The following is a 57,671-nucleotide window of genomic DNA, read 5'->3' as shown; positions in this document are numbered from 1 at the left end:
ATGAGTTGGGTTTTTCGCGTTAAAATGTTCCTTTAAAAATTTTAATCTTTTTTCTATAGAACTTTTACCTGATGGTTTTATTTGCTTCTTTACAAATAATTCAGGTAAATTATCTTGCAAAATTCCTTCGGAAAGATGTTCTATAATATGAATATCATATTCCGTAATTTCAATGGCTTTTCTAGGGTGAATGGCTTCTCTTAAATCTTCTGAAATGTAGAAACTTTTAGATTCATAAATTTGCTGAATGGCTTTTTCCAATTCTTTTTGTCCGTTTCTATTTTTCCATACATAAGCATCAATTTTTAAATGATTGTATAAATGTTGAATACGAAATGGCTTGTCTTCCACAGAAAAAACAATTATTTTTAAAGTAGGAAATTCTTTTCTTACATTTTCAATTAAAGCTTCACCAGACGTAATGTTTTGTTTGTGATGATCTTCTACAAATGATAAGTCTGTTATTAATAAATCGAACGGATTCCCTTCTAATTTTGCTTTTTTCAATTTTAAAAAAGCTTCATCGCAATAAGAAATATGAGTGATTTTAGGAATCTTCATTTTTTCTAAAGTAGCTTTTAATCCGCTATTTATAATATCAAAATCTTCTGCAATTAATACTTTTTGAAACATACTTATCTTTTAAAACGAATGGTTGCTTTAAAACCATTGTTAGCTTGAACATCAAAATTAAGAGTTCCTTTAATGGAATTAATACGGATTTCCATATTTTTGAGTCCGTTTTTAATAACAAACATATTTTCTCTAAACCCAACACCATTATCTTTATAAATCATTTCTAATTTATTGCCTGTTTTTTTGCAAGAAATAACTACCAATGTTGCTTTGCTATGTTTTTTCATATTTACAAATAGCTCATTAAAAACTCTGTAAACCACAATTTGTTTTTCTATAGATAATAAACTTAATTCTAAGGAAGACAAACCTTTTAAAATAATTTTACAAGCGCTAGAATTGTAGCTGGTTACTAATTCTCTAAAATAATTTTCGAAATCTTCGCCTGTTTCTACAGAATCGTTTTCATGTGAAATTGCTCGAGTTTGCAAATACAATTTATCTAAATCTTGTACAATTTCTTCGGTTTCAAATTTCGGATTCAGCACTTTAGTAATTGCATTATAAATTCCATTGCCTAATTCGTCATGCAATCTTTTTGCTATTTTTGTTTCTGTTTTATATTTTTCTTGTAAAATTCTTTTTTTGTTTTGTTGTTTTCTTCGATAAATTAAAAACACTAAACCAGCAATTAACAATATTGCGAAGATGATTATATTTTTCTTTTGGTTTTTTTCTTGTTCTGCAATTAATTGATTTTTTGTTGCTAAAGCTTCGAATTTTAATTTTTGTTTTTCTTCTTCCTCATAATCGTATTTAATTTTAGCAAATTTGTATTGTCTTTTTGTTTTTTCTTTTTGCAGACTATCTCTTAAATGAATACTTTTTTGATAGTATATAATAGATTTTTCTGCTGATTCTAATTGAACAATTTTATCTATAGCTTCTAACAAGCCATTAGAAGCATTTTCTTTTTTGGCAGTTTTATACATTTTTTCTGCATAAAAAAGTGATTTAGCTTTGTTTTTTTCTTTGAAATAATCTGATAAATGACTGTAAGAAGCAATCAACCCAAAATTGTCTTTTTGATTTACTCTGATTAATTTAGCATCTAGTAAGTCATTTAATACATTATTATTTGAATTCTCTAACCATTTAACATAAGCAAGATTATCTATAACTCTTGCATTAGTTTTTTTATTTGAGATTGAATCTTTTAATAAATTTTCTAAGATTAAAATTGATTTTGAGTACTCTTTTAAGTCCCTGTAAATAATTGAAAGATTATTTTTATATAATAATTTAGAACTTTTCTTGTTAGAAATACCAATTGCTTTATTATAATATTTTATTGCATCTTTATATAAAAAACGCTTTTTTGAATTGATTGCTAAACAATTATAGGCGGATGCTACAGATCTTTTTCTTTTTCCATTTATATATTTTAAAGATTCAACTGCTGTTGAATCGCTTATTGAATAACTTCCAAAGTTTGATTCTATAATAGCAATGTTTAATAAATTTCTACCAACTTGAATACTATCATTCAATTCGAGATATAATTTTTTAGACTTAATATGATAATAATAAGCACTATCTTTTAGATTGAGTTTATTTTGAAATTCAGCAACCTTATAGCTTGCTTTTGCTCTTTGATTTTTATTATTATTTTCGTAACCTTTTTTTAAAAGTTTTTTAGAATATAATAAGGCTTTTATATTTTCTTTTCGCTTACTGTATAGATTTATTGTTTTATAAATACTATCAAAAGTAATACTCTTTTCTAGTTTTTGATAAGATAAAAAAGTATTTGATAAAAAAAACATAACAAAAAAGAGGAATAAAATTTTAATTTTCATCCCTCTAAAGTACTATAAATCTTAATTCAAAAAAAATTAATTACCTCCTCCTGTATTTCCTACATCAGAATCATCTTCGTCATAATCTGGATCTTGCCCTTCTTCTCCATCAGTAGCTAAAATTTCCATTTTTGTAGTTTTTTCTTCTAAATCTGTACAAGATGTAAAAACTCCGTTTGCAAATAGTATTGCGAATGCTATAAATACTTTTTTCATGATTTGTTCTTTTAAAAATTAGACAAAAGTGTTGCTGTCCGAATTTTAGAATTCAGCTTTTTTGTTGCCAGCAACACATTAAAATTTAAAAGAGTCGCGCGCCTCTTTTGTGGGAAGTTGTAGAGTGAAATAGCTTTGTAGTATTGTTTTCCCAATTCAAAAAAAACGCCACGATTTCAAACTCGTTTTTAGAAGTAATGCTCCTTTTCTTTTTACAGAGAATTAATTCTACTGCAAATATCCAATGAGAATGAATGTTTCGGTTAGAAAATGATTGGAAAAGAAATAGAAATGATTTTCTAAGCGGTTTGGAAATTTTTTTCTAAATTATTTCTAACTTTGGAAAACCAACAAAATACTTATGTTAAGAGAATTATTTACTAATTTATTTGAAACGTTAAAAACAGAAAAAGAAAATGATAGTGTAAAAAAAAATGGCTGTTTTAATTTTTTTATTGATAAAATTTTGGAGGAAAAATATCATAAAATAAATATCGTTTCCACAAAAACTCTTACAAATTATTATAATAAATACGTAGAAAGTAGGAAAAACAATGCTGGAGAACCCAACAATGAATTAAAAAATATAATTGCTAAATATTTGGGTTTTAAAGATTATTCCGATTTTGAGAATTCTTGTAAAAAACAGCAAGCACCTTTAACAAATAATAATCCTAGAGAAGAAATTATCATTTCGAAAAGAGAAGTAAGGTCAAAGAAATTGTCTAAAGAAAACTCTAACAAAAAGTATAAAAGTAAACTTATTATTATTTCAATTTTAGCTCTTTTTCCTGTGTCTTATTTTATCTATAATCATACTACAAAAAACTGTATTATTTGGCAAGAAAATCATTTTGAAACTTCTTCTTGTAAAAATAATAATGCTATTGATAATACCATCTATAAAATTGATATCGATGAATTTAAAAAAATGGAAGTAGATAGTGATAGTCAATTTTTTAAAAATGGTGATCCATTAATTTGGTATGGAAGATCTACAACTGGAAAAATGGAGTTTTTTAACCAAAGAGGAATTCATCCAGAAACTTTAAGAGAATTAGACCCAATTACAGAATATATAATAAACAAATATATTTTTAAGGAAGATGAAAAAACGATTCAAAACTAAAAAAGCAACTAAATTTCTTTAGTTGCTTTCTTCTTCTATTATTATAAATCGATACTTATCGAATTAACTTTTTATATTTAATACGTTTTGGCATTAAATCACCACCCAAACGTTTTTTCTTATTTTCTTCATAATCAGAGAAAGAACCTTCAAAAAAGTACACTTGAGAATCGCCTTCGAAAGCTAAAATATGTGTACAAACCCTGTCTAAAAACCATCTATCGTGACTTATAACCACTGCACAACCTGCAAAGTTTTCTAAACCTTCTTCCAATGCTCGTAAAGTGTTTACATCTAAATCGTTCGTTGGTTCATCTAATAACAATACGTTTCCTTCTTCTTTTAAAGTCATTGCTAAATGCAAACGATTTCTTTCTCCACCAGATAATGTTGCTACTTTTTTATTCTGCTCACTTCCAGAGAAATTAAAACGACTTAAATAAGCACGAGAATTTACTTGCTTTCCTCCCATCATTACCAAATCTTGGCCGTCAGAAAAATTCTCCCAAATAGTTTTATCTGGATTGATATCTGAATGTGCCTGGTCTACGTAGGCAATTTTTGCAGTTTCACCTACTTTAAATTCTCCTGCATCAGGAGTTTCTTCTCCCATAATCATTCTAAAAATAGTGGTTTTACCAGCTCCATTTGGCCCGATAATTCCAACAATTCCTGCTTGTGGTAAATTAAATTCTAAGTTTTCATATAACAATTTATCTCCATATGCTTTAGAAACTCCTGAAGCTTCTATAACATTGGTTCCCAAACGTGGTCCATTAGGAATGTAAATTTCTAATTTTTCGTCAACCTGTTTCTGGTCTTGACTCATTAATTTATCGTAGTTTTTTAAACGTGCTTTTTGTTTGGTTTGACGTCCTTTTGTACCTTGACGAACCCATTCTAACTCTCGTTCTAACGTTTTTTGACGTTTAGAAGCTGTTTTGCTTTCTTGCGCCATTCTTTGCGATTTTTGGTCTAACCAAGAAGAGTAGTTTCCTTTCCAAGGAATTCCTTCACCTCTATCTAATTCTAAAATCCATCCAGCAACATTATCTAAGAAATATCTATCGTGCGTTACTGCAATTACAGTTCCTTTATATTGTGCCAAATGATGCTCTAACCAATGTACAGATTCTGCATCCAAGTGGTTTGTTGGCTCATCTAACAATAAAATTTCTGGTTCTTGTAATAACAATCTACACAAGGCAACTCTACGTTTTTCTCCACCTGATAAAACCCCTATTTTCTTGTCAGAATCTGGTGTACGCAAAGCATCCATAGCAATTTCTAATTTGGTATCTAATTCCCAAGCATTGGCAGCATCAATTTTATCTTGTAATTCTGCTTGTTGGTTCATTAGTTTTTCCATCTTATCTGCATCCGAATACACTTCTTCCAAACCAAACATATCATTTATTTTGTTGTATTCGTTAAGAATTGCTACAGTTTCTGCAACACCTTCTTTTACAACTTCTAACACTGTTTTTTCTGGATCTAATTGTGGTTCTTGCTCTAAATAACCTACTTTATAACCAGGAGAAAAAGTAACATCTCCTTGGAAATTCTTTTCTACACCTGCGATTATTTTTAACAATGTAGATTTTCCTGATCCGTTTAAACCAAGAATACCAATTTTAGCTCCATAGAAAAAGCTTAAATAAATATCTTTTAAAACTTGTTTTCCTGTAGATTGATAGGTTTTAGAAACCTTATTCATCGAAAAGATGACTTTCTTATCGTCACTCATTTTTTATCTTTTTAATTATTATTGAAAACTTGCTACTGAAAACTGTAGACTTTATTTATACTCTTCCTTTTAAGGCGTTAAAAACCCAAGCTACTGCAAAAAAACCAATACCAACAGCTGCAAAACCCCAACCTGCAACATCATCATACCTAAATGCGCCCAAAGCAATTAAAGCCAATCCTACTATAATCATAATAAAAGTTGCCCATGCAAGTACTGTATTTTTATTCATTCCCATAATTCTTTCCTGTTAGTTAGTTATTAGTTAATTGACAAATATCGCTAATTTATTTTGTTTGTTCAACTTGAGAAAAGGTAAAATTATTTTATAGTTACTAAGTCTGGCAAATTAAAGAAAAAGGTATTTCTTCTAATGAGATTTACAGTTTTTAGATTAAGAAAATTGTAAATTATTTTTTTGTTTTGTTGAAAAGCAAAATAAAGAAGAAGCTATTCATAAAATAAAAAAACGAAAAAAATTAGAATCTTCTACCACCAAGTCCTTGTCGATTTCTTCGCATTCTATTCCTATTAGTTGGTGCTCTATTTTTACTTTTAGGTCTTTCTGGCAATAGTTTTCTTTTTTCTGCTTTTTGGTATTTTAACCACTTTTTAAACTGCCTTTTAGACAAAAAGCTTTTTAAATTCTCATTTAAAGTTTTCTCATAAACATCGATACTATCTCTAATAGGTAAAATTGTTGTCTCAATTTTTTTACTTATTTTCTCTGCTAAATCTCTGTTAGAGTATAATTGCTTTCCCAAAGAATTAATTGTTAATTCTAATTCTTGTAATTTCGGAGAGTTTAAGAATGCTATATTTTTTATTTTATCATTATATTTACGAAGATTCGCTAATGTTTTATTTTTTGTAACCTCTTTCTTTACTTTAATTTTTTTCGGAATTTCGGATAAATTGTAGTAAAATATATTTGCTGCATTTTTAGCATTGTATTTTACAAATTCTGGTTCTTGTTGAGAAAATGCAAATCCAGATTGAATAAGTACAAATAATAAAAATATTTTTTTCATTGTATCAGTTTTAATTTGCCTCAAAAGTAAGAAAACTTTACAACTCTGCTGCCAATCTCGCCCCTTGATTTATGGCTCTTTTTGCATCTAATTCACTTGCAAAATCCGCGCCACCAATTACGTGTACACTTTTTCCTGCATCTATTAAAGGTTGATATAACTCTTTAAATGGAACTTGCCCAGCACAAATAACCACATTATCTACTTCTAAAACTTTATTTTCTTTCTCTTTTATGAAGTGTAAACCTCGGTCGCTAATCTTTGTGTATTGTACTTCTCCAATGAATTGCACTTTCTTTTTCTTTAAAGTAGACCTATGAATCCAGCCTGTTGTTTTTCCTAAATTTCCACCAAATTTTCCAGCACTTCTTTTAAACATAAAAATTTCTCTTGGAGAAGGATGATATTCTGGTTCTACACCTTCAATTCCAGATCGTGCTTCTAGAGATTTATCAATTCCCCATTCTTTTAACCAAGCATCTATATTTTGTGATGTAGATTCTCCTTCGTGCGATAAATATTCAGAAACATCAAAACCAATTCCTCCTGCTCCAATAACTGCTACTCGTTTTCCTACTGGTTTTTTATGTTTTAAAACGTCTAAATAGCTCAATACTTTTGGGTGATCTATGCCTTCTATTTTTAATTCTCTTGGTTTAATTCCTGTTGCAATTACAATTTTATCGAAATCTGATGACTGTAAATCTTCCACAGAAACTCTGGTATTTAATTTTAAAGTAACATTATGCAATTCTATTTGTTTGCGAAAATAACGCAATGTTTCATAAAATTCTTCTTTCCCTGGAATTTGTTTTGCGATGTTAAATTGCCCACCAATTTCCTTATCTGCATCAAATAACGTTACTTTATGACCTCTTTCTGCGGAAATTGTTGCTGCTGCTAAACCTGCAGGTCCAGCTCCAATTACGGCTATTTTCTTTTTATTTTCAGTTGGATTATAGTTTAATTCTGTTTCATGACAAGCTCTTGGATTTACCAAACAACTTGCTACCTTTTGTTCGAAAACATGGTCTAAACAAGCCTGATTGCAACCAATACAAGTATTTATTTCATCTGCTCTTTCTTCTTTTGCTTTTTTTACCCATTCAGGATCTGCTAAAAATGGTCTTGCCATAGAAATCATATCTGCATGTCCTTCTGCAAGTATTTTCTCTGCAGTTTCTGGCATATTAATTCTGTTAGAAGTAATTAATGGAATAGAAATTTCTTCCTTCATTTTTTTAGTAACCCAAGTAAATGCACCTCTTGGAACTGCTGTAGAAATGGTTGGAATTCTTGCTTCGTGCCAACCAATTCCTGTATTTATAATGGTTGCTCCTGCTTTTTCGATTTCTTTTCCCAATCGAACTACTTCTTCCCAAGAACTTCCATTCTCCACCAAATCTAACATCGACAATCTGTAAATAATAATAAACTCTTTACCCACAGCTTCTCTTGTTTGTTTTACCAATTCAATGGGTAAACGCATTCTGTTTTTATAATCTCCCCCCCAAGAATCGGTTCTTTTATTGGTTCTTTTTACAATAAATTGATTAATTAAATATCCTTCTGAACCCATAATTTCAACGCCATCATAACCAGCAATTTTAGATAGTTTTGCAGAGTTTACAAAATCGCGAATGGTTCTTTTAATTCCAGATTCTTTTAATTTAAATGGTTTAAAAGGTGTTATTGGCGATTTTATTTTTGATGGAGCAACATTAAAAGGATGGTATCCATAACGTCCTGCATGTAAAATTTGCATACAAATCTTTCCTCCTACTGCATGTACAGCTTCTGTTATTTTTTGATGATGTTTTGCGTGTTTCTTGGTTGACATTCTTGCAGAAAAAGGAGCTGTCCAACCTTGTATATTTGGTGCGATTCCTCCAGTAACAATTAGTCCTACTCCACCTTTTGCTCTTTCTGCATAATAAGCTGCAATTTTATCTATTCCGTTTTTTTCTTCTTCTAAACCTGTATGCATAGAACCCATTAAAATTCTATTTTTTAAAGTTGTAAATCCTAAATCTAATGGCTCAAAAATGTGTTTATATTTCATATATCTGGAATTAAATTTATTATGCACGCATAATACTTTGCAATATATGCCTATTTTTTGAAAAGAAAAAGCCAAAGAATTTGATTCTTTGGCTTTTTGCTCAAGTCTTTTATCCTGCAAGGTTTTAAAAATCTTGTAGGCATAATTTGGTAAATTGCTTTATACCTAAAAGATTTTTAAAACCTTGCAGGAAAGCTGATAATTTTACATCATTGGAACATCTACAACTAGTAACTTGCTTTCTTTTGTTGCTTTGATTACAACTTTGTTTGTTTCTGTAATGCCTATTGCATCTCTCTTTTCTATAGTTACATCTGCAACAAAAATTTCACCTTCTATTAAGAAAAAATACGCTCCATTTTTTAGTTCATATTCCGTTTCAAAATTAGGTTCTAAATCTATCATAGAAATATATGCTTGCTGATGTATTGGCAAAGACCCTTCTATTTGTTTGTCTTTTGGTGAAACCAACACTTGAAACTTGTTTTTTCTTTCAGCTTCTAAAAAAAGTTTTTGCTCGTAATTTGGTGTTACATTTTCTGTTTCAGGAAGAATCCAAAGTTGTAAAAAATTAACTGCATCTGTTTTAGAATCGTTAAATTCGGAATGTGTTAAACCAGTTCCTGCACTCATAACTTGTACTTCGCCAACTTCTATGGAACGTTTATTACCCATAGAATCTTTATGAGAAAGTGCTCCAAAAACAGGAATGGAAATAATTTCCATGTTTTTGTGTGGATGTGTTCCAAAACCCATTTTAGGTTGCACAACATCGTCATTTAAAACACGTAACATTCCAAAATTCATTCTTTCTGGATTTTGATAACCAGCAAAACTAAATGTATGATACGATTTTAACCATCCGTAATTTGCTTCTCCTCTTGTTTCTGATTTGTGAATTATTTTTTTCATAATTTTTACATTTTTTCTATCGAATTTTGTCTAATAAATCACTTAATAGAGAAGCTTCTTTCTCTGTTAAATTCTCCAAAAAAGAGAGATTTTTATTCACATCAATTTTAGAAAGCAATTCTAAACCTTCCTCTGTAATTTTTACATACACTACCCTTCTATCGTGTTCGCAACGAATTCTTTCTATTAGGTTTTTATCACATAATTTATCCATTAAACGTGTTGCATTTGGTGCACGTTCAATCATTCTATCTTTTATAAGCTGCACCTTAATTTCTTTTTTTGCTCCTCTTAAAATTCGTAAAATATTAAATTGTTGAGGCGAAATTCCATAAGGTTTAAAAAAGTCGTTTTCTTTACTATTCAGCCAATTTGCAGTATATTTTATATTAATTAACGCTTTTATTTTTTCGTCTTTAAAATTCGATTGTATGTCTTTAGAAATATCGCCCATATATTCAGTATTCAAAATAAAAAAAGTTTCGACAAGCTTAGCCTGTTATTGTTTATAATTTAATAACTAATTTCCTATTAAATCTTAAGTCTTTAGTCTGTTCTCACTTCAAAGTTCTTTTCTAAAGCACCTTCTCCCAGATTCTCACTTCCACTTTCTTTCTTCCAACTTCCAACTTATTAAGCTCTTAACTTTAAATCTTGCATAATTTTATTAAACTCTTCTGTTGTTGGTGTTAAATACACAGCATCATCTACAAATAATGTTGGGAATTTTGCAACACCATTGTACAACTTTTTACTATGTTCTCTTGCTTCTACATCTTTTGAAATATCTTTGTAAACGTAAGGAACATCAGTAGAATTTAAGAAGTTTTTAAATGCAACTGTGTATGCATGTCCTTGTTTTCCGTATAAAATTATTTTCATATTCTAATTATTTACTAAGTTTTCGAACTGCTCTATTTGTTGCGTTAATAATGTTAAATATTCTTCATTTACAATTTTCCCTTCCTTAAAATTATCAGAAAAATTTGGTAAAGAGAAGGTTAATAATTCTTTTGCTGCATGTCTTGGAAAACGTTGTTCTGCTGCTGCTAAAACAAACTTTCCTCCCATTTGTCCTGGAGAAGTTGCCATTAATAATACTGGTTTCTCTCTAAATATTTTATTGTTTATCCTCGAACACCAATCAAATATATTTTTAAACGCTGCTGCATAAGAACCATTGTGTTCTGCTAACGCTACAAGGAAACCATCGTAATTATCGAACATTTTAGATAATTTTGTCATATCACTTGGAAAACCATTTTCTTTTTCTTCATCTTCACTAAAAATAGGTACAGAAAAATCTCTTAAGTCTATGATATCAAATGCTGTTTTTTCTAAACTTTCTGCTGTAAATGTTACTAATTTTTTATTAATGGATGTTGAACTTGTACTCCCTGCAAATGCTACTATTTTTTTCATATATTTTTTATTTTGTGTAATTGTTTAATTGTGTAATTGCTTCTGTTGAACTGAAAACTTTGACTGCCAACTGAATACTGCTTACTAAAAACTGAACTACTGAATACTACTAACTATTTCAGTTTCTCCTTTTACCATTTTTGCGACTGGACATTTGCCAGCAATTACTAATAATCGTTTTCTTTGATCTTCGTCAATTTCTTTTGAAAATGAAATTTCTTCACTTAAATGAGAACCCTTTTCGTCTTTTATTTGTGAAACGTTTACTGTAATTTCGCCAACGTCCCAACCTTTTCTTTCGGCATACATTCGCAAAGTTATGGAAACACAACCTCCAATTGCAGTTAATAAATACTCTACTGGTGTTGGGCCATTGTCATCTCCACCTGCGTTTACGGGTTCGTCTATTACTGCAAAATGATTTCTCATTTTTGCTTCTGCTAAATAGTTTTTATTTGTTAAAACTATTTTTGATGTTGTATTATCTGCCATTATTTACTTTTTTATTGAATATGTAAGAAACTACTAATACTATAATTGCGGCTAATGCTCCCATATGTTCGCCATCTGAAATCATATAATGAGCAAAAAATGCCAAAACAAAATTGAAAAAGAAACCTGCATATGCCCATTCTTTTAGAGATTTGTTAGCTATAAACCAAATAGCGATTAATCCTAAAATTTTAACAAATGCTAATGGGTAAATGATATAGGTTGGATACCCTAATGTTAAAAATGCAGTTTGAATTTCTATATGATTAAAAAGATACATACTTACTGAAAAAAGCATTAGTAAAGTAAGTAAACCTGTGCTTATGTAAAATACTAGTTTGCTAGTTTTCATTTTGATTGGTCTTAAACTGAGTACAAAGTTACGAAATAAATATTTATTTTCCAAGGAATATAATTCTATGGAATATGATGTAACTGTTTTGATTATTTCAGTAAAACTAAAAACCCTTCAAATTATTAATTCTGAAAGGTTTTTAAATAAGTAATATGGTTTGCAAACAAGCTTAGCCCTGATTGAGTGGCCTGTTTGAGCTCTTTTAGCTCTTGGAAAGAGATAAAAAGCGAGTAACGAAAGCAGGAAATAGCTCCAAAAAAAATTACTGATTAATGCGAATAGAATCTATCTGTTTTTGAAGACGTTGAATTTCTTTAATGTTCTTTTCCTTTTTAGAAATCAATTGAATGGAATCTAATATTGCCTGATTTTTTTCTAGAACTGTTAACTCTTTTTCGAAATAAATATTTTCTCTTTCGCTGGTTCTCCAAGCTTCATTTAATTGCTTGTAAACCTCCTCGTTCCAAGTGCTTGGTTTCTTCGCATTAATCCAGACAACATCTCTGTATTCGCTGTCTACCAAAGCTAAATCTGGTGTTGCAGAACCATCAAACTGATTCGGATTATCGTTACTAATCGTAGAAACTGTTCCTAAAAAAAACATGCGTTTTCTACCTGCAATGTTCTTAATATAAGGTCTAAATTCTACTGGTGTGTTTGCATTCCAATCGTATTCTTTTTTAGATTCTTTTACTTTTAAAGGCATTGCAGAAACGCCTGCATAACCTTGTTTTTTAGATGCATGATCGTAATAATAGAACTTATCTGTTCCATCTGCAGGAATAAAAACGCTGTAACTTAAACTGGTTCTTTCTGCGCCAACTGGTTCTAAACCAAACCAATGATACAAACCACTGTAAGCACCAACTTTGGTATCTGAAAAATCGAAATCGGTTACATAAGGTTGCTCGTTTTGGTCTTTTGGAGCTACTGGAATTTTTACTGCACTTTTCATATTCCAAGGTAATGGGTCAGAAAAACCTGCTAAAAATTTTAAAGATTCTGCTTGCAAACGAGATACTTTTTCCGACAATGTGTTTTGTTTTGTCAGATATTCGTAATTTTTCATTTCTTCTGGAGAAATATAAGTCCCTTTCCCAATAGTAATTCGCTCTAAATAGTCTTTCCAAGAATGCTCGCCATTTTCTATAACCATTACTCCTCCAAAAGTTGGATATGGAAAAAAGAATCCTCTCCATTTTATTAAACTAACTACCTGAACCCAAGCATCTTTGTCGTTTTTCATGTAAAACGTGTCACTTGGTTCGTAATTAAACAACATCCAAGGATTTAATCTTTGTACAACTGCGTTATACGTATTTCTGCTAAATTTTAGAGATTCGCCAATTGAAAATGTAACTGGAATTCTATTTTCACTCGAAAATCTTGGAAAAGGAGTTGTGCTCGACACAGAAAAAACCTCTTCTGTATTGTCTTTTAAACCCTGCCAATAATATTTTTCTGTGGGTTGAATTGCCATTGTCCATTGATTATGTCCATCTACTCTTACCAAATGTGGCAGGGAAACATCTTTGGTTTCGCCAACAGATTCGTTTGCCATCGAAAAAATATTTCTTAAAGGCTGAATTCTCTCATTTTGTGTTAATGGAAGTTCTGCAATTTCAATTCTTTTTAAATCGTTAAATACATTATACGTCTGCATATAATTGTACATTTTCGATTGAAAACCTACATAATAAATGGCTCCAAAAAAGAGTGCTAAAACAAATAATATTCCTATTCTACTTCCTGTACTTGCCGATTTTCGAAATTTTCTTAATCCAAAATACAAAATAGTAAAACACAATAGAATTATAAATATGAACTTTCTAAAAAACAACAATGCTGGTTGATAATCGTCTCTTAAAAAGAACAATAATGCAATGATTATTAAAGAGAATATAATGACTCTCTTTTTCTGTTTTGATCCTTTATTCCAATAATTTTTTATCATAATTATGAGTTTGAAGTATGAAGTTGGAAGCTTGAAGTTTCTTACTCATACTTTACAGTTTGAAGTTGGGAGTGGGAAGCTTGAAGTTTCTCACTCATACTTTATATTTTGAAGCTGGAAGCTTCATATTAATAATTTTAATTTATAATTTGATGATATTTTCCTTAATGACTTATATTCTTATTTTAATTGCAATTTAATTCATACTTACATATTATAACTTCTTTTTTCTACTCCAACTTCCAACTTCATGCTTCCCACTTCAAACTTAATTCAACTACTTTAAAGCAGTCCTTTATCTTTTAAACGCTCTCTTGCGCTCTTCTCTTCTGCTTTTGGCTTTTCTATTTCTTCTTGTGCTTTTTTAATTGCCACTGGTTCTTCTCCTTTTAAATCTTCTATAAAATCTTTTCCTTTTTCTACAACATCGTTAAATTTTTCTTCTAAAGAATCTGATTGTTCGTCTATAATTGCAGATGATTTAAAAATAAATCCAGCTAAATACGTTCCTACTAACGTTCCAAAAATCATCGAAGCAAATAAAGAAATTGTTGCTAAATCAATCGGAATTAAAAAACGAGCGATTAAAATTCCAACCAAGAAAAGTGAAACGATAAATACCAGTCTTAAAAGGAAATTCTGTTCGTAAACAAACCCTTTTTTATCGGTAGGTTTCATCTGTAATTCTTTCGAATTCATTAGTTTATTAAAAAATCGATAAACTCTGTTCGTTTGAGATTCTCTCCAATAAATAATGATTCCGAATACAATTGAGGCGATAAATATAATGAGTTCTAATGTCATGGTTTAAAAGTTTGAAGTTGGGAGCTCGAAGTTTGAAGTTTTTTACTCTTATGTTATTTTGTGTTATTTTTTTAAAAATTGTTTGGAGTTGGGAGTTTGAAGTTGGAAGTTTCATACTCTTACTTCCATCTTCCAACTTCTTATTTTATTTTTTTTCTAAATGCTATTATCATATTCATTAAGTTGAAACATTTTTTATATTGATTATTAAAATTTTCTTCAATCATATAATTTCTTCTTTGGGAAAGCTCTTGGCTAACAAATTCATATCCTCGCCCAAATCCATAGACTTTTGCCAAATAATAAGATTTTCAAATTTAAAACTTATTCGTTTTCTTTTTATAAATATACGAAAATCCATTTTTATCTCCTATTCTAGCTTCCAACTTCATCTTCAAACTTCACGCTTCAAACTCCCAACTTCACACATCATTCTTCCAACTTCGTGCTTCATTCTTCCAACCTAATACCCATTCTTAATCGTCTCAATCACCCAATCTTGAACAGATTCGTCTAACTTTTCAAATCGCTCATAAAAATGCTCTTTATCATACCAATATAAAAATAAAACATCTTTTGGTGCAATGTTTACCAACAAATACCAAATTAAATCTTGGTTTGCTGGTTTTAAAGAGGAATGTGGTTTGTTTAAAGCGACAAATAATTCATCATCTAAAATATCCTTCGCTTTTAGTGTTTTTGAAAGCTCTTTCTTTTGGAGAAAAAGTTCTAAACCCATCACTTTTTTACGAGCATTTATATCTATTTTATTCAAATAACTTTTAAATAAAATGGGGTCTTTTAAAATATCTTTTACTGGGTGATTGGTTTCTTTTAAAAATTCTGAAAAAATGTATTTTTTAATTCTATCATATCTTTTTCCTGAAACTTCTTCATTTAAATTAAATTCAATTACCTCGTAACTTAATAATTTATCTATTAATTCTTTATGAGAAATATGATACATTAAAACATCATACATTGTGTCGTTTATGGCTTCTTTGTATGTTTCTTCTTTTTCGAAAATTAAGATTGGTTTTACAAAATCTCTTAAAACAAATATTCCGCCAAATGCTTTTGTATAAAAAGAATCTGATGTAAAAGAAATCGGTTCTAAATCTAATGTTCTTTCTCTTAAATCGCCATACTTTTTAGCGGATGCTAATAGTTGTTGATGGATACTTTCATCTATAAAATTTGTGTCTTTGTTAAAGGTTTCAATCAATTTTAATTGCTCGGCTTTTGCAACATCTAAATTATTTATTAGATGAAATTTAATATTGATTTCTTTATATTTTAAAACGTCTAAAGGCTCGTAAAATGTATCTATATTTTGATCAAAATCTATACAAATTGCGGAATCTCTTGTAATATTATTAATTTTATCTCCATGTTTTCTAAAGATAATTTTCATTAATTCTCTGTCGAAAGAATGAAACGGATTGTACACAGGTAAGCCTTTTTGTTTTGGTAAAATAATGATAGCATGTGAGTTTGCTTCACCATTATTTAAATAAAAAGACTCTTTTTTTTCTTCGGCAATTTCTGGACTCCAACCTACTCCATCAATTGAAAAATTGGTGAGTTTTGTTGCTGAAAAACCTAATTTCAACAAACATTTATTGTAACGTTCTACTAATTTTCCACTAATGGGAATTAGTTCGCTTCTGTACAAATTGGCTTTTTTTAGTTTTTGCATTTAGACACTAATTTCACTAATTATCACTAATTTTTTAAACTTGATATCTGTCTGTAATGAGTAACACTTTCTTTTAATGATGAATCCCATTCTTCTCCTTTAATTGATTCTATATTATTATCTCTTAATATTTTAATAGCTTCATCAATTATATCTCTAATATTTCGATATTTTGGAACTTTTAGTCCATAAACTTTTTTAATCGTTAAACTGTTAGAGTTCCAAGAGTAATTATTTTTACCTTGATTATATAATTTTTGAAAAACATAATTAGGTATAAATTGACTTTGTTGTTTTGGATTAAATAAAATAATAATTTCAATCCATTTATTAGGATAAGTTGAATCTCTTTCATCTGAAATAATTGTATAATAATTTTCTAAATATCCTGAAACTGAAACTTCATTATCATCAAACCCTTTGTAAATAAATTCTTGAAATAAATCCTTCTTTATACTTTTTTTCCTATTATTAAAAGTTAGTTTATCACCAAATTTATAATTTAAAGTTCCTAAAACAAAAGTTAAAAAAATTACTAAAAGAGATAATCCGATTATTATATCAGAAAAATCATCCTCTGAATAATTAATTAAAATAATTGGTGCTATAAATATTAATGCTGATGCAAATATTGGCAAATAATATTTTAATATAATTTTCTTCAACTAATTGTAATTAATTTTTTCAGACCTCACAGGTTTTCAAAACCTGTGAGGTCTTGTTTACTATATTGATCCTTTCACTTTCAAATGATACAACAACATAATGGTTCTTGCATCTATAATTTCTTGGTTTTCTATCATTTTTAAAGCTTCATCAAAAGAAGTTTCTAACACTGTAATTTCTTCACTTTCTTCTGCTAAGCCTCCTCCACTTTCAACTTTATCTTCATCTGTATATTTGGCAACATATAAATGGACTTGCTCTCTCATTAATCCTGGAGACAAAAAAACAGTACTTACTTTTTCGATTTCAGAAATACTGTAACCAATTTCTTCTTTTGTTTCTCTAATGACACTTGTTTCTGGCGATTCATTTTTATCTATAGAACCTCCTACAACTTCTATTGAAAATCCGTTTTTAACGCCTGCAACATACATAGGTATTCTAAATTGTTTCGATAAAACTACATTTTTCGTGGTTGGATTGTAGGGTAAAACTGCCACTCCATCTGCTTTTCCATAGACTTCGTGTCTTAAACGCTCTGTTTTTCCGTTTTTAAACGTAAAATCGAAACTGACTTGCTCTAACTTCGCCCAAATATTGGAAAGTACTTTTGATGTTACGTTTTTGATTTTATTATCTGTCACCTCTAAATGTTTTTCTCGCTTCCAAATCGATGTTTAATTGATTTACTCTTGCATCTACTTTTCTCTTAAAATCTGTATCTGCAATCGTGGCAACATTGTCTAAATAACGCACCACTTCTTGTCTTCTAATTTCTGAAAAATCTAAACCCTTCATATTACTTTTCATCAATTCTTGCAACATATTAAACTTGGTTTCATAATCTTTCTTAAAATATATTTCAGGATTTTCGAACCAATCTTTTTCTAAATCGAAATCTGTTAATCGCAATGAAATCGCAGATTGAATATTACGTACATCTCTTGAAGAGAAAAACGGAAATATTTGCTGAATTTCTTTATATAAACTCGCAAAAAACAAATGATGATTCGTTTTATGTAATTTTTCAGCTTTATCATAAGCCTGAAAAACTCTTTCTTCGGATGGTTTTTCTATTGAATTTAAGATGTCGCCCATACTTTTTGCCAAACCTTGGTCTTTCAAAAATTGATAATTTTCTGGATTTTGCATATTCACAAAATCGGGCATTGTCTTATCAAATTTCTTCCACCAGATATAATCTTGGTCTAAAAAGTCGTGTTCTGTTCTTGCTCCATCAATTTTAAATCTTCCTTGTACACGAGAAATTACAGCTTTGTCTAACATTTCTGGTAAATTTGTAAATAAACCAATGGATGAATTTCCATAATTTACAGCATAAGCGCCTTCTGTATAACGTAAGAACACACCAATTACTTCTTTTACACCTGCTGAAACTCCTTGTGCAGTTCTTTCTTGTAAATTATTTTCTGCATCGTCAATTGGAGCAAAAATTAATTTTGTGGGGTCTTGCATTGGCTTCATCCATTCCACCATTTTTTCTGCAGAACCTCCTTGAAAAGTAGAAATCAACGTATCTGGCATTGGATGAAACAAAAACGGAATGTCTAAATTGTCTGAATGTTCTTTTAAACGTGTTGCAATCGCTGCAATTAACATACTTTTTCCAGTTCCTGGAATTCCATAACCCATAAAAACAGGCATAAATCCACCCAATTCTTGAAACGGATTTTTCTTCGCATCAAAATCGTAGCTCAACATTCTTTCTGTTAACCTACGTGCAAAATGTTTTGCGTCTTTATTTCCTACAATTTGCTCAAACTGAATTTTATTAAACTCCACACTTTTTGCGGTTCCTGCAAAAACATTGTCCCAGCCAGAAACTGCGAAATCGCTATTTTCTAATTTGTAGGTTCTATCTACAATCGTTTCTGTATATTCTAATGTGCTTTTTCGAAGCTGAATTTCATCAATAAAAGCTTCAAAATAAACCACTGTAAAATCAATTACATCTTTGTCTGTTTTTACAATATCTGGATGCCCTAAATATTTATCAAAATAAAATAAAGCACATGCAATTCCTTTTAAAGGTGATGTAAAAGATACTTCTGGAATCCCTGCAAATTTCTGCTTCATTACAGATAAATCGTCTGAACAATGTGGCTTTAAATCATGCAAAATTTTATACGCGGTTGCAAATAATTGAAATGCAGTTGCTGTTTGCAGTTTGCTTTCATATTCTCTTTTTCCTGAATTATCTAATGCCGATTTTCGTTCGTTTAAACTCGATAATCCTGAGGTATCGTAATAACTGTCTTTTATCCAAATTCCTAATGTAATTCCTTCTTGAACAGCATATAAAGTCTGATTCAAATACACAGGAATCGCAATAGAATCTGGCAATAATCGTTTTTTTAAGCCTAAAATAGTTTTAGAAACTGACGTAATTTCTACATTACTTCCGCTATTTGCTCTTGACAAATACAATAAAATTGAATCGTCTTTTGCATCTTTGTCTTTGTTTTTTGCTCTATTACTTTGTTCCCATTGAATCGATTTTAGATAACCAGAGGCTTCGTCACGAAGCATATCTAATTCGTTTTGTTTTATTGGGAAAGTTGAGTTGTGTTCCATTGTTTAGTCTTCAGTCAGCAGTCTTCAGTTGGCAGTCTACTCTGCTTTTCTTACTCTGCTTGTTATTTTTAAGTTTTCAGTAAGCAGTATTCAGTTGGCAGTTTACTCTGCTGTTCTTACTCTGCTTATTACATTCCTTTTTCTTATTTTTATTTTTATTTATTCGACTCTTTTATTTCACAAACAAACTGACTGAAAACTGCCTACTGAAGACTGCCTACTAAAAAACACCTACTGTAAAGAGCTTACTTCAATCGGAGACCTCGCCAATTTATGCAAAACTTCTGGAGTTCTATTATGCAATAATTGAATAATTCTGTGTGGTGCAAAAACATATCTTTGCTTAATTACATCGCTCCATTTTTGCATGGTTTGTTTGGAGAAAAAACCGCCTTCTGTGAATGTTTCTCCAGAAAAAACTTCATCTATTTTTAAGGATAATGCATACGATTCTAAAGGGATTTCCTTTTTTGAAATTCCGCTTAAAATAGCATGCGTTATTTTATTTTCGTCTTTTGCAAATACATTATGGAAAGGCCCTAAGTCGATTCTTTTAATGTGTTTTGGCTGAATAGCTGGTAATTTTCTATCAATATTATAAGCCATTGTGTCTAAAGGCATTTGCCTATCTGCACTTTCTTTTAAAACTTGATAAATTTTTTCTTTATCCTTTAACGCATTTTTTCCTTCATAATTAAAGTACATATAACAGATAAATGGTCTATTATGACTCACATCGTAAAAACTCCAACTTGTTAGATATTCGTAAGAAGCGTCTTTTGGAGCTTCCAAAATTTTTCCTTGTACAAATCTGTTAAAAATCAATTTTTGATCTACAGATTTATAATATACGATAGACGATGCCTGAAATAAACGATCTCTTCTAACTGCTTGTTTTTTCTTTAATAAGGTATCTAAAAATTCTTTTTTTAAAGAATCGATATCGGTTAATTTGTGAATGTATTCGTTCTTTAATTCTAAATCGTTGTACAAAAAACGGAATTCCAAATAATTAGGAAAACCAGAATCTGTTAAATCGACTTTCATATTATCTTCCTCATCATACATATATTTAATACGCATGGCTTCAATGGAATATAAAAGTAAATCGGAATATTGCTTAAAAATTAGTAATTCTTGCTGACTGCATAATTTTTCTTGCTGAACGCTTACAATCAATTCTTTTAACACGAAATCTACCATTTTGTGATAAAAAACATATTGTTCTTTTGAGTCTAAAAGTGCAGAATCTAAAGGTGTTGTAATCATTTTTAAAATTTAAGAATATCGTTCAACGTTTTTTTAATAACGGCAACATCTTTTAAAGGAATTTTACCAATTTTTTTATCCAACCTTGTTTTTGAAACAGAACGCACATGAAAAGTCAACACTTCCGATTTTTTTTCAAGTCCGTTTATTTCATTAGGATTTATAATAAGATTGCCTTTATAATTTTTAATACTCGTTGTTAAAGGACAAACAATAACCACTTGTAAATAGGTGTTTAACATATTTCCACTAATGATTACTGCAGGTCTTCTTCCACTTTGCTCACTTCCTTTTGTCGGATTCAAATACAATTCCCAAATTTCGCCTTGCTTCATTTTGAATTATATCTTATTAATCTCATTAAAATATTCTTGCATCCCTTCTTCTGCAACCATTAAAATATCTTGGTCTGAAGCTGCTTGCTTGTAAGACTTTATATAGCTCGCTTTTTCCAATTGCTCTAAATACAATTCTAACGCTTGTTGCATTAACTTGTTTTTAGGAAGTTTTAATTCTTTTGCCAAGTTAGACAACCTATCTAATAAATTGTCTGGTAATGATGATGTGAATGTTGCCATTTTATATTTATTTTATACAAATATAAAATATATTTACAATATTTATTTAAAATGATATGCTTTTTTAATTTTTGAAGTCTATTTTTGAATAAGTTATTTAGTTGGCAGTATTCAGTCAAATAGCCGCAAACTAAAGACTGCTTACTGCAGACTGAATACTGCTGACTTTTTTAAGACAATAAATCGTCGTTAGAAGATTCCTTTTTGGGAGTTGCAGCTGGTTCGTCATCATTTCCAGAAGGCGCATTTGCATCTGCTTTGTAATAATCCTCGAAAATCTCTTTCATGTCGATTCCATATCTGTCTGCAAAATTCTTTTGAATGTCCACATCTTTTTCACGTATTTCTTGTAAAGCCTCTGCATACGTGCTATAAACACCTTTCATAACTTTCTCGTGAACTGGGATATTGTCCATCATATCTTGTCTTGCTTTAGCACTTGCAGAATGCATCGAAGCCAATGTTTCGCCAATATGTTCGTCGGTTTTTACACCTAAATGCTCTAAAATAGCTGCAAATTCTTGATCGGTTCTTGCTTTTAACGCCACAATATAACCATCGTAATATTTTAGTCTTTCTTCAGTATCGCTCTTTAATTTTGCTCTGTGGGTTTGTAAATTAGAACGTAAAGAAGTTAAAACCTTAATCGTTAAATTGTGTTTGTGTACGAAACTATCTTTAGAAGCAGCCAAAGTTGTGTAAGCGTTTTTCAACCCTTCTAATTCTTCCACTTTTTGCTCGATCGTTGTTACTTTTCCAATTGCTTCTGAATAAGCTGTAGATTGCTTGTCTGCAATTTCGTCTAATTCTTGGCGCGCTTGCTTCAACAATGCATATTGCTCTTCTAATTTATCTTCTACTTCTTTCTTCTTTTCTAATGCTTTTGTATGATTTTTAGAAGCTTCTACAATTGCCGTTTTTAGCTTTTCTTCTACTTCTTTAATTTCTACCTCTCTATTTTTTAAGCGAGTTACAGCAGCTTGAGATTTAAAAGAAAGTTCACCCAATAAAGTTTGAATATCTGCACTTTCTATTCGCTCTTGAAACATTGCTTTTGCTTTGTTATCTGCTCCTGCTCTTGTTTTTTCTGCTTGTGCAAATTCGGCTTCTTCTCTTTTTATTTTCGATTTTCTTCCCCACAAATTATTCCACCAAGTATCTGGTTTATTTTTTGCATCTTCTAATTCGATTCTTGCTCTTTCTAATGCTTTTTGGGCATCGTCTATTACTTTTTGTTCTTGTGCATTTAAAGCTGAAAAACCTTCGAATTTAATACCAACTTCATCTTGATAATCGGTTAAATCTTTAATAGCATCTAACAAGGTACTTCTGTCTTGTTTTGCCATATCTACAACGTCATCTAAAGTTGCATTTAATATTTTTTGACGCTTTTCTGGGTCTTCCTCTTGAGACAATTTAGATTTCATTGTGTCAATCGCTTTTCCCCAATTTACATCTACTTTTTCAGTTTTTTTTGTTGAATTTGTTTCTAATAAGTCAAAATCATCAGTCATGTGTATGTAGTTTTATGTTGAATCGTTTTTAAAAGACAAGCAATTTCGTTATTTTTTTTTAGAAAAAAGAAGTTTTACTTTGATTATATGTTGCCATTAAACCCTATTTGTTACAAAACAGATTCATTATTTTAAAAATTTGGGTCTTTTTTTTAATATTTTAGTATGCTACATATAAAAATATCTTCTTAAATTTTCTTAATTTAGCTGAAAACTAAGAAACGTATTCCTATGGATCTCAACTTCAACAAAAACGAAGATTACAACAAATTATTAGCATCAGATTTACGCAAAAGATTGGTAAAAGTAAAATTAGGTGGTGGCCAAAAAAGAATTGATAAACTTCACGAAAAAGGTAAAATGACGGCTCGTGAAAGAATTGATTATCTTTTAGACAACAAAGCAAAATCTATAGAAATTGGTGCTTTCGCAGGTGAAGATATGTATGCTGCACATGGTGGTTGCCCTTCTGGAGGTGTAGTTGTAAAAATCGGCTACATTAAAGGAAAACAATGTATTGTTGTTGCTAACGATGCTACTGTAAAAGCGGGTGCTTGGTTTCCAATTACAGGAAAAAAGAATTTAAGAGCACAAGAAATATCTATCGAAAACAAATTGCCAATTATTTATTTGGTAGATTCTGCTGGGGTTTATTTACCAATGCAAGACGAAATTTTTCCAGACAAAGAACATTTTGGACGCATTTTTAGAAACAATGCAGTAATGAGTAGCTTGGGAATTACACAAATTTCTGCAGTGATGGGAAGTTGTGTTGCAGGTGGAGCTTATCTACCAATTATGAGCGATGAAGCTTTAATTGTAGACAAAACTGCAAGTATTTTCTTGGCTGGAAGTTACTTAGTAAAAGCTGCAATTGGAGAAAGTATAGATAACGAAACTTTGGGAGGCGCAACAACACATTGCGAAATTTCTGGTGTTACAGATTACAAAGCTAAAGACGATAAAGATGCTTTGGATAAAATAAAATTTATTGTTGATAAAATTGGTGATTATGATAAGGCTGGCTTTAGCAAAACCGATTCTTTTCCGCCAAAAGAAAACCAAGACGATATTTTTGGAATTCTACCAAAAGAAAGAAATGCACAATATGATATGTTAGAAATCATAAAGCGTTTGGTAGATAAGTCGGAATTTGAACAGTATAAAGGAGGTTATGGACAAACCATTTTAACTGGTTATGCAAGAATAGATGGTTGGGCTGTAGGTATTGTTGCCAACCAACGAAAACTTGTAAAAACTAAAAAAGGAGAAATGCAATTTGGTGGTGTAATTTATAACGATTCTGCTGATAAAGCCACGCGTTTTATAGCGAATTGTAATCAGAAAAAAATTCCTTTAGTATTCTTACAAGATGTTACTGGTTTTATGGTAGGATCTAAATCGGAACATGGAGGCATTATAAAAGATGGTGCTAAAATGGTAAATGCTGTAAGCAATTCTGTGGTTCCAAAATTTACAATTGTTATCGGAAATTCTTACGGAGCAGGAAATTATGCTATGTGTGGTAAAGCCTATGACCCAAAGTTAATTGTTGCTTGGCCTTCTGCAGAATTAGCTGTAATGAGTGGAAATTCCGCTGCTAAAGTTTTATTGCAAATAGAAACTGCATCACTAAAAAAACGAGGCGAAGAGATTACACCAGAGAAAGAAGCTGAATTATTTGATAAAATAAAAACACGTTACGATAACCAAGTTTCGCCTTATTATGCAGCTGCACGAATTTGGACAGATGCAGTTATAAATCCTTTAGAAACAAGAACTTGGATTTCCATGGGAATTGAAGCTGCCAACCACGCTCCCATTGAAAAGAAATTTAATATGGGAGTTTTACAGGTTTAATTTATTTATAGAAATCCTATACAATTTGTCTCACTATAAACGTTTTAAACAAACTATAGAAAATGTTTTCAGCAAGAAAAATTGGATGGGAATTACGAGGAATTACACAATAAAAACTTCTTCAGATTTAATGACGAATATCAGTATTCGTCATTTTTTTATACCTTATTTTTGCAAATAAAATTCATAAAAAATGAGTAAAGCTATATATATTGCCACAGTAGAATCCGACAGTGGTAAATCTCTAATATCTCTAGGAATCTTAAGAATGATGCTAACAAAATCTGCAAAAGTGGGTTATTTTAGACCCATTATTAACGAAATAAATGCAGATGGTTATGACGAACACACGAATACTGCTATCAATTTTTTTAACCTAGAAATCGACTATAAAGATTGTTACGCTTACACACAAAATGAAGTTGTAGAACTGTTAAGCGAAGGACAAGAAGATGAAGTAATACATCATGTAATAAAAAAATACAAAAAATTAGAAGCAAACTACGATTATGTTTTAGTAGAAGGAACAGATTTTTCTAGCGGTGGAAGTTTTACCGAATTAGATGTAAATTTAATGATTGCCAAAAACCTAAACATTCCTGCTTTAATCGTTGGTTCTGGAAATGGAAAAAAGAAAAAAGATTTTATAAACACAATGCAACTTTCTTACAACGCTTTTATTCAGAAAGAAGTGGATGTAATTGGAATTATCGCTAACAAAATTGAAGAAGATGAAGTCGATTATATCAGGCAAGAACTCATTAAAAGTTTTCCCAACAAACTTCAAATAGATATTATTCCGAAAGTAGATTTTTTAGCATTTCCAACAGTTAAAGAAGTTGTAAAAGCATTAAATGGACGCATTTTATTCGGCGAGCAATTTTTAGACAATGCTATTGGAAGTTATAGTACTGGAGCTATGCAACTTCGAAATTACCTAACAAGAATTAAAGAAAATGCATTGGTTATTACACCTGGAGACAGAGCTGATATTATTTTAGGCGCGCTACAAGCGAATGCTTCTAAAAATTATCCAAAAATTGCAGGAATTATTTTAACTGGTACTTTAATTCCAGAAGAATCTATTATAAAACTAATTGAAGGTGTACAATCTACAGTACCAATTATTTCTGTTGATGGAGGAACTTTTAACATTTCCAACAAAATTGGAGGTGTAAAATCTAAAATTTACGCAACACACAATAAAAAAATATTATTATCCTTAGACACGTTTGATAAGTTTGTAAATGCGGAAGGTTTAACGAACATTTTAACCTCACATCAATCTGTTAGAATGACGCCAAGCATGTTTCAATATAATTTATTGCAAAAAGCAAGAATTTATAAAAAACACATCGTTTTGCCAGAAGGAGATGACGAAAGAATTATAAGAGCAGCTGCTCGTTTACAATTATTAGACATCGTAGATTTAACGTTGTTGGGCGATAGAAATACCATTCAATTAAAATGCGATCAGTTAGGAATTCAAATTGATTTAGACAAACTAAACATTCTAAACCCAGAAGATTCTATTCATAATAAAGACTTTGCAAACACCCTTTTTGAAGCTAGAAAACACAAAGGAATGACAGAAACAACTGCAGTAGATTTAACCAGGGATGTTTCTTATTTTGGAACCTTAATGATTTTAAATGGTTTGGCAGATGGTATGGTTTCTGGAGCTGTTCACACAACCATGCACACCATAAAACCTGCCTTACAACTAATTAAAACCAAACCTGGCGTTTCTGTGGTTTCCTCAGTATTTTTTATGTGTTTGTCCGACAGAGTTTCTGTAATGGGCGATTGTGCTGTAAATCCGAACCCGAATGCAGAACAACTTTCGGAAATCGCCATTTCTTCAGCAGCATCTGCAGAAGCCTTTGGCATTCCAGCAAAAGTGGCAATGTTGTCTTATTCTTCTGGAAGTTCCGGAAAAGGAGAAGAGGTAGAAAAAGTAAGAAAAGCGACTGAATTGGCTAAAGCTAAAAATCCTGATTTAAAAATTGAAGGACCAATACAGTATGATGCAGCAGTAGATATGTCTGTCGCAAAAACAAAAATGCCAGATTCTAAAGTTGCAGGACAAGCTTCTGTATTAATTTTCCCAGATTTAAATACTGGGAATAATACCTACAAAGCCATTCAAAGAGAAACTGGTGCTTTAGCAATTGGCCCCATGTTACAAGGTTTAAACAAACCTGTAAACGATTTAAGTAGAGGTTGTACTGTAGACGATATTTTTAACACGGTTTTATTAACTGCCATTCAAGCAAATCAAAATTAATTATGAATATTTTAGTTTTAAATGCAGGTTCTTCTTCTTTAAAGTATCAAGTAATAGAAATGCCTTCTCAGCATGTAAAATGTGTTGGTTTGGTAGAAAGAATTGGCATGGAGGATGCTATTTTTAATCATGAAATTGATAATGAAAAGCACCAAGAAGTTTTACCCATTTTAAATCATGAAATTGGTTTACAAAAAATTGCAAAAACTTTATTAGACAAAAAACTTGGTGTTATAAATGCTGTTAACGAAATTAAAGCTGTTGGACATAGAGTGGTTCATGGTGGAAGTAAATTTAGTAAAACTGTAATTGTAACACAAGAAGTTAAAGACAATATTAGAGACTTATTCGATTTAGCACCTTTACACAATCCTGCAAATTTAACAGGCATAGAAATCGCAGAAACGATTTTTACCTCTGCAAAACAAATTGCCATTTTCGATACTTCTTTTCATCAAACCATGCCAAGAGAGGCGTATCAATATGCAATTCCGAACGAATATTTATCAACACATAAAATTAGAGCCTATGGCTTTCACGGAACAAGTCATAAATACGTTTCCGAAAAAGCGATCGATTTTTTAAACAAAAAATCTTCAAAAATTATAACAATTCACTTGGGTAATGGCTGTAGCATGTCTGCCATTAAAAACGGAAAAAGTATCGAAAACTCCTTAGGTTTTGGCCCTATGAATGGTTTAATTATGGGAACACGTTCTGGAGATATCGACCAATCTGTTCTTTTCTTTTTGATGAAAAAATTAAATAAATCTGTTGAAGAAGTAAATAATTTACTTCAAAAAGAATCTGGAATGTTAGGTTTAACAGGTTTTTCTGATTTAAGAGAAATTTCCGAAAAAGCGGAACAAGGAAATACAGCATGTAAAAATGCTTTAAAACTAGCAGGGTATAGAATCCGTAAATATATTGGAAGTTACACAGCAGTTTTAAATGGATTAGACGCGATTATTTTCACTGCTGGAATTGGAGAAAATTCAGCAATTATGAGAAAATTGGCTTGTGAAAATTTAAACTTCTTAGGAATTGATTTAGATGAAACTAAAAACGAAATTCGCTCTAAAGAGATTCGAGAAATTCAAAAAACGACTTCGAAAGTAAAAATTCTTATCATTCCTACAAACGAAGAAATAGAGATTGCAAAGCAGTCTTACAAACTAATAAAATAAAAAAAACAATAGATTTTCTTTAAAATTTGTTTTAAAAATAAAGTGTAATTAACCTAATTTTCATAACTATTTATAGGATTAATTTTAAAAAAACTAAGTTTAAAAAATTGTAAAAACAAAGTCTTATTTTTACATTTGTATACACATTAAATTAATATTTTTTAGATATGGGTAGAGCATTTGAGTTTCGAAAAGCAAGAAAAATGAAACGTTGGTCTGCAATGGCAAAAACATTTACCAGAATTGGTAAAGACATTGTTATGGCAGTAAAAGAAGGAGGTCCAAACCCAGAAACGAACTCACGTTTAAGAGCTGTTATACAAAATGCTAAGGCTGCAAATATGCCTAAAGATAATGTAGAACGTGCTATTAAAAAGGCAACTGACAAAGACACTGCAAACTATAAAGAAGTGCTTTTTGAAGGTTATGCCCCTCATGGAATTGCCATTCTTTTAGAAACCGCTACAGATAATAACAACAGAACTGTTGCCAATGTGAGAGCTGCTTTTAATAAATGTGATGGAAACTTAGGAACTTCTGGCTCTGTAGTTTTTATGTTCGACCATACTTGTAATTTTACTTTAAAAAAAGAAGATATTACCATAGACATGGAAGAATTAGAGTTAGAATTAATAGATTTTGAAGTAGAAGAAGTTTTCGATGACGAAGAAGGTGTTATTATCTATGCTCCTTTCGAGCAATTTGGCGCTTTACAATCTTATTTCGAAGACAATAATATAGAAATTCTATCTTCTGGTTTCGAAAGAATTCCAACAACAACAACTAAAGTATCTGCAGAACAACAAGCAGATGTAGAAAAGCTTTTAGAAAAATTAGAAGAAGATGACGATGTACAAAATGTATATCATAGTATGGAAAACTCTTAACAAGAAAATACCTCTAGAAAACAAAAGTCGTGATTAAAAAAATCACGACTTTTTCTTTTTTGAATTTCAATAGATATATATTCTATCCCCCAATACAATATGTTACTAATCATTCAAAAATTGTACTCAAATATAGCTTTTATAAACATAATTTTAGAAAAAAAAATACATCTAAACTACTACAAACCCATTTTTTAGGTATAAAAACTACTATATTTACACATCATCACCAATAATCGTTTAAAATGAAACAAATAAATACTATTTCTAAAATTATTTTTTCAGCTCTTTGTTGCATCTCTTTTTCTATCCAGTGCCAAGATGTGCTAATCGAAAATGGAGACGAATGGTATTATTACGACAAAGGATATCTAGATGAAAACTGGATGTTCTCTTCAGATTTTTCTGGTTGGAAAAAAGGAAAAACTCCAATTGGTTATGGAGATAGAAAAATAAAAACAGAAATAGGTTTTGGTGATAACCCTAAAAAAAAACACATTACAAAATATTTTAAAAAAAAAATAACATTAGATAACGATAAATATTTAGCCTATGAACTTAAAATTCAAAGAGACGATGGAGTTATTATTTACTTTGATGGAGAAGAAGTCGTTAGAGATAATATGCCAAGTATAAAAATAAAAAATACAACGTTGGCTACAAATACCATTGAAGGAAATGCTGAGAGTATTTTTTATGCTTACTTTTTAAATAAAAGTTTAATTCCAGAAAACAAAGAAGTAGTTATAAGTGTTTCTGTTCACCAAGCCTATGAGTCTTCTAGCGATTGTATTTTTAGCATGGAGCTTCTTGGACATACAAATCCTGAAGTTTTGAATTTAATTGTTGAGAATAAAAATAAAATAAACAGCAACCTTCTTAAAAAAATACAAGATTTAAACACCAAGTTCGAATATGATAAAGTAGTTCTTAAAATGGACTCGCAACAGAATTATATATACAGTTTAAATATCGTAATATTTATATTGGCTATTTTACTTATTATTGGTTTTATAGTAAGTTACTTTGTATTAATTGCAAATAAAAACAAGAATATAGAAATACAAAAAGTCAATGATACTTTAAAAAATAATATTCTTAAAAAAGAGAAAGAAATGCTTACTTGTAACACCAATCTATTACATAATAAACAACATTTTAAAGAAATAAAAGCCGATTTAAGAGGTATTAAAACTGAAGATAAAAATGAGATTAAAAGCATTCTAAAAAAAATAGACCATATTTTAGAAAGAGATGATGATTGGGAAACATTAAAAAAACATTTTGATGCAGTAAATAATGGTTTTTATGATAAAATAATAAAAAAACATCCAAACCTTTCTGAAACTGAGTTAAGACATTGCATTTTTATAAAACTACATATGCATACCAAAGAAATTGCTAAAATTCTTTTAATAGACCCAAGATCTGTGCAAACAGCGAGATACCGAATTAAGAAAAAAATGAACTTAGACGAAGATATAGATTTACGTGACTATTTATTAAATTTCGAGTAGTTTTTAAAGCCAATAGAGATCGACATTATAACCTAGGTTTTTAATAAGTTATTTTTTTATAGGTAAAATAACTTATTTTCAGCCTCTTAAACTTATATTTTCTACCAATTTTAAAAAAATAAAAACGATTGAAAATACTAAACTAAAACGAAACAAACTTTATAGCTTAGTTTGTATTTTTAAAAGCGTTTTACTACGTTGAATTTTACCTGTTTCAGTTTCCACAAATTTCTTTGTGAAATAAATTTCTTTAGGAATTTCGAATTTAGAAAGCACTGTTAAATTCTCGATTTTGCTCTCCAGTAAAACTTGAAACTTTGAAGCTTTAAAGCTTCCTAACTCTACAATTAAAACTAATTTTTCACCTAATTTTTCATCGGCAATTCCAGCTACAAAAAAGCGATTTTCAATAATTTCGGAAAGCTTTTCTTCTATTTTTTCTGGATGCAATTTAATTCCTCCAGAATTAATCACGTTATCAAAACGTCCTAACCACTCGAATTGAGTGTCTGAAATTAAATGAACAATATCGTTTGTAAATATTATTTCTCTAGAAACTTTTGGAGCTTCTATAACCAAACAATTTCTCTCGTCTTTGTAAATCGTTACGTTTGGTAATACAGAAAAATAACCTCTCGAGTGCGCTCGAGGAGACATTTGTTTTTCATTTTGATTATCGTTTAACTTTTTAACAGCAATATGTGTAATCGTTTCAGTCATTCCATAAGTGGCAAAAACCTTCGTAGAAACTTTTTGTAATTTATTTTGAAGTTGATTCGAAACCACACCTCCACCCACAATTAGTTTTTTAATTTGATGTAAATTCTCCATAGAATTTTCCACTTGCAAAGGAACCATTGCAGAAAAATCGTACTCTTTAGAAACCTTTTTTAAAGGATTAGAATTTGGTTGCATGCTATCTAAATACCAACCTAAAGTAATTGCACGAACAAGCATTAATTTACCTGCAATATATTCGATTGGCAAGCATAATAAAGCTGTTGTATTTTTAGGTAAAGAAAAATAATTGCCAGTTGCTAAAGCAGAGTTTACAACATATTCTTTTTGTAATTGAATTGTTTTTGGTGTTCCAGTAGAGCCAGAAGTTTGTACAGTTATAAAATTTTTATTCGAAAACCATTCTTTTAAAAATGGATATAGTTCTTTGGAAAAATTTTGAGCGTAAACGATTAACTCATCAACATTAGAAAATGAATTGCCATTTAATTGAAAGCTTTTATGAAGTTTATTCTGTACCAATATTTTCTAAAACTCTGTAATTTTCTTTTAAGTTTACGGGTTCTGTAATTTTACCTGTTAGCTTTTCTTTCCAATTTTGCCAACCGTATTTTTTTGAAAAAATGAATAACATGAAAGGATATAAAACAAAAACGGGTAAAAACATTTCCCAATTTACAGAGGGTTCTGAAGTGTCTATGTACAAAGCATCTGTTTGAAAAACAGTCCAATCTGTCGTAATAAAAAACGCAGCTGTAATATTATTTACAGCATGTAAACCCAAGGCAATTTCTGCTCCTTCGTCCATTAATGTAATAATTCCGTAAAACAAACCAGTTCCAATATAAAAAACCATAGTTATTTGCCCCAATTTAGCAACTTCTGGGTTTGCGCCATGCAACAAGCCAAAAACTACGGAAGTTATTACTAATGGAACCCATCTATTTTTTGCTAAAATTCCAATTCCTTGCATAAAATATCCTCTAAAAAGCAGTTCTTCGAAACTTGTTTGAAAAGGAATAAATAGAAACGAAATTGCGACTAAAGTAAAGAAAGGTATTGCATTAAAATTCCAGGTATAGTTTTCTGGCTCTAATAAAATTCCTACATAAGAAAATAGTACTGCAATAATTCCCCACACAAAAAAACCATAGAAAAAACGCTTCCAATCGATTTTATTTCTGCTAGTTACTAAAGAAGTAATTGTTCTTTTATGTACATATTTAACCGCAATTAAAAGTGAAATTAAACCTACAAAAAAAGTAAATATCATTAGAGCAAGTAACAGGTTTTTATCAATACCTGCTGTCATAAAATTGTCTTTTGCAAATTCCGAAAACTGATTGATGTCTTTCGATTTTGCAGCTGCTGCCATTAACAAAGGAATTGCTCCTAAAATTTGCCATCCAAAAAAGATAATTATAATGGTAATTACCCAATGGTACCATTCGTTTTTTCCTTTGTATACTTGTTGAATGTAGTTCATATTTTTTTATTTTAGACCTCAAAGGTTTTAGAAACCTTTGAGGTCTATTTTCCATTTATTTAGCACATTATACTGTAATGTTCCGTTTTTTACTTCTATAGGGCTTTCAAAATTATTGATAAACAAACCTCCTGTTCCCAAACCTTGTGGCAATTTGTTATTTAAAGTAAAAGTGAATTGTGCAATCGCATTCAACCCAATATTACTTTCTAAAGCAGATGTAATCCACCAACCAGATTTATTCTTTTCTGCCAACTGAATCCATTCCTTACTTCCTAAAAAACCTCCTATTAAACTTGGTTTTAGAATAATATATTGTGGCTTTATAGTTTCTATTACCTTCTTTTTTTCTTCTGATGAAAATACACCAATTAATTCTTCATCTAATGCAATAGGTAAAGGTGTTTTCTCACACAACATTGCCATTTCTTGCAATTGCCCTTGTTTTATGGGCTGTTCTATGGAATGCAAATTCAATTCCGATAATCTTTTTAATTTTTCAAGTGCTTCATTCGAACTAAAAGCACCATTTGCATCTACTCGCAACTCAATTTCATTTGCCGAAAACTCGTTTCTAATCGATTTTAATAAATTAATTTCTTCATTAAAATTTATGGCACCAATTTTCATTTTAATGCAAGAAAAACCTGTTTTAAGTTTTTCTTTTATTTGCGACTTCATAAACTCGGTATCTCCCATCCAAACCAAACCATTTATTGGAATTGTTTGTATTCCTTTGGTAAATTCTGATGGAAATAATTCAAATTTATCTTTACTTTTTAAGGATAAAAATGCTTGTTCCAATCCAAATTGAATCGAAGGAAAATTAATGACTTCTACTAATAATTTTTCTAATCCTAGATTAATGTTTTTGCAAACCCACTTTAGTTTTTCTTCGTAATTAGGAACATCATCTACACTTAAACCTCTAAACAAACCTGTTTCTCCAATGCCTGTTTTACCATTTTCTTCTAAAATGATAAACCAAGTTTCTTTGGTTCTTAAAATTCCGCGAGATGTTCCACTCGGATTTTTAAAATTGAGAATGTATTTTTTGTAGGTTGCTTTCAAGATATTAATATTGTTTAAAAAGTTTTCGATACAGTTTTTATTCCTTGGTTAGAAAAATTACTCGAACTGATATTTTACTCTTCTTTTTCTTCTTCAATATATTTTTTGAAATTATTCAAATACGTTTGGTCTTGTTCTTGAAAAGTTCCTTTAAAATAAGGAAACATACAAGCCATCACATACGAATCGCTTCTACAACTTGCATTTAATGTAACTGTGGTTACCCCTTCTTTTTCTGTAAAAATATAATCGTCTTTTTTTAGCATATTTTCTGCATCGAAAAATAAGGTTACTTTTTCGTTTGGTACGTAAGCCATTACTTTTTCTGTCATAGTAATATCTTGCCCTTGATTGTTTACCACCAACTTGTAAACACTTCCTGTAATTCCTTGGTTCTTATTTATAGTTTCGAAAGATTTAATTTCTGGAATCCAATTTTTCATGTTTTCTGGTTCATTAAATTGATTAAAAACTTCTTCGACAGGTTTGTCTATAGAAACTTGTGCTGTATATTTTGTTTCTTTTACAATTAAACCTGTTGCAAAAAATAGCAAAACCAACATTGTAATGACCACTAAAATTATTTTTATTGCTTTCATACTATTATTCTTTTAAAAAACTGTTTGTCCAATTGCAATTAGAATTGCAAATAAAAATGTACTTAATGCTACTTTTTTTAATTCGCTATCTAATGTAGCAGGAATTGTGTTTTCTGCAACCGTTTTTACATTTTTAATCAAAGGTACAAACGCTATTAAAAATACCAACTGATAAATGGAGTTAAAATCTAAAAACACATATATTAAAGCTGTAATTAATGCTCCAAATATTAAAAAATAATGATATTTCTTTGCTTTTTCTGTACCTAATTTTACAACCAACGTATTTTTATTGTTTTTTTTATCTTCTTCTCTGTCTCTTAAATTATTCAAATTTAAAACTGCTGTACTTAACAAACCGATTGAAATTGCAGGTAAGAAAATTATAAAATGAATTTGTTTTGTGTACAAAAAATAACTTCCAACAACGCTTAACAATCCGAAAAACAAAAAGACAAATACATCTCCAAAACCACTGTAACCGTAAGCTGAGTTACCTACTGTGTATTTTATGGCTGCTGCAATGGATGCAATTCCTAAAACGAAAAACAAGATAGAATATCCAAAATTTTCGCTTCCGAAAGCAACATAAATCAAAAGCAAAGCAATTATTAAAGTGATAATTGTAGTAATTATCATTGCCATTTTCATTTGTTTTGGTGTGATGGCTCCAGAAGAAACCATTCTTGCTTCTCCTGTTCTGTTGTTGTCTGACCCTTTAATGCCATCTCCATAATCGTTTGCAAAATTTGACAAAACCTGAAAACCAATTGTGGTTAAAATTGCCAACCAGAAAATTGGAGATATCAATATATTAGGATATGATATACAAACCATAGTTTCAAAATATTTTTCCGAAAAAACATTAAAATTAAAATGATTTCCCAAAATACTTCCCACAATAATTCCAGAAATAGATAGTGGCAAAGTTCTTAAACGAGCTGCTTTTATATAACTTTTTACATCCATAATTTTTTACTCGTTTCTACTTTAAACAATGTGTAATTATATATTTTTTGTGCATTTTCTAACTGAATGCAGGGTATTTTTATTTTTCCTGAAGCTGTTTGAAAAACAATGTCTGCCACGTTTTTTCTTGCTTGAAAAATGGTTTGCTTCAACTTTACATTTTGCACTTTATAGAATGGCAAATAGGTTTTGTGTGTTTCTATACTTCCAGAACCTAACAACAATAAATCGTCATTAAATAAATAATATCTTTTTCTGAATTTTAGTTCGATAAAAAATATAAAAATTGGTACTAATAAAGCATTCATCCAAAAGACGTGTAAGCTTTCAAAACCAAAATAAAGTCCTGTATTTAATAGTAAGAAAAATAATATACTTCTAAAATACAATCTAGCTCTAAAATAAGCATCTGGATAGTTTTTATGTAAACCTTCTAAATTTTCATTCGGAAACAATAAGTCTTTTATGGTTGCAACTTGTGCAGATTTACAACCAACAATTTTTATAATTTTATGCTGTTTCTTTTTTACTTTTCCGCTAATTGCTTGTTTAAAAGTAATAAATGAAATTCCTAATTTCTCTTTTATTGGATTCGAAGAAACTGTAATGTGTTGCACTTTATCTTTCTTTAAAATTACCGAATTTTTGGTGGTTAAACCTTGGTAAATTTCTAGTGCGTTGTTTTTTACAAAAACCGTTAAATTAAAATGCCTTAAAAACACACGAACCAAAGAACTTAAAACCGCAATTACTGTAAAGAATATTAACAAACCAACAATTAAAAAAACACTGGTTTCTAATGTTGATGTATTTTCTGAAATATAATCGTCTAACACTTCTCTTTTTCCCAAACCATCGAAAAGTTCGCTTATTTGCTGGTAAAAACCGATTAAAATGGCAAATAGCAGTAATAAACTTTGTAAATGATTTTCGGTTAAACTTACCTTTATTAACTCTAAAAAACCTACTTTTATTAATGGTTTTTCTGTAATTTGTGTTTCTTGGGTTACATTTTTTTTATCGAAAATTGTAACTGCATTTTTTAAAGCTTTTGCTTCTTTAAAAGATAATGCTTTTATGGAAATTTCTGCTTTTGCAGAACCTGCAGTTTCTATATTTACTTCATGTACATTAATTATTTGCTGTATAATATTTTGCTTAAAATTAATGTTCTGTATTCTATCAAAAGGAATGGAAATGTTGGTTTTTTTTAGGATTCCTCTTTTTAAGATAAAGTGATTATTTTCTATTTTAAATTGAAAGTTTTTAAAAATTAAGAAAGCTCTTACTAAGAAAAAAACGAGTACAACCAAAACACCTAAATAAATATAGTTTAAGGTGGTTTCGGAAATTTTAGAAAACTTTTGAATGAAAAGAAATAGTAAAATCCAAAATGCTTTGAGCACTTTATAGAGTAAATTCAAATAAATAATAAGAATCCCTTTTTTAGATTGCCTCCTAAAATGGCTAAAATCTTCTGAATTATCCATCTATTTGATTGCTGATAAATTCTTTAATTTTAGTTGCTTCCTCTTTTATAAGTCCTTTTATTGTTAAATCGTCGCTACTATCGCCTGCAGTAAAAACGCTTAGAGTAACCAAGTTAAAATAACGAGAAAAAGGGCCTTGATCTATCTCTACATGTTGTATTCTATTGAAAGGAACAGTTGTTAATGTTCTAAAAAAAATGCCATTTTTATAAGAAATATCTTTTTCTCTTACTGCAAATTTTTTCTTTTTAAAACCAATAATTTTAATGGAAAGCGTTATTAGCAAAAATATAAAAACAACTACATATAACCATATAGAATGTTCTTTCAATTCGAATAAATCTTTATAATCAATAATAAAAACGGCTGCGAATAAGACTGTAAAGACGATGCCAATATTTAATAAAATTACTTTTAAATATTTCTTTTCGATAGCTATAAAATTAATTTTAGAAATATCTGGAAAATGTGTAATTGTATTATTTTGAAAAGTATCTGCCATTAAAAAAGTAGTAAAAATTATTAATTATTTAATGCTTCTTTAATATTTATAGGGCGATTATTTTTTAAAGCTTGTACAAAGGCTCCTTTGTATTTGTAACGTAATTGATTTCTTTTACTTCTAGCTTCTTCGTAGGTTTCGAAAGTACCTATTCTATATTTTGTTAGTAAATTTTCTTCGAACGTATTTACACCTTCTAGATTTGCTAATTGGTTATTAGGGTTTCTTAACGCCGCAATTTGTACCGTAAAAACAAGACTTGGTTCTTGGGCTTCTACAACCTCTTCTTTAACAATAGTATCTGTTGGTACAGGTGCTACAATCTCTTGCTTTTCTTTTTTCACTTCTTTATTTCCACATGAAAACAGTAAAACCATCATCGAGAATATAATTATTATTTTTTTCATCTTTTTTTACTTTTATAAATTAACTGAAGGTTCTTTTAAAGCTTCTTTAATATGAATTCGTTCTCCATTTTTAATAGGAACAATAAATGCATCTTTACAAACACTTAAAACAATTCTTTTGTATTCTGTAGCTTCTTTATAGGTAGGAAATTCTCCTAATCTATATTTTAATAAATTATCTTTTTCTCTTATTATAACAATATTCTTAATTTTTTCTAAATCGCTATTTTTATTTGTAAATGCCGCTATTTGAACTGTAAAGAATAAACTTTCGTTAGATTTTATATAAATATCAGACAAATTAGTTGCTATTACATTTAAATACTCTACATACTTTTCTTGCGCTGTAATTGTATTAGGTATTACAAATATGGATAGTGTGAAAATAAATAAGAAAATTTTTCTCATAATTATAAATTATTAGCTTCTGCAATTAATTCTGCAATGTCTTTTACTTTAACTTCTGTTTCTTTTTCCTTGAATTTTATTCCATCAGTCATCATTGTGTTACAATAAGGGCAACCTGTTGCTATAATTTCTGGTTTGGTTTCTAAAGCGTCTTCTGTTCTTAAAACATTTACTTCTTTATCTCCAGCTTCTGCATCTTTAAACATTTGCGCTCCTCCTGCTCCACAACATAATGCAGTTCTTTTGCTACGTTTCATCTCTGTTAAGTTTACGCCTAACCTGCGAATTAAATCTCGTGGAGATTCGTACACTTCGTTTGCTCTTCCTAAATAACATGGGTCGTGAAACGTAACTCTTTTTCCTTGTAAAGTATTTTCGTCTATTTTTAATCGTCTTTCAGCAATTAAATTTTGAATAAATTGTGTATGGTGAAAAACTTCGTATTTTCCACCTAATTCTGGATATTCATTTTTTAAAGTATTGAAGGAATGTGGATCGCAAGTAACTATTTTCTTTACTTCGTAAGCATTTAAAACTTCAATATTCATTATTGCTTGCATTTGAAACAAAAACTCGTTTCCTGCTCTTTTTGCGGCATCTCCTGTAGAAGATTCTTCAGTACCTAAAACTGCAAAATTTACGTTTGCTGCGTGTAATATTTTTACGAATGCTCTTGATATTTTCTTTGCTCTATCATCATAACTTCCTGCTGCTCCAACCCAAAACAATACTTCTGGTTGTTTGCCTTGAGCCATCATTTCTGCCATTGTTGGTACGATCATCTTTTATAATTTTTATTTTAGTCCTCAGTTCTCAGTCTTCAGTTCTCAGTCTTCAGTTGGCAGTTAGTAGCTGACTGATTACTGCCCATTGAAGACTGCCTACTAATTTTACTTTTCCTTAGCCCAATTCAATCGATCTTGTTGATTGTATTGCCAAGGAGCACCATTGTTTTCTATATTCGTCATCATAGCATTTAATTCTTGTGGTGCTGCACTTTCTTCCATAACTAAATATCTTCTCATATCTATAATTATAGAAAGTGGATCTATATTTACTGGGCACTCTTCTACACAAGCATTACAACTTGTGCATGCCCACAGTTCTTCTGGTTTTATGTAATCGTTTAATAATTGCTTTCCATCGTCTTTAAAAGCACCTCCATTTGCATCGATATTTCTACCTACTTCTTCCAAACGATCTCTGGTATCCATCATAATTTTACGAGGAGATAATTTTTTACCAGTTAAGTTTGCAGGACAAGCAGAGGTGCATCGTCCACATTCTGTACAGGTGTATGCGTTTAGTAATTGAACCCAATTTAAATCGGTAACTTCAGATGCGCCAAATTTTTCTGGAACTACATCCTCTTCTCCTTGTGCTGGAGTTGCATACGGATCTGCATCTGGATCCATCATTAATTTTACTTCGTTGGTAACAGATGCTAAATTATTAAACTGTCCTTTTGGCTTTAAGTTGGCAAAAAATGTATTTGGAAACGCTAGAAGAATGTGTAAATGTTTCGAATAATATAAATAGTTTAAGAAAACCAAAATTCCTAAAATATGAATCCACCAAGCTGTTCTTTCTATTGTATGAACAGTTTCTGTAGAAAAACCATCGAATAAAGGTACAATAAACTTACTTATTGGATTTCCAATTCCTGCTTGTTGAAATGCTGGATCTGCAGCATTCATTATTAAGAAAAGTGTCATTAAAACCATTTCGAAGTATAGAATAAAATTTCCATCGTTCTTTGGCCAACCTTTCATTTCTCTGCTTAAAAAACGTTTGATATTTGCCACATTTCTACGCGTCCAAAATAAAATAACCGCAACAAACACTAAGGCTGCTAATATTTCGAAAGTTCCAATTAAAAAACCATAAAAAGCATCGCCTAAAAACCCTTTAAAAACCCTGTGAGTTCCTAAAAGACCATCTACAATAATTTCTAAAACTTCTATATTTATAATAATAAAACCAACGTACACTATTACATGTAGGAAACCAGAAAATGGTCTTCGTACCATTTTAGATTGCCCCAAAGCAATTCTTATCATATTTTTCCAACGCTCGGATTTATTATCTGTTCTGTTGATATCTTTTCCTAGTTTAATGTTTCTAGTTAGTTTGCGAATATTTATCACAAAAAAACCGATACCAGCAATTAAAGCAATGGCAAAAAGTATGTTTGGTAGGTATTGCATATGTAAGGTTGGTTAAATTATTCTTTTACTTTTTCTACTTTTTGGTAAGGACCAGGACTTTTTCCAAAAATAGAGAAATGTACATATCTTTTTGGATTTAGCTTAATATCTCTTAACAACTCTTCTAATTCTTTAGTTGCTGCTTCTAAATTATCGTACATTTTTTTATCGTTGATTAACTTGGCTATAGACCCATCTCCAGAGTTCATTTTCTTAGACAATTTGTTAAAATTATCTACAGCATTTTCTGCTTTTTTAACTATTTGATTGATATTAACCGTCGTTAAACTGTCTGATAATCTACTTAAATTACCAGTAATTTTTTTTGTATTTGTAAGTGTAACTTTTAGGTTTTCTTGATTATCTACAACCATAGAGTTTACCGCTTTTACCGTTTTTCTAATGTCGCTAATTGTTGCTGCTAAATTAGAAACGGAACTGTTAATTCCATCAATTGTTTTGTCATTTAAAACTTTATTAATTCCACTAAATAAAGTATCTGCTCTTACAATTACTTTTTCTATTTTTTGTTGTAATGGGTTTAAGCGTTCTCCAATAGAAGTAAATAAACTTTCTTCCATTTCTCCTTGTAACAAATCTCCAGAAACTGCCATTTCTCCTTCGTAATCTGGCACAATTGCTAAGTTAGAGCCTCCTAATGGACTTGGAGAATATATTCTTACAACACTATTTTTAGAGAATTGAAAATCGTTTTCTACAATAAATGTTACAATTAAATAACCTCTTCTTTCTTTAGAAGTATCAAATTCTATTTTATCTACTTTACCAACTTTTAATCCGTTAATAGTTACTGAACTGGATCTTGTAAGTCCCCCGATTTTAGCATACTCTACCTTAAACATTCGGGTTCCAGAATCTAATAAATTTTTTCCTTTCAGAAAATTGAACCCCCAAATTGAACATGCAATAATTACAATTGCTACGATTCCTATTTTTATTTCTTTTGTCATTTTATTCTATATCTTACACAATATTAGTTAATTTTTGCGAGTAATACTCAATCCTACTTCATTTTTACGGCTTCTTTAACTGGTATTTTCTCTCCATCTTTAAAAGCCACAATAAATGCTGTTTTGTATCCTTTTGATTTTGCTTTCTTTAAAGATTTTTTTACCAAATTATAAGAATTTGTATTTCCATAATAATATTTATAAAAAGATCCAATTTTTACTCTCTCTACACTTTTTAGACCTTTAAAATTGTAGGATTTTTCTGCAATTTTATTTTTTCCTGATGCGATTTGAATTTTGTATTCTATTTCACTCTTAAACTTATTATTTGTTACCTCTTCTATAACCGTATTTAATTTAAGGTTATTTATATAACTGTAAATCGCATCTGCAATAGCGTTTGCCATTTGTGTTTGTCCTTTTCTAGAATTTAAATAGCGCCCTTCTCTCTTATTCGTAAGAAAACCTAACTCTACTAAAACACTTGGCATAATCGTTTCTCTTAAAACTTGAAAATTATCTTGTTTTACTTTTCGATCGTTTCTCTTTAACTTTAATGAAAAATTATTCTGAATAATACTCGCCAAAGCCAAACTCTTGTCTAAATTTTCTTCTTGAAGCAAAGATAAACCAATTACAGATTCTGCTGAATTGGGGTCGAAACCTTTATAACGCTCTTTAAAATTATCTTCTAATAAAATTACTGCATTTTCTCGCTTGGCAATTTCTAAGTTTTTTTTATTTCCTCTTAACCCTAATACAAAAGTTCCTGCTCCATATGCGTTAGAAGTGTGTGAATCGCAATGAATAGACACAAACAAATCTGCTTTAGAATTATTTGCAATGTCTCCTCTTTTCCATAAATCTATAAAAACATCTTTATCTCGGGTAAAAATTACTTTTACATCTTTTTTTCTTTTTAGTTTTTTACCTACTAGTAAAGCAACTTTTAGTGCAATATTTTTTTCTTTATAACCATTTCCTAAATTGCCAGGGTCTTTTCCTCCATGACCAGCATCTAAAACCACTGTATATTTTTTTTGTGCTACAAGTATATTTATACCACTTAAAAAAAAGAGTAGAAGGAATAAAAGAAAAAGATTTTTCTTTTTATTTATTTTTTTGTGTTTTTGTTGGGATTGCATCAATAAAATTTAACTAATTTTGGCGTTTATTAATTTGGAACTTCAATTATTGAGCCATATTTTTACTCGCATACAAAAATAGTATTTAAAGCATTGCAAACAAACCTATCATACATACTTTTATTTTGTTGCTTCTTTTTTATAAAGCTAGGGTTTTCTCAAGATATAAAACCAACTAAAAAAACAGTTGTTCCTCTTGGAAAAAGAGATACGATTGCTCCACTTAAAAAAGATAGCATTCCAAATTTAAAAAAGGACACTCTTTTACGTAAAAAAAAGGATACGACTTCTTTAGATACTATAAAACCGAAAGAAAGCATAGAAGACATTATAACGCATGTTGCTACAGATTATACAATACAAGATGCTAAAAATAAAACGGTTACTTTATATAATGAAGCAAATATTACCTATACAAATATAGATTTAAAAGCAGGAATTATAATTGTAGATTATAAAAAAAACACACTTTTTGCCAAAGGAATAAAAGACAGTACAGGGTATGTACAACGTCCTATATTTAAACAAGGTAACGAAGAAACCGAACAAGATTCTATTGTATATAATTTTAAAACCAAAAGAGCTTTAATTTATGGTTTAAAAACTAAGCAAGGTGAAATGTTTACTTATGGAGAGAAAACCAAAAGAGTAAATGACTCGACAATTTATATTCGAAAAATTCGCTTTACAACTTCAGATAAAGAAAAACCAGATTACTATATTGCAACAAACAAAGCAAAGTTAGTCCCTGGAAAAAAAATTATTGTAGGCACTAGTAATTTGGTTTTAGCAGATATACCAACTCCAATAGTTTTACCTTTTGCTTATTTTCCATTATCAAAAACAAGTGTTTCTGGTTTTTTAATTCCTGCTTTCGATACTGGTAGTACTAGCAGAGGAATTGGTTTCCAAAATGGTGGTTATTATTTTGCCATTAGCGATTATATAGATCTTGCAATTACTGGAGACGCTTATTCTAATGGAACTTGGGGTTTTCGAGCCAACTCTAACTATAATAAAAGATATCGTTTTAATGGCTCTTTTAGCTTTAACTACGAAAATATAATTAATGGAATTCGTGGTTTTAAAAATTTCTCTAAATCTAATAATTTTAACTTACGTTGGTCTCACAATCAAGATTCTAAAGCAAGTCCTAATTCTAGATTTACAGCTTCTGTTAATTTAGGAAGTAGTCGTTTTTTTAGGCAGTCTTTAAACCAATCTAATATTTCTCAATCACAAAACAACTCTTTTAACTCGTCTGTAAATTATAGTAAAACTTTTGTTGGAACACCTTTTAATATGAATGTTACTGCAACACACCAACAAAATACGAATACAAAAAGAATTACAATGACTTTGCCTTCGTTAACGTTGAATATGAACCGAATTTACCCATTTGCAGGTAAAGATGGTGTAAAGAAAAACCCAATTCAAAAAATGGGTTTCAACTATACAATGCAAGCCCAGTATTTAATAAATACAACAGAAGATAATTTTTTAACTGCTAAGATGTTTAAAACTGCTAAGTCTGGAATGCGACATAGAACAGGAACCAACACCAACTTAAAAGCTTTTAAATATTTTACAATTTCGCCAAGCGCAAATTACGAAGAATCTTGGAATTTTAATTATATCGAAAAAGAATACGACCCTATTCGTGCAGAAGTTAGAACCGATTCTTTAGTTGGTTTTAAGTCTTTTAGAACCTATAATTTAGGAGTTAGTTTATCTACAAACATTTATGGTACATTTAATTTTAAAAGAGGAAAATTAAAAACGATTAGACACACTCTTAGACCCTCTATTTCTTATTCTTACAGGCCAGATTTTGGTAGCCAATATGTAAAACAAGTTCGCAAAAGTGCAGACCCTTTAGATTTTGAACAGTACACTATTTTCGATAATAGTTTATACAAAGCTCCATCTACAGGATTAAGTAATTCTATTGGAATTTCTGTAAACAATGTTTTGGAAGCCAAAGTCGCATCAGATGACCCAGATAGTGACGAAGAAGATAAAAAAATAACACTTTTAAACAATTTAAATTTTAACACTTCCTATAACATTGCTGCAGATAGTTTGCGATGGTCTAATATTAGTTTTTCTGCAGGAACCCGCTTCTTTAAAGATAAATTAGCTGTTAATTTAAGTGGCTCTTTAGACCCTTATAAAGTGATTAAAGTTAATGGCTCTATTATAAATATCGATGAATTTAACTCTGGATTTCCAAGACTAACAAATGCGAGTTTAACAGCAAACTACTCTATTTCTAGCGCCGATTTTAAAAAAGACAAAGAAGATGATAAGAATAAAACAAACACCAATTCTGGGAACAACCCTCCAGATATTATAGGAGGTGATATAGACCAAACAAATCGTTTTGGGTCCTCTAACAAATCGAACTCTAATAATAAAGATAAAAAAGCAGAACTTTACAATGCAGATATTCCTTGGTCCATTAATTTAGCCTATTCTACAAATTACAATAATAATGGCATTGATGGAGGAAAAATAGGAGTACAGAGTTTAATTTTTAGTGGTAATTTAGAGTTATCTCCAAAATGGAAAGTTGGTTATTCTTCTGGTTACGATTTTAAAGGTGGCGCATTTACATTTTCTAGATTTAATTTTACAAGAGATTTAGATAGTTGGCAATTCAATTTTAACTGGGTTCCTTTCGGTACAAATTCTTCTTATACCTTTTTTATTGGTGTAAAATCTTCTGTTTTAGCAGATTTAAAATGGGATAAAAATAAACCACCAGATAGAAGATTGTTTTAAGACGAATAATATTTCGTTTATTATTTTAACAATATTGGGTTTTTATTATCGTTTATACTGCTATAAAATCGCTTGATAAAATAGTTGTTTTAAAAAAGATTGGTATTAGAAAACAGGCTTTAGTTACATCTATTAGAGAAGTTAGAAATGATGATGAATATGATAGTGATCCAGAAACAGATGGTTTTAATATAAATCATTCTCAAGTTAAATATTATTACACTGTAAAGTTTATAGATAAAAATGGACATGAGATAGAAAGAGAATTAGAATTTTCAACCACAAAAAACCCTAAGAGAAACCCTCCATTTAATACGAGTATAATTTATTTAAATAAAGAAAACCAAGACGTCGAAATTATATTAGAAAACAACGAAGGAAGAAATTATAATTTTTATTATTTTTTAATTTTTGGTTTTTTACTGCTTTCATTTGCTATTTACTGCTATACAGATCAATTAGATTTTATTCTAAATTATTTTAAAAATTAATAACTTCGCATATCTGCAATTTTGCGAGAAATAATATAAAAACCATGAAAAAAATAATTACCACCAAACATGCACCTGCTCCAATTGGACCATATAACCAAGCTGTATTAACTGGAAACACTTTGTATACGTCTGGACAAATAGCTATAAACCCTAATTCTGGAGAATTGGTTTTAGACAGTATAGCTTTGGAAACAAAGCAAGTAATGGAAAATTTAAAAGAAGTTTTAGCTGCTGCAAAAATGTCTTTCGAAAATGTTATTAAAGCCTCTATTTTTATTTCTGATATGAATAATTTTGCTGAAATAAATACAGTTTACGGAGAGTATTTCGATAATGAAACTGCACCTGCAAGAGAAACTGTAGAAGTTGCCAATTTACCTAAGTTTGTAAACGTAGAAATTAGTGTAATTGCTGTGAAGTAATATTTAGTATTCAGTATTCAGTATTCAGTATTCAAAAATAAAAAAACCTGATAGAAATAAATCTACCAGGTTTTTTTACTTATAGTATATTTTTAAATACTATAAAGTATCTGCATATTCAATTAAATCTACGATTTTTGTTGAGTATCCTATTTCGTTATCATACCAAGAAACAACTTTTACAAAGTTATCGTTTAATGCAATTCCTGCTTTTGCATCGAAGATAGAGGTACGAGTATCTCCAACAAAATCTTGAGAAACAACCATATCTTCAGTATATCCTAAAACACCTTTCATTGGTCCACTTTCTGATGCAGCTTTCATTGCAGCACAAATTTCGTCGTAAGAAGCTGCTTTTTCTAATTTTACAGTTAAATCTACTACAGAAACATCCATTGTAGGAATTCTAAAAGCCATACCTGTTAATTTACCATTCATTGCAGGAATTACTTTACCAACTGCTTTTGCAGCTCCTGTTGAAGAAGGTATTACATTTCCAATTGCAGAACGCCCACCTCTCCAATCTTTCATAGAGGGACCATCTACAGTTTTTTGAGTTGCTGTTGCAGCATGTACAGTTGTCATTAACCCTTCAACAATACCAAAGTTATCGTTTAAAACCTTTGTAATTGGTGCTAAGCAGTTTGTAGTACAAGATGCATTAGAAAAAATCTTTTGATCTGCTTTTAATTCAGTATTATTTACACCCATTACAAACATTGGAGTATGATCTTTAGAAGGTGCAGATAAAACTACTTTTTTAGCTCCTGCTTGTAAATGTTTTCCTGCAGTTTCTTCTGTTAAGAAAAAACCGGTAGATTCAATTACATAATCTACATCCACTTCATTCCATTTTAAGTTTGCTGGATCTCTTTCTGCTGTAATTCTAATTTCGTTTCCATTAACAACTAACTTACCATCTTTTACGTCAACAGTTCCATCGAATTTACCATGAACTGAATCATATTTTAACATATATGCTAAATAATCTACATCTAATAAATCGTTAATTGCTACTACTTGTACGTTGGGTCTATTTACTGTAGATCTAAATGCTAATCTTCCAATTCTACCAAATCCGTTAATTCCTACTTTTATCATTTTTTTACTCTTTAATTACTAATTAATATTATGTGGTCATAATATCTGAAACTCTTAAAAGTTCCTGATTTATTGAGTGACCTCCTTTGATTGCTTCTGCAATACTTGTACTTATTACTTCGTTATTTTTTAAACCTACCATTAAGTTTGTTTTCCCATCTAATAATAATTCTACAGACTTAACCCCTAATCTACTTGCTAAAACTCTATCGAAACAAGATGGAGAACCTCCTCTTTGCATATGTCCTAAAACAGAAACTCTAACATCGTATTCTGGTAAGTTTTCTTCTACATATTTTGCTAATTCGTACACATTTTTCCCAGATTTATCTCCTTCTGCAACCACTACAATACTAGAAGATTTCCCTGTTCTTCTACTCTTTTTTAAAGATTCTAACATTCTATCTAATCCTAAATCTTCTTCAGGAATTAAAATTTCTTCTGCTCCTGCTCCAACTCCTGCATTTAAGGCAATAAAACCAGCATCTCTTCCCATTACCTCTACAAAAAATAATCTATTGTGCGAAGATGCTGTATCTCTAATTTTATCTATTGCTTCTACAGCTGTATTTAATGCAGTATCGTACCCTAAAGTATGCGTCGTTCCAAAAATATCGTTATCGATAGTTCCAGGAATTCCAATTACTGGAAATTTATATTCTTCGTTAAAGATTACTGCTCCTGTAAAAGATCCATCTCCACCAATTACAACCATTCCTTCGATATCATTTTCTTTTAAATGCTCGTAAGCTTTGGCTCTACCTTCTTTGGTTCTAAATTCTTGTGATCTTGCAGATTTTAAAATGGTACCTCCTTTATTGATAATATTGTTAACACTTCTTGCTGTTAACTCAATAAAATCGCCTTCGATAAGACCTTCATAACCTCTATATATTCCAACACAACTAACTCTGTAATAAGCACATGCTCTAACTACAGACCTAATTGCTGCATTCATTCCAGGAGCATCTCCCCCAGAAGTCATAACTGCTATTTTTTTTATTTTCTTCATAATTATATATCGTAAAATTACTGCTTTTTAGGCATTTAAAATAAAAAAACTACGAAATCGTTTTAGGCTTTTTCCTTTATTTATATATGCTTTTTAAGAAGCATAATTTAAAAAAGTTAAACGTTTTTTATATAGGTTATTTACAAATTAATTTATATTAAAAAGAGTACTTTATATAATTATAAATACTCTTGTTTTCCTAAAAAACATGTTATAAAATTAAGGAAAAAGGAAGTTAATTTCCTTCAAAGTTTATTAAGTCTTTGTTAACTTTTTGAAGAGAATCTTTTGCTATATCTTTCTTTTTAGGCTTTACTTTTTTCTTTTTCCAATTTAACTTCTGTAACAACTCAGATAGGGTATTAAAATTAACCTGATAAGAAAGTCCAACTCCTTGTGTATACCCTTGATCTTCGATTGTATATTGAATTTCGTTCTGACGATTAAAAATTACGCCTCTAAAATTACCTTCTTCGTTTAATAAAATTTCTACTTTTACTTCTCCAATAACACTCGACTGTGTTTTTGTACCCACTGGAACTCCTACTTTTCCATTAATAATAACTCGATCGCTAACTTTTGTGCTTACGGATAAATCTACTTGATTATCGATATTTAAACGTTCTACACCACTATTTGATTGCCCCTGTTGATAATCTACACCTAATTGAAATTTACTATTTGGACTATTTAACAAACTTGAAAAAGCTGCTGCAATTGCGCTTGAAGCTGTATTTGTAATCGTTGCATTTGCATCGAAATTTAGCTTGTCTGGATTTGTAAAATTACCAAACGCTAGTAAAGAGATAAACTGTGTTGTTTTCTCGTTTACATTATTATCATTTAAAATAAATTCTAACTCGTTGGCAATTGTTGGATCTACATTGCTTAGTTGAATGTCTAATTCTTGTTTAGAATTGAATAAACCTCCTGTAATTTTAGCCACCAAATCTACTTCGATATTTCTATTCGAATTAAAATTCTCCAATAAAACGCCTGGATTTGCTTTTGCTTTGTAAATCGCAGTAACATCTAAATTTGCATCTGCAGGGTTTCCATTCCAAGAAACGGTTCCTCCTTTTTGGATTGCAAATGGCTTGTTTACAATTCCTCCGTATTTAAAATCGTACACTCCACTATTTACCAAATAGTCTCCAAACATATTAAATTTTCCTCTAGTGTCTATTTCTATACGTAAATTTCCTGAACCTCTTCCTTTTAACTGACTTCCATAAACCTCGTCTATAACTATTTGTGCAACTGCATCTTTGGTAACTTCTAAATCGATGTTTAATTCCAATCCTTTTAAAGCTTCTAAAGCAATTTGTTTTTGGCGATCTTTTGCTTTAATTTCCTTTGTTTTAAAGTGAATTAAATTATAACTATCTACAGTTTCTACGTCTTTTAAAGGAACTACAAAAAGAGTTCCTGCCTTTGTTTTTGCATTTACATCTATTGTAAGCCTGTCTGTTAAACCTGTAATACTTGCAGAACCATCTATATAAGCACTTCCATAATACAAGGCTTCTTCTTTGTTTTTAGTATCTAAAACTAACAGGTTATCGCTTTCTATTTTTAAATCTAAAAACCATTGTTTAAAGTTAAAATGAGAAATACTTCCTTTAAAAATTCCTTTCGTTTTATGTTTGGTGTCTAACAATTTAAAGTCTTCTAAAATAAAAGATTGTTGCATTAAATTAATGATAGATTCGCCCTCGAAATCGTAATCTACATTTAAATAAGGAAATTTTAACCCTGCATTTTTAAGCGTTAAACTTCCATCCATATCTGGGTTGCTTAAAAAACCTCTTAATGTAAAATCTCCAGTAGCACTTCCTCTTAAAGAAGATAAAACATTTTGCCCTAATGGACTAAATGCTTCTAGCTTAAATTCTTCTAAATAAACGTTTAGATCTACAATAGGCCTTTCTAAAGAAAAATCTAAGGAACCTGTTGCTGCAATACTTTTTACATCTTTATTTTCTATGGATAAATTTACGTTGTACTTCTCGTAAGAATTATCTCCTTGTACATTAATAGATAAATTTCCTTGTTTAAAACTATTTACCTGAAAATCTTTAACTATTAATGTTGCTTCTGGGTTGTACTCTCCATCTTTTTGAACAAAATCTAAATTTCCAGAGAGTGTTCCTTTTAAAGCTAAACTATCGATTTTGGGGAGAAAACTTTCTAAATTTACTTTTGTAAAATCTGCTAGTAATATTTTTTCTTCAGTTCCTTTTAGACTTCCAGTAAATTCTATTTTTTGTTCTCCTGAAACTAATTTAAATTGACTAAAATTAAACTCACCCTTTTTTAAATCGAATGTAATTTTATCTGTATTTTGTTTATCTGGATTGATATTCCATGTATTTTCTTTATAAATAAATGAAGATTCTTCAAAACCAACCACCGATTTTCCTTCTGGATTAAATGTGTAGAAAAAATCGAGATTAAAGTCTTCATTTTTCTTGTCTCCACCTTTAAAAACTGATTTAAAATACAAGGTATCATTTTCGGTTCTATTTAATAAATTTAGTTTAGAAACATTATAATAGGGTGTATTTACTTCTGAGGCTGTTAAATGTGTATTGTAAAGCGGGTTTTGATTGTCTGTTCTCAGTAAAATTTCTTTTACTTCATTACCATAAGCATCGATTCTTGGTGAAGAAACCGTCAATTTAAAAAGATTTTTATCAGAATTTATTTTTCCTTTTAATTTGGTGTTATCGTCAATAGAAATCGATGGAAAAAATACATTTACAATCTTATTAAAAATCGTAAAATCAAAATCTAAATATTGTTTTGGAGTAACAGAATATGGATTGTAATTCGTATAAATACTACCCAAGGCATTTTGCGCCACTTTTGGTAACTCTTCAAAAGAAAATTTTCCTGAAATAGATCCACTTGCAATGTCCTCGGAAACTACTTCAATGGTTTTTATGCTGTCTTTTAAAGAAGAGGTAACGTCGAATTCTTTAAATGTATATTCTTTCTTTTCGTTGGTGTAAAGCACGTTTCTAAAGGTTGCTTTTCCAACAATATCATCTAAATCGTTTCCTTCGATATCTAAAGTTATGTTTCCTTTTACAACAGAAATACTATCTCTTGTAAAAAGATTTGTTTGTTTTAAATTTAGATACATAATGTTCGATTTAAAGTCGAACTTATGCACTTCCGAAGACAAATCTGCCAAACCTTTAAAGTCCATTTTAAAGTTTTCATCATTAATTAACAAGTCGCCATCAAATTTATTATTTTGATATTGACCATTGGCTGTAATATTTTTATAGGTATAATCTTTAAAATTAAATTCAGAAATTTTACCAATAAATCGAGTATCGATATTCGATAATTTAAATCCATTTCCATTAACATCTCCTTCCAAAGAAACTTTACCAAACAACGGGTCGTTTAAAAACTTTCCCATATCGAAACCCAATAACTGCAAACTCCCAGCATAACCTGCAGTATCTATTGCATCTAAATTATCGATTTCTAAATCGGTTACAACACCACCTATTTGAGAGCTCATAGTAACAGTAGCTGTCATTTGAGTGGGTGTTACCCTTACTTTTCCTCTGGCTACAAAACGACCAAACTTATCGAATTCTGTTGGAATGTTTTTTCCCAAAACGTTGGGCATTATATTTTTTAATTTTCTATAAGTTCCTGTTAAATTGTTTAAATCCCCTTCGAAAACGAAGCCCCTTTCTACATTTACAGCGTTTACAAAAGACAAATCTCCATAAACGCGGATACCTTTTTGGGTGGCTAATTTTAAATTTTTCAATTCAAAATTATTTAACGTTCCAACCATATTTGTTTTAAAAGTAATTAAATCGTTTCCACTTACTTCGTTGTAGAATTTCTTTAAATCGAAAACTCTTAAATCGCTTTTTTTAAAATTTGCATTTATTTTTACTTTATCTGTAAAACTAGTTAAGTCTTCTCTTTTATAGCTGAAAAGAATATCTCCATAAATATTTGAATTTTTGGTTTGCAAAGTAGTATTAGCAAATTTCATCGCAGTTTTTGTAAATGTATAATTGGTTGTTAAATTGGTAACTTCTAACCCTAAATTGGTAACAAAATACAAACCTCTTGTATTGGTAGAAAAATTAGGACCAACAATAGATAGGTTTTGTAAATTTCCTCCTGTTTTTGATGCTGAAAAAACCAAGGAATCTTTTTTATTTAAATTAATTAGTTTAAAATCTAAATTATTTATATAAACATTCGCTGTTTTTAAAATAAATGGAGCAATAAGAGAATCTTTTGGCTTATTGCTTTTAAAACTATCCATAAAAACAGCCATATTATCATCTTTTTCCCCTTTATAGGTTTTCATATAATAATGTGCGCCATCTATGGTAATATCGCCTAATAAAACTTCGCTATTTAGTACTTTTTTGGCATTTAAAACAGAAGTACTTAAACTATTTACAAAAATTAAAGTGTCTTTATGATGGTCTTTAATTTTTACATCTTTAAGCTCTACGCTTCCTAAAAAAGACAAGTTTATTTTTCCAATGGTTAAATTGGTTCCAAAATCGTCGTTAATTCGGTTGGTTGCATATTCTCCTAATTTCGTTTGCACGAAAGAGGTGGATAAAAAAACACTAACCAACAACAAAAAGAGTACAATGTACCCTAACCATTTTAGTATTTTTTTCGCAGCTCGTTTAATAACAATTTATTTTAAAAAGAATTACAATATATATGAAATGATAGACAATCAAAAATATTGCCAATTCTTACAAAGAACGTGCAAATTTAACAAAGAATTTAGTTTCTAATCTTAAAAAAGCAACCTCAACCAAAAATAATACTTAATTTTGTGATTTAATATTTTTTTCATGAAAAAACCTGCCTACATTTTAGGTATCGAATCTTCTTGCGACGATACAAGTGCCTCTGTAATTTGCGATGCTAAAGTTTTAAGCAATGTAGTAGCAAACCAAGAAGTACACTCTAAATATGGTGGTGTTGTACCAGAATTGGCTTCCAGAGCACATCAACAAAATATTGTTCCTGTAGTGCAACAAGCCATAGAAAAAGCGAATATTACAAAAGAAAAATTATCTGCAATTGCATTTACAAGAGGTCCTGGTTTAATGGGATCTTTATTGGTGGGAACTTCTTTTGCAAAATCCTTGGCTTTGGGCTTAGAAATTCCATTGATTAATGTAAACCACATGCAAGCACATATTTTAGCGCATTTTATAAATGATAATGAAAATAAAACGCCTCCTTTTCCTTTTATTTGCTTAACAATTAGTGGTGGACATACTCAAATCGTAAAAATTTCTAATTATTTTGAAATGAAAATTTTAGGAGAAACAATAGACGATGCTGTTGGAGAAGCCTTCGATAAATCTGCAAAAATCTTAGGTTTACCTTATCCTGGAGGCCCTTTAATTGATAAACATGCGCAACTAGGAAACCCAAAAGCATTTCCGTTTACAAAACCAAAAGTAGGCGATTTAGATTTTAGTTTTAGTGGGTTAAAAACAGGTATTTTATATTTTATTCAAAAACAACAGCGAATAAATCCTAATTTTATTGAAGAAAATTTAGATGATATTTGTGCTTCCATACAATATACAATCGTAGAAATTTTAATGGAAAAATTAAAAAATGCAGTTAAAAAAACAGGAATTAAACATATTGCTATTGCTGGTGGTGTTTCTGCTAATTCTGAAATTAGAAAACGTTTACAATTAGCAGAAAAGCACTTTGGATGGACAACTTACATCCCAAAATTAGAATATACAACAGACAATGCTGCTATGATTGCTATTACAGGATATTTAAAATATTTAAACAAAGATTATTCCGATGTTTCTGTAACTGCAAAAGCTCGCTTAAAAGTAACTGAATAATCCTTAAATTTCTTCTATTTTATTTATGAAAAGTATAAAAGACAGACTTCTATTAAACATTACTTACTTTTTTCTATGGGTAGGTTATTTTGTATTTGCGCGTTTATTTTTTTTACTTTTTAATTTTGATAAAACCAAAGAGTTAGACTTTGTAACAATTCTTAAAACATTTATTTATGGTTTACGTTTAGATTGTTCTTTTACCTCCTATTTAAGTATCATTCCTTTTTTGCTAATTATTTTTACACTATTTTTTCGAACTAAAATTATCGAGAAAATTATAAAATGGTACTCGTATATTTTAATTGTTTTAATTACTATTTTTCTATTATTAGATGTTGGTTTGTATGAAGCTTGGGGAGTTCGTTTAGACACTTCTTTCTTTACATATTTAAATACTCCAGAAGTTATGTTAGCTTCGGTTTCTAGTTTTCAAATAATTTTAGGAACCTTATTTTTAATTGTCTTTTCTTTCATTTTTATCAAATGGTTTCAAAAAAACATTCACTTAAAAATAAAAAACATAAACAAAGGAAGTTGGTTGCAAATACCTTTGTTTTTAATAATAACTGGAGCTCTAATTATTCCTTTAAGAGGTGGCTTACAAATAATTCCAATAAACCAAAGCAATGTTTATTTTTCTGATAAAATGTTCGCAAATCACGCTGCAAATAATTTTATTTGGAACTTTTTTAACGCATTTTTAGACAACTCAGATACTGGAAACCCTTATAAATATTTTAATAACGATATTGCAAAAAATATCATTTCAAAAAGAAGGAATTCTCTTTTAACTGCAACAAAAAACAGTATTTTAAACACCACAAAACCAAACGTTATTTTAATTGTTTGGGAAAGTTTAACTGCCAAAGTTGTAGGTTCCTTGGGTGGAGAACCAAATGTTACCGAAAATTTGAACCGGCTTTCTAAAGAAGGAATTTTATTTACAAATTTCTATGCAAATGGAGATAGAACAGACAAAGGAATTCCTGCTATTTTAAGTGGTTATTACCCACAACCTACAAAAAGCATTATGAAAATGCCAAATAAAACAAGGAGTTTACCAATGTTACCTAAAAAAATGATTGATTTGGGCTATAAAACTTCCTTTTATTATGGTGGAGATTTAAATTTCGGAAATATGAATACCTATTTAAGAAATTCTGGAATTACACATTTTGTAGATGGAGACGATTTCGATAAAAAAGATTGGAACTCGAAATGGGGTGCTCACGACCATATTTTCATGAAACGTTTTGCTGATGATCTAAAAGGCCAACAAAAAGAACCTTTTTTTAAAATTGCTTTAACACTTACGAGTCACGAACCTTATGAGATTATTGGCGATTACAAATTCGGAAAAGATACAGACGAAAATAAATTTAGAAGCGCACACGCATATACAGACCAAGTTATTGGAAATTTTATAGAAAATGCAAAACAACAACCTTGGTATAAAAATACCTTGATTATAATTATTGCAGATCATGGACATCGCTATCCAAAACACGAAGGTATTTTTAATTCTCCTAAAAAATTTAAAATTCCAATGCTATGGCTGGGTGGTGCTTTACAACAAAAAGGAATTGAAATAAATAATATTTCTTCGCAAATAGATTTGCCTTTTACCTTGTTAGATTTGTTAAATGGAAACAAGGCTGATTTTAGTTTTAGTAAAAATATTTTTAACAATTCCAGCAAACAATATGCACATTATATCTTTAATAACGGCTTTGGAACTTACACTAAAAACGGTGTATTTGTGTACGATTTTACAAGCAATAAAGCTATCTTGGAAAATGGAAAAGAAGCTTCTCAACTGGATTCTTTGGGGAAAGCTATTTCGCAAAATGCGTATCAAGATTTTTTAAATAGGAAATAATATTATTAAAATTTTTAATAAAAAGCAGAAGTTAAGACTACCAAACATTAATATTCTAAACCAATAATACCTCTCACTTCATCTAAATTTTTCATCAATTTTTTAGAAAATTCGAAAGTCATAATATTACTTTCTTTTTTCCCTTCTCTTAAAAGCTGATTAAAATGTTCGGTTTCGAAATTATAACCATTTGTTTCACACTCAAATGGAATGGTTTCTTCTTTTTCTTCAGAAATAATCGTTACAGAACTTGGCGTGTGAAATTGTTTATTTATAATCAACCTTCCGTTTTCGCAAGTAAAAATTGCTTCCGTTTTTGTTTCTTTTAACAATGTACTTTTTAGAATTGCTTTTGAGTTTTCATATTCAAAAATCATAGAACAACTGGAATCAACCCCATTTTCAAAAAAAGTAGCATCTGCTTTTATATTTTTTGGTGTTCCTAAAGTAGATAAAGCTGCAAAAATGGGATAAATTCCAATATCTAACAAACTTCCTCCACCAACTGCTTTCTTAAAAACCCTGCTCTCTTCATTGTAGGTTGGATGGAACCCAAAATCTGCTTCTAATTGTAAAACTTTTCCTAATTTTTCTTTTTGCAAAAATTCTAAAGCAAATTTATAATGTGGCAGAAAATAGGTCCACAAAGCTTCCATTAACAACACATTATTTTCTTTGGCAACTGCAATCATTTCAGCAACTTCTTGCAAATTCATTGCAAATGGTTTTTCACATAAAACTGCTTTTTTATTTTCTAAACAAAGTATGGAGTGTTCTTTATGAAAACTATGTGGAGTTGCGATATAAATTGCTTCAACTTCTTTATCCTTTGCTAATTTTTCATAAGAATTATAAGCTTTTTTCGCATTGAATTTCTTTGCAAATTCGTTTGCATTATCCATACTTCGAGAAGCAACTGCGACTAATTCTACATCGTTAATCGTCGTTAAATCTTCTGCAAATTTGTTGGCAATATTTCCTAAACCTATTATTCCCCATTTAATCTTTTTCATTATTTTTATTGTTATTAAAGATCTGACAGGTTTCTTGCGCTGTACTTGTTTCAGTATAAAACTTGTCAGACCTAAATATTTTTAATTAAACTTCACTTAGTTTCAATTTTGGCTTTTTGGGTAAAAAAGACTGAATCAAAATCGCAATTCCCATTACCAAAGCACAACCCAATAAATTTAACCATAAATAAGGCAACCAATCTAAAAAGTACACAGCTATAATAATCGCTTGTGTAATTAAAGCCGCCATAAAAACAGCATTTCCTCTTACAAATTTTATAAAAAATGCGAGTAAGAAAATCCCCAGAACATTTCCATAGAAAATAGATCCAATAATATTTACTAACTGAATTAAATTATCAAATAAATTGGCTATACAAGCCACAGAAATGGCAACAATTCCCCAAGCCAATGTAAACCATTTAGATGCTTTTACAAAATGTGCTTCACTCCTATCTCCCTTC

General features: G+C 29.9%; 52 protein-coding genes (2 of these 52 only partly in view). 10 read left to right on the top strand and 42 right to left on the bottom strand.

The genetic code is table 11. The features are described from left to right. The 3 genes from J3359_RS18080 to J3359_RS18070 all read right to left on the bottom strand — a co-directional run. A protein-coding gene (locus J3359_RS18080) for a response regulator (RefSeq protein WP_208078576.1) crosses the window boundary here: on the bottom strand, positions 1-633 show its 5' portion. Its footprint begins 36 nt before the window's first position; 633 of the gene's 669 nt are visible here — the first part of the coding sequence; its start codon is at positions 631-633; the stop codon falls past the left edge of the window. A 2-nt stretch (positions 634-635) separates the two neighbouring features. Further along, positions 636-2,402: a sensor histidine kinase gene (locus tag J3359_RS18075; protein WP_208078574.1), complete on the bottom strand. Its 1,767-nt coding sequence runs from the start codon at positions 2,400-2,402 to the stop codon at positions 636-638. A gap of 69 nt (positions 2,403-2,471) precedes the next feature. Beyond that, a complete protein-coding gene (locus J3359_RS18070; RefSeq protein WP_208078572.1) occupies positions 2,472-2,651 on the bottom strand; it encodes a hypothetical protein in 180 nt (59 codons plus the stop codon). Between the two features lie 361 nt (positions 2,652-3,012). On the opposite strand from J3359_RS18070, the gene J3359_RS18065 reads away from it, so the two are divergent. After that, complete coding sequence (locus J3359_RS18065; protein ID WP_208078570.1) at positions 3,013-3,780, top strand: hypothetical protein; 768 nt, start codon at positions 3,013-3,015, stop codon at positions 3,778-3,780. A gap of 55 nt (positions 3,781-3,835) precedes the next feature. Here J3359_RS18065 and ettA read toward each other — a convergent pair whose 3' ends face one another. The 21 genes from ettA to J3359_RS17960 all read right to left on the bottom strand — a co-directional run bounded on the left by ettA (position 3,836) and on the right by J3359_RS17960 (position 22,880). Continuing rightward, positions 3,836-5,527 carry an energy-dependent translational throttle protein EttA gene (gene ettA, locus J3359_RS18060; RefSeq protein ID WP_208078569.1) on the bottom strand — a complete coding sequence of 564 codons (1,692 nt, stop codon included), beginning with the start codon at positions 5,525-5,527 and terminating at the stop codon, positions 3,836-3,838. Between the two features lie 55 nt (positions 5,528-5,582). Continuing rightward, positions 5,583-5,765 carry a CAL67264 family membrane protein gene (locus J3359_RS18055; RefSeq protein WP_208078567.1) on the bottom strand — a complete coding sequence of 61 codons (183 nt, stop codon included), beginning with the start codon at positions 5,763-5,765 and terminating at the stop codon, positions 5,583-5,585. Between the two features lie 241 nt (positions 5,766-6,006). Then, on the bottom strand, positions 6,007-6,558 hold the full coding sequence (locus J3359_RS18050; protein WP_208078566.1) for a hypothetical protein: 552 nt from the start codon (positions 6,556-6,558) through the stop codon (positions 6,007-6,009). A 37-nt stretch (positions 6,559-6,595) separates the two neighbouring features. Beyond that, positions 6,596-8,620, bottom strand: a complete 2,025-nt coding sequence (locus J3359_RS18045) for an NADPH-dependent 2,4-dienoyl-CoA reductase (protein WP_208078564.1) — start codon at positions 8,618-8,620, stop codon at positions 6,596-6,598. 204 nt (positions 8,621-8,824) lie between these two features. Then, positions 8,825-9,532 carry a pirin family protein gene (locus J3359_RS18040; RefSeq protein WP_208078562.1) on the bottom strand — a complete coding sequence of 236 codons (708 nt, stop codon included), beginning with the start codon at positions 9,530-9,532 and terminating at the stop codon, positions 8,825-8,827. 16 nt (positions 9,533-9,548) lie between these two features. Continuing rightward, positions 9,549-9,986: a MarR family winged helix-turn-helix transcriptional regulator gene (locus tag J3359_RS18035; protein ID WP_208080524.1), complete on the bottom strand. Its 438-nt coding sequence runs from the start codon at positions 9,984-9,986 to the stop codon at positions 9,549-9,551. Positions 9,987-10,165: 179 nt separating this feature from the next. After that, positions 10,166-10,414 carry a glutaredoxin family protein gene (locus J3359_RS18030; RefSeq protein WP_208078560.1) on the bottom strand — a complete coding sequence of 83 codons (249 nt, stop codon included), beginning with the start codon at positions 10,412-10,414 and terminating at the stop codon, positions 10,166-10,168. Between the two features lie 3 nt (positions 10,415-10,417). Then, positions 10,418-10,954, bottom strand: coding sequence for an NADPH-dependent FMN reductase (locus J3359_RS18025; protein ID WP_208078558.1), 537 nt, complete (start codon positions 10,952-10,954; stop codon positions 10,418-10,420). Positions 10,955-11,050: 96 nt separating this feature from the next. Continuing rightward, positions 11,051-11,446: an OsmC family protein gene (locus J3359_RS18020; RefSeq protein WP_208078556.1), complete on the bottom strand. Its 396-nt coding sequence runs from the start codon at positions 11,444-11,446 to the stop codon at positions 11,051-11,053. Further along, positions 11,436-11,798, bottom strand: coding sequence for a DoxX family protein (locus J3359_RS18015; RefSeq protein ID WP_208078554.1), 363 nt, complete (start codon positions 11,796-11,798; stop codon positions 11,436-11,438). Before J3359_RS18015 ends, J3359_RS18020 begins: the two co-directional genes overlap by 11 nt. Positions 11,799-12,063: 265 nt before the next feature. Beyond that, positions 12,064-13,755 carry an energy-coupling factor transporter transmembrane component T family protein gene (locus J3359_RS18010; RefSeq protein WP_208078552.1) on the bottom strand — a complete coding sequence of 564 codons (1,692 nt, stop codon included), beginning with the start codon at positions 13,753-13,755 and terminating at the stop codon, positions 12,064-12,066. A gap of 282 nt (positions 13,756-14,037) precedes the next feature. Further along, a complete protein-coding gene (locus J3359_RS18005) occupies positions 14,038-14,559 on the bottom strand; it encodes a hypothetical protein (protein ID WP_208078551.1) in 522 nt (173 codons plus the stop codon). A gap of 140 nt (positions 14,560-14,699) precedes the next feature. After that, complete coding sequence (locus J3359_RS18000; RefSeq protein WP_243765957.1) at positions 14,700-14,858, bottom strand: hypothetical protein; 159 nt, start codon at positions 14,856-14,858, stop codon at positions 14,700-14,702. Between the two features lie 164 nt (positions 14,859-15,022). Further along, positions 15,023-16,258 (bottom strand): DUF6638 family protein, encoded by a 1,236-nt coding sequence (locus J3359_RS17995; RefSeq protein ID WP_208078550.1) that lies wholly within the window; start codon positions 16,256-16,258, stop codon positions 15,023-15,025. A 26-nt stretch (positions 16,259-16,284) separates the two neighbouring features. Next, on the bottom strand, positions 16,285-16,923 hold the full coding sequence (locus J3359_RS17990) for a hypothetical protein (protein WP_208078549.1): 639 nt from the start codon (positions 16,921-16,923) through the stop codon (positions 16,285-16,287). A 60-nt stretch (positions 16,924-16,983) separates the two neighbouring features. Further along, entirely contained in the window at positions 16,984-17,568 is a 585-nt protein-coding gene (locus J3359_RS17985; RefSeq protein ID WP_243765956.1) for an NUDIX domain-containing protein, read from the bottom strand. Further along, positions 17,558-19,519: an AAA family ATPase gene (locus J3359_RS17980; RefSeq protein ID WP_208078548.1), complete on the bottom strand. Its 1,962-nt coding sequence runs from the start codon at positions 19,517-19,519 to the stop codon at positions 17,558-17,560. Before J3359_RS17980 ends, J3359_RS17985 begins: the two co-directional genes overlap by 11 nt. A gap of 231 nt (positions 19,520-19,750) precedes the next feature. Further along, complete coding sequence (locus tag J3359_RS17975) at positions 19,751-20,788, bottom strand: hypothetical protein (RefSeq protein WP_208078547.1); 1,038 nt, start codon at positions 20,786-20,788, stop codon at positions 19,751-19,753. A 2-nt stretch (positions 20,789-20,790) separates the two neighbouring features. Beyond that, the gene (locus J3359_RS17970; RefSeq protein ID WP_208078546.1) at positions 20,791-21,123 is read right to left on the bottom strand and encodes a type II toxin-antitoxin system PemK/MazF family toxin; all 333 of its coding nucleotides are present in this window, start codon (positions 21,121-21,123) and stop codon (positions 20,791-20,793) included. Positions 21,124-21,129: 6 nt separating this feature from the next. Continuing rightward, positions 21,130-21,366 (bottom strand): ribbon-helix-helix domain-containing protein, encoded by a 237-nt coding sequence (locus tag J3359_RS17965; RefSeq protein WP_208078545.1) that lies wholly within the window; start codon positions 21,364-21,366, stop codon positions 21,130-21,132. A 170-nt stretch (positions 21,367-21,536) separates the two neighbouring features. Beyond that, positions 21,537-22,880 carry a coiled-coil domain-containing protein gene (locus tag J3359_RS17960; RefSeq protein ID WP_208078544.1) on the bottom strand — a complete coding sequence of 448 codons (1,344 nt, stop codon included), beginning with the start codon at positions 22,878-22,880 and terminating at the stop codon, positions 21,537-21,539. 231 nt (positions 22,881-23,111) lie between these two features. Between J3359_RS17960 and J3359_RS17955 the strand changes: the two genes are divergently transcribed. The 5 genes from J3359_RS17955 (at position 23,112) to J3359_RS17935 (ending at position 30,618) form a co-directional block, all read left to right on the top strand. After that, complete coding sequence (locus tag J3359_RS17955; RefSeq protein ID WP_208078543.1) at positions 23,112-24,740, top strand: acyl-CoA carboxylase subunit beta; 1,629 nt, start codon at positions 23,112-23,114, stop codon at positions 24,738-24,740. Between the two features lie 193 nt (positions 24,741-24,933). After that, the gene (gene pta, locus J3359_RS17950) at positions 24,934-27,027 is read left to right on the top strand and encodes a phosphate acetyltransferase (protein WP_208078542.1); all 2,094 of its coding nucleotides are present in this window, start codon (positions 24,934-24,936) and stop codon (positions 27,025-27,027) included. A 2-nt stretch (positions 27,028-27,029) separates the two neighbouring features. Further along, positions 27,030-28,214 (top strand): acetate/propionate family kinase, encoded by a 1,185-nt coding sequence (locus J3359_RS17945; protein ID WP_208078540.1) that lies wholly within the window; start codon positions 27,030-27,032, stop codon positions 28,212-28,214. A 167-nt stretch (positions 28,215-28,381) separates the two neighbouring features. Then, positions 28,382-29,101, top strand: coding sequence for a YebC/PmpR family DNA-binding transcriptional regulator (locus tag J3359_RS17940; RefSeq protein ID WP_208078538.1), 720 nt, complete (start codon positions 28,382-28,384; stop codon positions 29,099-29,101). Positions 29,102-29,346: 245 nt separating this feature from the next. Continuing rightward, positions 29,347-30,618 carry a helix-turn-helix transcriptional regulator gene (locus J3359_RS17935; RefSeq protein WP_208078537.1) on the top strand — a complete coding sequence of 424 codons (1,272 nt, stop codon included), beginning with the start codon at positions 29,347-29,349 and terminating at the stop codon, positions 30,616-30,618. A gap of 159 nt (positions 30,619-30,777) precedes the next feature. Here the strand turns inward: J3359_RS17935 and J3359_RS17930 are convergent, their stop codons facing one another. The 13 genes from J3359_RS17930 to J3359_RS17870 form a co-directional block, all read right to left on the bottom strand. Next, positions 30,778-31,878 (bottom strand): AMP-binding protein, encoded by a 1,101-nt coding sequence (locus J3359_RS17930; protein ID WP_208078536.1) that lies wholly within the window; start codon positions 31,876-31,878, stop codon positions 30,778-30,780. Continuing rightward, the gene (locus J3359_RS17925) at positions 31,865-32,842 is read right to left on the bottom strand and encodes a CPBP family intramembrane glutamic endopeptidase (protein WP_208078535.1); all 978 of its coding nucleotides are present in this window, start codon (positions 32,840-32,842) and stop codon (positions 31,865-31,867) included. Before J3359_RS17925 ends, J3359_RS17930 begins: the two co-directional genes overlap by 14 nt. 27 nt (positions 32,843-32,869) lie before the next feature. After that, on the bottom strand, positions 32,870-33,916 hold the full coding sequence (locus J3359_RS17920) for an o-succinylbenzoate synthase (protein WP_208080522.1): 1,047 nt from the start codon (positions 33,914-33,916) through the stop codon (positions 32,870-32,872). A 71-nt stretch (positions 33,917-33,987) separates the two neighbouring features. Next, positions 33,988-34,512 (bottom strand): SRPBCC family protein, encoded by a 525-nt coding sequence (locus J3359_RS17915; RefSeq protein WP_208078534.1) that lies wholly within the window; start codon positions 34,510-34,512, stop codon positions 33,988-33,990. 12 nt (positions 34,513-34,524) lie between these two features. Then, positions 34,525-35,481, bottom strand: a complete 957-nt coding sequence (menA, locus tag J3359_RS17910; RefSeq protein ID WP_208078533.1) for a 1,4-dihydroxy-2-naphthoate octaprenyltransferase — start codon at positions 35,479-35,481, stop codon at positions 34,525-34,527. Beyond that, positions 35,472-36,971 (bottom strand): PH domain-containing protein, encoded by a 1,500-nt coding sequence (locus J3359_RS17905; protein ID WP_208078532.1) that lies wholly within the window; start codon positions 36,969-36,971, stop codon positions 35,472-35,474. The genes menA and J3359_RS17905 overlap by 10 nt, the downstream gene beginning before the upstream one ends. Further along, on the bottom strand, positions 36,964-37,473 hold the full coding sequence (locus tag J3359_RS17900; RefSeq protein ID WP_208078531.1) for a PH domain-containing protein: 510 nt from the start codon (positions 37,471-37,473) through the stop codon (positions 36,964-36,966). Before J3359_RS17900 ends, J3359_RS17905 begins: the two co-directional genes overlap by 8 nt. A gap of 20 nt (positions 37,474-37,493) precedes the next feature. Next, a complete protein-coding gene (locus J3359_RS17895; RefSeq protein ID WP_208078530.1) occupies positions 37,494-37,880 on the bottom strand; it encodes an SPOR domain-containing protein in 387 nt (128 codons plus the stop codon). Between the two features lie 12 nt (positions 37,881-37,892). Continuing rightward, entirely contained in the window at positions 37,893-38,288 is a 396-nt protein-coding gene (locus J3359_RS17890; protein WP_208078528.1) for an SPOR domain-containing protein, read from the bottom strand. Between the two features lie 2 nt (positions 38,289-38,290). Next, positions 38,291-39,070, bottom strand: a complete 780-nt coding sequence (locus J3359_RS17885; protein WP_208078526.1) for a (Fe-S)-binding protein — start codon at positions 39,068-39,070, stop codon at positions 38,291-38,293. 108 nt (positions 39,071-39,178) lie between these two features. Next, positions 39,179-40,495 (bottom strand): 4Fe-4S dicluster domain-containing protein, encoded by a 1,317-nt coding sequence (locus tag J3359_RS17880; RefSeq protein ID WP_208078525.1) that lies wholly within the window; start codon positions 40,493-40,495, stop codon positions 39,179-39,181. A 17-nt stretch (positions 40,496-40,512) separates the two neighbouring features. After that, positions 40,513-41,466 carry an MlaD family protein gene (locus J3359_RS17875; protein WP_208078523.1) on the bottom strand — a complete coding sequence of 318 codons (954 nt, stop codon included), beginning with the start codon at positions 41,464-41,466 and terminating at the stop codon, positions 40,513-40,515. A gap of 53 nt (positions 41,467-41,519) precedes the next feature. Beyond that, positions 41,520-42,611 (bottom strand): N-acetylmuramoyl-L-alanine amidase family protein, encoded by a 1,092-nt coding sequence (locus J3359_RS17870; RefSeq protein ID WP_208078521.1) that lies wholly within the window; start codon positions 42,609-42,611, stop codon positions 41,520-41,522. A gap of 93 nt (positions 42,612-42,704) precedes the next feature. Between J3359_RS17870 and J3359_RS17865 the strand changes: the two genes are divergently transcribed. Continuing rightward, entirely contained in the window at positions 42,705-45,395 is a 2,691-nt protein-coding gene (locus J3359_RS17865) for a putative LPS assembly protein LptD (protein ID WP_208078519.1), read from the top strand. A gap of 535 nt (positions 45,396-45,930) precedes the next feature. After that, entirely contained in the window at positions 45,931-46,311 is a 381-nt protein-coding gene (locus J3359_RS17860) for a Rid family detoxifying hydrolase (protein WP_208078518.1), read from the top strand. A 99-nt stretch (positions 46,312-46,410) separates the two neighbouring features. Here J3359_RS17860 and gap read toward each other — a convergent pair whose 3' ends face one another. The 3 genes from gap to J3359_RS17845 form a co-directional block, all read right to left on the bottom strand. After that, entirely contained in the window at positions 46,411-47,412 is a 1,002-nt protein-coding gene (gene gap / locus J3359_RS17855) for a type I glyceraldehyde-3-phosphate dehydrogenase (protein WP_208078517.1), read from the bottom strand. A 28-nt stretch (positions 47,413-47,440) separates the two neighbouring features. Further along, complete coding sequence (gene pfkA, locus J3359_RS17850; protein WP_208080521.1) at positions 47,441-48,427, bottom strand: 6-phosphofructokinase; 987 nt, start codon at positions 48,425-48,427, stop codon at positions 47,441-47,443. A gap of 232 nt (positions 48,428-48,659) precedes the next feature. Beyond that, a complete protein-coding gene (locus J3359_RS17845) occupies positions 48,660-53,027 on the bottom strand; it encodes a translocation/assembly module TamB domain-containing protein (RefSeq protein ID WP_243765955.1) in 4,368 nt (1,455 codons plus the stop codon). Between the two features lie 259 nt (positions 53,028-53,286). On the opposite strand from J3359_RS17845, the gene tsaD reads away from it, so the two are divergent. Both tsaD and J3359_RS17835 read left to right on the top strand, forming a co-directional pair. Next, positions 53,287-54,312 carry a tRNA (adenosine(37)-N6)-threonylcarbamoyltransferase complex transferase subunit TsaD gene (gene tsaD, locus J3359_RS17840; RefSeq protein ID WP_208078515.1) on the top strand — a complete coding sequence of 342 codons (1,026 nt, stop codon included), beginning with the start codon at positions 53,287-53,289 and terminating at the stop codon, positions 54,310-54,312. 25 nt (positions 54,313-54,337) lie between these two features. Beyond that, positions 54,338-56,194, top strand: coding sequence for an LTA synthase family protein (locus tag J3359_RS17835; RefSeq protein ID WP_208078514.1), 1,857 nt, complete (start codon positions 54,338-54,340; stop codon positions 56,192-56,194). A 47-nt stretch (positions 56,195-56,241) separates the two neighbouring features. Here the strand turns inward: J3359_RS17835 and J3359_RS17830 are convergent, their stop codons facing one another. Together J3359_RS17830 and J3359_RS17825 are read right to left on the bottom strand one after the other, a co-directional pair. Next, complete coding sequence (locus tag J3359_RS17830; protein ID WP_208078513.1) at positions 56,242-57,207, bottom strand: Gfo/Idh/MocA family protein; 966 nt, start codon at positions 57,205-57,207, stop codon at positions 56,242-56,244. 85 nt (positions 57,208-57,292) lie between these two features. Continuing rightward, positions 57,293-57,671: the end of a sodium:solute symporter family protein gene (locus J3359_RS17825; protein WP_208078512.1), read on the bottom strand. It continues 1,334 nt past the right edge of the window; 379 of the gene's 1,713 nt are visible here — the last part of the coding sequence; its start codon lies off the right edge, out of view; its stop codon occupies positions 57,293-57,295.

The sequence above is a fragment of the Polaribacter cellanae genome (assembly GCF_017569185.1).
GTDB lineage: Bacteria > Bacteroidota > Bacteroidia > Flavobacteriales > Flavobacteriaceae > Polaribacter > Polaribacter cellanae.
The sequence above is the reverse complement of the archived record's forward strand: the minus strand, read 5'-3'. Positions and strand labels throughout refer to the sequence as shown.

What these genes read in the sequence shown, in the direction of transcription:
- J3359_RS18075 (WP_208078574.1), bottom strand. Translation starts at nt 2,402, where the DNA reads ATGTTTTTTTTATCAAATACTTTTTTATCTTATCAAAAACTAGAAAAG.
- J3359_RS18070 (WP_208078572.1), bottom strand. Translation starts at nt 2,651, where the DNA reads ATGAAAAAAGTATTTATAGCATTCGCAATACTATTTGCAAACGGAGTT.
- J3359_RS18065 (WP_208078570.1), top strand. Translation starts at nt 3,013, where the DNA reads ATGTTAAGAGAATTATTTACTAATTTATTTGAAACGTTAAAAACAGAA.
- ettA (WP_208078569.1), bottom strand. Translation starts at nt 5,527, where the DNA reads ATGAGTGACGATAAGAAAGTCATCTTTTCGATGAATAAGGTTTCTAAA.
- J3359_RS18055 (WP_208078567.1), bottom strand. Translation starts at nt 5,765, where the DNA reads ATGGGAATGAATAAAAATACAGTACTTGCATGGGCAACTTTTATTATG.
- J3359_RS18050 (WP_208078566.1), bottom strand. Translation starts at nt 6,558, where the DNA reads ATGAAAAAAATATTTTTATTATTTGTACTTATTCAATCTGGATTTGCA.
- J3359_RS18045 (WP_208078564.1), bottom strand. Translation starts at nt 8,620, where the DNA reads ATGAAATATAAACACATTTTTGAGCCATTAGATTTAGGATTTACAACT.
- J3359_RS18040 (WP_208078562.1), bottom strand. Translation starts at nt 9,532, where the DNA reads ATGAAAAAAATAATTCACAAATCAGAAACAAGAGGAGAAGCAAATTAC.
- J3359_RS18035 (WP_208080524.1), bottom strand. Translation starts at nt 9,986, where the DNA reads ATGGGCGATATTTCTAAAGACATACAATCGAATTTTAAAGACGAAAAA.
- J3359_RS18030 (WP_208078560.1), bottom strand. Translation starts at nt 10,414, where the DNA reads ATGAAAATAATTTTATACGGAAAACAAGGACATGCATACACAGTTGCA.
- J3359_RS18025 (WP_208078558.1), bottom strand. Translation starts at nt 10,954, where the DNA reads ATGAAAAAAATAGTAGCATTTGCAGGGAGTACAAGTTCAACATCCATT.
- J3359_RS18020 (WP_208078556.1), bottom strand. Translation starts at nt 11,446, where the DNA reads ATGGCAGATAATACAACATCAAAAATAGTTTTAACAAATAAAAACTAT.
- J3359_RS18015 (WP_208078554.1), bottom strand. Translation starts at nt 11,798, where the DNA reads ATGAAAACTAGCAAACTAGTATTTTACATAAGCACAGGTTTACTTACT.
- J3359_RS18010 (WP_208078552.1), bottom strand. Translation starts at nt 13,755, where the DNA reads ATGATAAAAAATTATTGGAATAAAGGATCAAAACAGAAAAAGAGAGTC.
- J3359_RS18005 (WP_208078551.1), bottom strand. Translation starts at nt 14,559, where the DNA reads ATGACATTAGAACTCATTATATTTATCGCCTCAATTGTATTCGGAATC.
- J3359_RS17995 (WP_208078550.1), bottom strand. Translation starts at nt 16,258, where the DNA reads ATGCAAAAACTAAAAAAAGCCAATTTGTACAGAAGCGAACTAATTCCC.
- J3359_RS17980 (WP_208078548.1), bottom strand. Translation starts at nt 19,519, where the DNA reads ATGGAACACAACTCAACTTTCCCAATAAAACAAAACGAATTAGATATG.
- J3359_RS17975 (WP_208078547.1), bottom strand. Translation starts at nt 20,788, where the DNA reads ATGATTACAACACCTTTAGATTCTGCACTTTTAGACTCAAAAGAACAA.
- J3359_RS17970 (WP_208078546.1), bottom strand. Translation starts at nt 21,123, where the DNA reads ATGAAGCAAGGCGAAATTTGGGAATTGTATTTGAATCCGACAAAAGGA.
- J3359_RS17965 (WP_208078545.1), bottom strand. Translation starts at nt 21,366, where the DNA reads ATGGCAACATTCACATCATCATTACCAGACAATTTATTAGATAGGTTG.
- J3359_RS17960 (WP_208078544.1), bottom strand. Translation starts at nt 22,880, where the DNA reads ATGACTGATGATTTTGACTTATTAGAAACAAATTCAACAAAAAAAACT.
- J3359_RS17955 (WP_208078543.1), top strand. Translation starts at nt 23,112, where the DNA reads ATGGATCTCAACTTCAACAAAAACGAAGATTACAACAAATTATTAGCA.
- pta (WP_208078542.1), top strand. Translation starts at nt 24,934, where the DNA reads ATGAGTAAAGCTATATATATTGCCACAGTAGAATCCGACAGTGGTAAA.
- J3359_RS17945 (WP_208078540.1), top strand. Translation starts at nt 27,030, where the DNA reads ATGAATATTTTAGTTTTAAATGCAGGTTCTTCTTCTTTAAAGTATCAA.
- J3359_RS17940 (WP_208078538.1), top strand. Translation starts at nt 28,382, where the DNA reads ATGGGTAGAGCATTTGAGTTTCGAAAAGCAAGAAAAATGAAACGTTGG.
- J3359_RS17935 (WP_208078537.1), top strand. Translation starts at nt 29,347, where the DNA reads ATGAAACAAATAAATACTATTTCTAAAATTATTTTTTCAGCTCTTTGT.
- J3359_RS17925 (WP_208078535.1), bottom strand. Translation starts at nt 32,842, where the DNA reads ATGAACTACATTCAACAAGTATACAAAGGAAAAAACGAATGGTACCAT.
- J3359_RS17915 (WP_208078534.1), bottom strand. Translation starts at nt 34,512, where the DNA reads ATGAAAGCAATAAAAATAATTTTAGTGGTCATTACAATGTTGGTTTTG.
- menA (WP_208078533.1), bottom strand. Translation starts at nt 35,481, where the DNA reads ATGGATGTAAAAAGTTATATAAAAGCAGCTCGTTTAAGAACTTTGCCA.
- J3359_RS17905 (WP_208078532.1), bottom strand. Translation starts at nt 36,971, where the DNA reads ATGGATAATTCAGAAGATTTTAGCCATTTTAGGAGGCAATCTAAAAAA.
- J3359_RS17900 (WP_208078531.1), bottom strand. Translation starts at nt 37,473, where the DNA reads ATGGCAGATACTTTTCAAAATAATACAATTACACATTTTCCAGATATT.
- J3359_RS17895 (WP_208078530.1), bottom strand. Translation starts at nt 37,880, where the DNA reads ATGAAAAAAATAATAATTATATTCTCGATGATGGTTTTACTGTTTTCA.
- J3359_RS17890 (WP_208078528.1), bottom strand. Translation starts at nt 38,288, where the DNA reads ATGAGAAAAATTTTCTTATTTATTTTCACACTATCCATATTTGTAATA.
- J3359_RS17885 (WP_208078526.1), bottom strand. Translation starts at nt 39,070, where the DNA reads ATGATCGTACCAACAATGGCAGAAATGATGGCTCAAGGCAAACAACCA.
- J3359_RS17880 (WP_208078525.1), bottom strand. Translation starts at nt 40,495, where the DNA reads ATGCAATACCTACCAAACATACTTTTTGCCATTGCTTTAATTGCTGGT.
- J3359_RS17875 (WP_208078523.1), bottom strand. Translation starts at nt 41,466, where the DNA reads ATGACAAAAGAAATAAAAATAGGAATCGTAGCAATTGTAATTATTGCA.
- J3359_RS17870 (WP_208078521.1), bottom strand. Translation starts at nt 42,611, where the DNA reads ATGCAATCCCAACAAAAACACAAAAAAATAAATAAAAAGAAAAATCTT.
- J3359_RS17860 (WP_208078518.1), top strand. Translation starts at nt 45,931, where the DNA reads ATGAAAAAAATAATTACCACCAAACATGCACCTGCTCCAATTGGACCA.
- gap (WP_208078517.1), bottom strand. Translation starts at nt 47,412, where the DNA reads ATGATAAAAGTAGGAATTAACGGATTTGGTAGAATTGGAAGATTAGCA.
- tsaD (WP_208078515.1), top strand. Translation starts at nt 53,287, where the DNA reads ATGAAAAAACCTGCCTACATTTTAGGTATCGAATCTTCTTGCGACGAT.
- J3359_RS17835 (WP_208078514.1), top strand. Translation starts at nt 54,338, where the DNA reads ATGAAAAGTATAAAAGACAGACTTCTATTAAACATTACTTACTTTTTT.
- J3359_RS17830 (WP_208078513.1), bottom strand. Translation starts at nt 57,207, where the DNA reads ATGAAAAAGATTAAATGGGGAATAATAGGTTTAGGAAATATTGCCAAC.